We start from the raw sequence: 57,006 nt of genomic DNA, 5'->3' as shown, positions 1-57,006 counted from the left end.
TCAGGTGCGCATGGGCGATGCGCTCGGGGGCCGAGGTGACGAGGTCGAGCGGGTCGGTGCCACCGATCAGCAGGTGCCCGGTGTCCAGGCACAGCGGAATCGACGAGCCGTCGAGAATCCGGTCCACCTCGGCGCGGTTCTCGATCATCGTCCCCACGTGGGGGTGGATCACCGCTCGCAGACCCCGGTCGGCGGCGGCCGACGACAGACGGTCGAGGTTGCGCAGCAACGTCTTCCACCCCGCATCGTCGAGCTCCGGCCGCGAGTCGTAGCCGACGGATCCCGTCACCGCTGCCAGCACCATCACCTCCGACTTCGACGCGACGAGGGCGTCCAGCGCCCCGCCGACGGCGGCGACCGCGTCGTGATTCGGATCGTGGAGCAGCACCGGGACGAATCCACCGACGGCCGTCAGGTCGTAGCGGGCGAGGGTCTCCGTCAGCTCGTGCGGGTCCGCCGGAAGAAACCCGTCGGGGCCGAGTTCGGTGGCAGCGAGACCGGCGTCGCGCATCTCGGTGAGTACCCGGTCGGGCTCGAGCTGGTGGCCCCAGCCCTCCACCTCACACACTCCCCACGAAATGGGCGCACCTGCAAGTCGAATCGTCATCGTCGTCTTTCATCCCATCGCACCGGACGGTGCTGTTGTAGTGACAGTGCGGCCGCCTCGGCAACCCTGCTCACGGCCGCCGCCGGGTGGTCTGCGCGGCCAGACGCTCCGCGAGCACGGCCGGATCTGCGTTCTCCCGCAGCGCTTCCCACACCGTGTCGACCTGAGTGGCCGGCGCCAGACTGTGCACGGGCTGATCGTGGTCGAGGTTAGTGGGGAACGGATAGCACTCCGCCGTCGCGACGACGACGTTGCGGAGAGTACGCTCGCTCGCACCCGCCTCCCGGCGTGCCTGCAGGGTCGGGTACACGGCGTTCGCCATGGCCTCCCGGTCGAGCACTTCCATCGCCCTGCCGAACGGCGACGAGATCTGCAGCAGATTGGCCATCCGCCGGATCGCGGCCGAGCGATTGTGGCCCGCCCCGTGGAAGAGCGCCGGGTTGAAGAACACTGCGTCACCCTTCTGCAGTGGCAACTGCACGTGGCTCTCCCGGAAGTACTCGACGAACTCCGGGCGGGAGAACGCCACGTAGCCCGGTTCGAACTGATGCGAGTAGGGCAGGTACAGGGTGGGTCCGCTCTCGACGGGCATATGGCAATGCGCCACCGCACCCTGCAGCGTCAGCGCGGCCGACATCCGGTGCAGATGCGCCGGGTACGCGGTCAGCTCGTGCGGGGGGACGATGCCGAGGTGGTAGTCGCGATGCGGCACCTGCGCGGTACCGCCGGGGTTCACGACGTTGACCTGCGAGGTCACCTGGTACAGCGGTCCCAGCCAACTCTGGCAGATCAGCGCGAGGATGTCGTTCGCGTAGTAGTCGGCGAACACGTCGGGAGCGCTCAGCGCCAGCTTCTGGGCGGCGTTCCAGATGCGGTCGTTCGCGCCCGGCTTGCCGAAGTGGTCGCCCGCCACACCGCCGGACGCGCGCTGCTCCGCGATGAGGAGGTCGAACTGTTCCGTGGCCCGGTCCAGGACGGCGGGATCACCGAAGGCGTTCTGGAACACCACGATTCCGGGACCGTCGGTGAGCGCGCGCACCAGTTCGGTCTGCACGTTGCGGCGTGAATGCTCCTCGGCGAGGTGGGGATTCAGCGCGTCACTGCGGTAGAGCAGGACGTTCCGTTCGACGGAATGAGCGAAGGGGTAGTCGGCGAGATCCGTCGAGCGGTCGACGGACGCACGGAAGGCGTCGAGGTCGCAGTCCGAGTCGCGGATCCACTCACGCCGGCCGGTCGGCGGAGGAGTCGTGATGGTCATGGAGATAGTCTTACTGTGATCTGAGCCGTAGACAACACCAGAACCCCATCATTTTCACCTCAGGAGTCGGCCGTGAAGCACCGCTACAAGGTTCGCGAGATCGCCCAGCAGTCGGGACTCAGCGAGGCGACCGTCGACCGGGTACTCCATGAACGGCCCGGCGTCCGCGAGTCGACGAAAGCCGAAGTACACCAGGCGATTCTCGACCTCGACAGACAACGCACGCAGTTGAAACTGAGCGGACGGAAGTTCCTCGTCGACGTCGTCATGCAGACGCCCGAACGCTTCTCCACCGCGTTTCGCGCGGCCGTCGAGGCGGAACTGCCGGCACTCGCCCCTGCCGTCGTGCGCTCACGGTTCCATTTCCGGGAAACCGGATCCATACCCGCGATGGTCGAGACGCTCGACCGGATCGCCGCCCGCGGCACGCAGGGCGTGATCGTGAAGGCCCCCGACTCCGTCGAGGTCGTCGAGGCCATCGACAGGCTCACCGCGGCAGGGATACCGGTGGTCACCTACGCCACCGACGTCCCGGGCAGCTCGCGGGCCGGTTACGTCGGCATCGACAACAGGGCCGCGGGCGCAACGGCCGCGTACCTCGTCGACCAATGGCTCGGCGACACCCCGTCCGCCGTGCTGATCACCCTCAGCAGCAACGCCTTCCGGGGCGAGGAGGAGCGGGAGATGGGATTCCGCTCCGCGCTGCGGACCTTCGGAACCGACCGCCCGGTGATCGACATCGCCGAGAGCGACGGACTCGACGCGACCATCGAGAACCTCGTGCTGCAGGCGCTCGACCAGTACCCGGACATCGCCGCCGTCTACTCGATCGGCGGCGGAAACGTGGCCACGGCCCGCGCGTTCGAGCGCACCGGCCGCGTCTGCCGCGTATTCATCGCCCACGACCTCGACGAGGACAACACGCGACTGCTGCGGTCGGGCACGCTCTCCGCCGTGCTGCACCACGACCTGCGGGCCGACGCCCACCTGGCGTGCCGCATGCTCCTGCAGGCCCGGGGCGCACTCGGCGAGGTCGTGACCGCGGCCTCGCCGATCCGGGTGGTCACCCCGTACAACCAGCCCTGACGGCCACTGCCCGGCTGTCTATCCCTGCGCGACCGGCACGCCGCGCGAGCGGAGCCAGCCCGCCGGATCGATCTTGGTTCCGTCGGCCGTCCACACCTCGTAGTGCAGGTGCGGCCCCGTCGACTGACCTCGGTTGCCCATGGTCGCGATCTGGTCGCCCGCCCGGACCTGCTGCCCCACCGAGACCAGCGATTGGTCGATGTGACCGAACACGCCGATGGTGCCGTCGTCCTGCTGCAGGCGGACCCACAGCCCGAATCCCGAGGCCGGACCGGTTTCGATCACGGTGCCGTTGGTGACGGCCCTGATCGGGGTGCCGATGGAATTGGCGATGTCGATGCCGTTGTGGCTGGTGCCCCAGCGGGCACCGAAGCCCGACGTGAAGGTGCCGTCGGTCGGGAACAGCACCGCCGGTCGACGCGCCGCTTCCTCGGCCGCGGCCTGACGAGCGGCCTGTTCGGCCGCCTCGCGGGCCAACCGCTCGGCCTCGGCCTTCTCGAACGCGACCCGCTGGACCTCACGCTCGGCGGCGCGCTGGATCTGCTCGGCGTAGTCGGGGATCTCCGTGCGTGCGACCTGCAGGAACTGGGGCGGCGTCGAGAGCGACACGCCCGTCTCGGTCGACGCCTGCGCAACCTCACCGGTGGCCGCGGACGCGATGCCCCCGGACGCGAGCAGAGCAGCGGCCGCCAGCGAGGTCGCCACCACCCGCCTGCGGGAGGTCTTCGTCGAACGGAGGCGCCGGGCGCGCCGGGTCTGCGGGACGGTGTTCGGGTGTAGAGCCAAAACCACATTCCTCTGTCGAAGTCGTGATCGATAACGAAACGATCACGGTTTCGACACAGGTTAGTACGTGTTCGACTGGAATCAGCGCGCCGCATTGACACACTCGACGCGAATCGTCCTCCCGAACCGGTTTTCGCGACCACATCCGTCACATGCACCCCGTGAGCACACATCGACGACAGCTGTCACACTCCAGAGAGTGGCCGAAGTCACGGCGCCCGCGGTCGTGGACCGCGGGCGCCGTCGAGTCTCGTGCCGACGGCTCAGCCGGCCGCCCGCAGCTGGGCGGCCAGGCGCATCGCGGAGTTCGCGTCCCCATACCCCTCGTAACCGCCGACGCGCTGCACCACCTCGAAGAACAGGTCGGCGCCCACCGTCTTGGTGAACAGGTGGAAGAACTCCCCGTGGGCATCGGCGTCGTACATGATCCCGGGACCGCTCATCCGGTCCAGGAGTTCGCGGGACAGACCGAAGCGGGCCTCGAGGTCGTCGTAGTAGTTCGGCGAGATCACGAGGGGCTCGAACCCGTTCGACTGCATGGTCGCCGCCGCGGTGAAGATGTCGGTGCACGAGAACGCGACGTGGCTGATGCCACCCCGCCGCGCCGCGGCGATGTGCGAGTTCCCCGACACCGCCCCCGGCACCATGTTGAGGGAGATGCGAAGCGGACGGTCGACGCCGTCGGCGCCCGTCTGATCCATCGTCAGCGCCTGACTGCGCATCATCCCGACCGCGTCGGTGACGTCGAGGCCCTCGTGCGGGGCCATCGCGAACACCGAGCGGAGCAGGAGCATGATGCCGTCCCAGTTGTCGGACGGGACGGCGAGCGCCACGTGATCGACCCCGGTGAACACGGGGACCTCGTCCTGCCACCGCGACTCCGTCGGATACAGCTCGAACGCCGACTGCCACGACGCCGCACTACCCGGACCGCGCAGATCCAGCGACGTCGCATCGGTGATCTTGAGACGCACCACGTCGGATTCGGGAGCCGTGTCCACACCGGGCAACAGCACCTCGTGCACCGGGACCTCGAGCGCCGCGGCGCGCTCACCCCACGCGTCGGGATCGCTCGACCGGATACCGATCTGGGTGAGCACCGGCAGGTGCGCCGGCAGACCCGGAGCGGTCCACACCGTGCCGGCGGTGGCGTCGACGACGATGGTCATCCGGCCGTGGCGCCACAACTGGAGGTCGTGGCTGCGGTGCCGGCCCACCAGACGGAATCCGATGTGCTGCAGCGCCTGTCGAAGGTCGGAATCCTTACCGGGACCGGCGGCGAGCCGCAGCGACACGATGCCCTCGAGGGGTGCGCGCGGCGGCGGCTCGAACAACGCCAGCCCGCGACCGGTGTCGTCACCGTGCTCGGCCTGGACCCGCGCGACCTCCTCCTGGAGGTACAGCAGCGATCGGTGCGCGTCCGCGGCCGTGCGGCCCGTGGAGGACTGCCGGAACGTGTCGTTGAAGATCTCGAGCGACCACGGTCCGGTGTACCCGGCCGCCTGGACGTGGGCGCCGAACGTCGCGAGGTCGAAGTTTCCCTGCCCCGGGAAGTTCCGGTGATGCCGGCTCCACTGCAGGATGTCCATCGACATCCGGGGCGCGTCGGCGAGCTGGAGGAAGAAGATCTTCTCCCCCGGGATGTCCCGGATTCCGGACGGGTCGTCGCCGCGGGAGAGGATGTGGAAGCTGTCGAGACAGGTGCCGAGGGCCGGATGGTCCGCGTCCTGCACGATCTTCCACGCATGGCCGTACGTGTTGACGTGGGTGCCCCACGCCAGAGCCTCATAGGCGATGCGCAGTCCCCGGCCCTGCGCGCGCTCGGCGAGAGCGTGGAGTTGCTCGGTGAGCCGGGCGTCGTCCCGCACCGCCTCCGGCAGCGGAGAGGAACAGACCAGCAGGGTGTCGCATCCGAGCTGGTCCATGATGTCGAACTTGCGCTCGGCCCGGATCAGGTTGCGCGCGAACGTCGTGTCGTCCACCGAATCCAGATCGCGGAACGGCTGATACAGATCGAGGGTGAGCCCGAGATCCGCTGCGCGGGTTGCCAGCTCACGTGGTGACCACGGCGAGCTCACGAAGTCGGGTTCGAACACCTCGAAACCGTCGAAGCCTGCCGCCGCGATCGCGGTGACCTTCTCCTCCAGCGAACCGCTCAACGACACCGTGGCGACGCTCGTACGAACCTGTCGTCCCATGGTGCGGTCAGCCCTTGGTGCAGATGAAGTCGACGGCCAGGGAGTATCCGAAGATGCCGAGTCCGGCGACCACTCCGGTTGCAACTCCGGACACGTAGGAGTGGTGCCGGAATTCCTCACGGGCGTGCACGTTGCTGATGTGCACCTCGACGAGGGGCACCTCCAGCGTCACGAGGGCGTCGCGCAGCGCCACCGAGGTGTGCGTGAAACCGCCGGGGTTGATCACGACGCCCGACGCCGTGGTCCGGGCCTCGTGCACCCAGTCGATCAGGTCGCCCTCGTGGTTGGACTGCTTCGCAACGATCTCACGTCCCGCCTTCGCGGCGGCGGTGCGGCACAACTCGACGACGTCGTCGAGCGTTTCCCGCCCGTACACCTCGGGCTGCCGTTGACCCAGCAGATTCAGGTTGGGGCCGTTGAGAACAAAGATCGGTCCGGGAGCGGTCATCGCGCGCATTACCTCCATTTGTACGAACTAGTGAGTTAGTTCGCACCCAGGATACAGCGCGCCCCCGACTAGGCGGACTTGTCTCGGCGTTCTCCCCGCTCCGGCTTCCGCGGAACGATGGTCGGGAGCACGTTGTCGTTGACCGTCTCTGCGCTGACCACGACTTTCTCGACGTCGTCGCGACTCGGGATGTCGTACATGACCGGCAGGAGGACTTCCTCCATGATCGCGCGGAGTCCGCGAGCACCCGTGCCCCGGAGGATCGCCTGGTCGGCGATGGCCTCGAGCGCGTCCGTGGTGAACTCCAACTCCACGCCGTCCATGTCGAACAACCGGTTGTACTGCTTGACCAGTGCGTTCTTCGGCTCGGACAAGATCTGGACGAGCGATTCCTTGTCGAGGTTGGTCACCGACGCCACGACGGGCAGACGACCGATGAATTCGGGAATGAGCCCGAACTTGATCAGGTCTTCCGGCATGACCTCCGCGAAGTGGTCCTGCGTGTCGATCTCCGCCTTGGACCGCACCTCGGCACCGAAACCGATGCCGCGCTTGCCCACACGATCGGACACGATCCGCTCGAGACCGGCGAACGCGCCCGCCACGATGAACAGCACGTTCGTGGTGTCGATCTGGATGAACTCCTGGTGCGGGTGCTTGCGACCACCCTGCGGCGGCACGCTGGCCTGCGTGCCCTCGAGGATCTTCAGCAACGCCTGCTGCACACCCTCGCCGGACACGTCGCGCGTGATCGAGGGGTTCTCGCTCTTGCGGGCGATCTTGTCGACCTCGTCGATGTAGATGATGCCGGTCTCGGCGCGCTTGACGTCGTAGTCCGCTGCCTGGATCAGTTTGAGGAGGATGTTCTCGACATCCTCACCCACGTAGCCGGCCTCGGTGAGCGCCGTCGCATCGGCGATCGCGAAGGGGACATTGAGCATCTTCGCAAGCGTCTGAGCCAGATACGTCTTGCCGCAGCCCGTGGGCCCGAGCATGAGAATGTTCGACTTCGCCAACTCGACGGTCTCGCCGCGCGCGTCACGGCTCTTGTCGCCGGCCTGGATGCGCTTGTAGTGGTTGTAGACCGCAACGGCGAGAGTCCGCTTGGCGGCGTCCTGGCCGATCACGTAGTTCTCGAGGAAATCCCGGATCTCGGCCGGCTTCGGCAGCTCGTCGAGCTTCACCTCGCTGGACTCGGCCAGCTCCTCTTCGATGATCTCGTTGCACAGGTCGATGCACTCGTCGCAGATGTACACCCCAGGCCCAGCAATGAGCTTTTTGACCTGCTTCTGGCTCTTACCGCAGAAAGAGCACTTGAGCAGATCCCCGCCGTCACCGATGCGTGCCATCTCGTCAGGTCCCTACTTCCTTCGTCTACGTGCAACCATCGAACCGATCCCACGCCGTGCGCGCACCGACCGAAAACGAAAGCCCGTTATGTGACCGTACCCGCAGATCGCGAGCGAGGTCGACTGGTTGTCGGTGATTCGCCCACCGATCTTCCGGGAACGCCAGCCTTGCCGATCCCGCACCCGGCTCGTGGCACCTACGCCGTCACGGCGTGTCGCCCGAGCCGGGGCGGCAGGAAATCACTTCTGGGCGCTGAGTTTGCGGTACTCGAGCACGTCGTCGATGATTCCGTATTCCTTGGCCTCGGCGGCCGTGAGGATCTTGTCGCGATCGGTGTCCTTGCGGATCACGTCGGCGGGCTTGCCGGTGTGCTTCGCGAGGGTGGTTTCCATCAGGCGTCGCATCCGCTCGATCTCGGCAGCCTGGATCTCGAGGTCGGAGACCTGACCCTGGATGCCGCCGGTGGCGGGCTGGTGGATGAGGACACGAGCGTTCGGCAGGGCGAGACGCTTGCCGGGGCTACCTGCCGCCAGCAGCACCGCGGCAGCCGAGGCCGCCTGGCCGAGGCACACCGTCGTGATGTCGGCGCGCACATACTGCATGGTGTCGTAGATCGCCATCAGCGAGGTGAACGAGCCACCCGGCGAGTTGATGTACATGGTGATGTCGCGATCGGGGTCGAGCGACTCGAGAACGAGCAGCTGAGCCATCACGTCGTTGGCCGACGCGTCGTCCACCTGCACACCGAGGAAGATGATGCGCTCCTCGAACAGCTTGTTGTACGGGTTGGACTCCTTGACTCCATAGCTCGAATGCTCGATGAACGACGGCAGGATGTAGCGCGACTGGGGGCCTGCGGGCGCCTGGCCTCCCAGGCTGCGGGGATCGAACAGGTTGGTCATCAGTTCTCCAAAGGATGTGAGGGAGCGTTCAGTGAGGAAGCCGGGCTACTACAGCCCGGTCCCGCCCGCCTGCGCCGCGCGGGAGACGACGTGGTCGACGAAACCGTATTCGAGTGCCTGCTTCGCGGTGAACCAGCGGTCGCGATCCGAATCGGCCGTGATCTGCTCGACCGTCTGACCGGTGTGCTCGGCGATCAGCTCGGCCATCTCACGCTTGGTGTGCGCGAACTGCTCGGCCATGATCGCGATGTCACTGGCGGTACCACCGATGCCGGCGGACGGCTGGTGCATCATGATCCGCGCGTGCGGGAGGGCGTAACGCTTTCCCTTGGTCCCGGCGGAGAGCAGGAACTGGCCCATCGACGCGGCCAGGCCCATACCGAACGTCGCGACATCGCACTCGGCGAACTGCATCGTGTCGAAGATGGCCATGCCGGCGCTGACCGAACCGCCGGGCGAGTTGATGTAGAGGGAGATGTCCCGGTTGGGATCCTCTGCCGACAGCAGCAGGATCTGAGCGCACAGCTTGTTCGCGATGTCGTCGTCGACCTGGGTACCGAGGAAGATGATGCGCTCGCGCAGCAGGCGCTCGTACACCGAGTCGCTGAGGTTCAACCCAGCGGTGGCTGAAGTCATGGCGGGACTCTGCAAAGTCTCCAGGTGATTGGAAGTCACGGTACCTGCCTTCTCCGTAAATCGTTGATTGCTGACACAGACACTAACGAAGGAGGGCGGCACCGGAGTCCCGGTGCCGCCCTACTTCGCTCAAAGCGGAAAACATCTCACAGCCGAACGCGAGGAAAACACCCCGCGACCAGCCTTACTTCTGGTCTTCGCCCTCGGCGGAATCCGTTGCGGCCTCGTCGGTCGACGCAGCCTCCTCGGTCTCGGCCTCACCGTTGCCGAACAACTCGGCGGTGTCGACGGCGACACCCGCCGTGTCGGTGACGGTGGCCTGCTCGACGACGCCGGCCAGAGCCTTGCCGCGACGGACGTCCGCGAAGACGGCGCCGAGCTGACCGGCCTGCTGGATCTGCTGGATGAACTGCTCGGGCGCCATGCCGTAGCGCTGCGCCTGGAACAGGATCCGCTCGGTGAGCTCGTCCTGGCCGACGGTGACGTCGGAGGCGTCGGCGATGGCGTCCAGCAGCAGCTGGGTCTTCACCGAGCGCTCGGCGCTCTCCTTGGCGTCCTTGTCGAACTCTTCGCGGCTCGTGCCCTGCTCTTCGAGGAGCTTGTTCAGCGCTTCCTCGTCGTGATCGAGACCGTGCACGGCGTCGTGCAGCGCAGCGTCGACCTCGGCCTTGACGACGGCCTCGGGCAGCGGGACCTCGACGGTCTCGAGCAGAGTCTCGAGGACCTTGTCGCGGATCTGACCGGCCTGCTCGACCTTGCGAACGCGTCCGACGCGCTCACGCAGGTCGGCCTTCAGCTCGTCCAGGGTGTCGAACTCGCTGGCCAACTGGGCGAACTCGTCGTCCTCTGCAGGCAGCTCGCGCTCCTTGACGGTGCCGACGGTGACGGTGACGACAGCTTCCTTGCCCGCGTGGTCACCGGCGACGAGCGTCGAGGTGAACTCCTTGGACTCGCCGGCCTTGACGCCGACGACGGCCTCGTCGAGGCCCTCGATGAGCTGGCCAGAACCGACCTCGTGCGACAGACCGCTGGCGGTGGCCTCGGGAACTGCCTCACCGTCGACGGAGGCGGACAGGTCGATGGAGATGAAGTCCCCGTCCTCGACCGCGCGCTCGACACCAGTGAGGGTGCCGAACCGCTGACGCAGCGACAGGAGCTGCTCCTCGACGGCCTCGTCGGTGATCTCGATCGGATCGACGGTGACGCTGAGCTCGCTGTACTCGGGCAGCGTGATCTCGGGACGGACGTCGACCTCGGCGGTGAACTCGAGGAGCTCGCCGTCCTCGATCTTCGTGATCTCGATCTCCGGCTGGCCGATCGCCTTCACCGCGGCGCTGGTGACGGCCTCGGAGTAGCGGGACGGGAGTGCGTCGTTGACGACCTGCTCCAGGACGGCGCCACGACCGACACGAGCTTCGAGCAACTTGGCCGGTGCCTTGCCCGGACGGAAGCCGGGGAGACGGATCTGTTGCGCGAGGGCCTTGTAGGCCTTGTCGAAATCAGGCTTGAGCTCCTCGAAGGGCACCTCAACGTTGATACGGACTCGCGTCGGGCTGAGCTGCTCGACGGTGCTCTTCACGGACTGGCTCCTTCGTGTGGTCGTGCTCTTTTACTGTGCGGCAGTTACCTGCCCTGTGGTTCTGGTCGGGGTGACAGGATTTGAACCTGCGACCCTCCGCTCCCAAAGCGGATGCGCTACCAAGCTGCGCTACACCCCGGTCGAAGCCGGCTCTCGCCAACCTCGCGAGGACCCGAGGAAGAATCCTACGGCCCCCCGATTATGAAATCCAAAGCGAGGTTGGGTACAGTCTGACATCGCAGACGACATGCATGGCGATCCCAGGTAGTCGTATGCACGGGGATGTAGCTCAATGGTAGAGCCTCAGTCTTCCAAACTGATTACGCGGGTTCGATTCCCGTCATCCCCTCCACACAGGAGCGTTCCCACCCCAGGGAACGCTCCTTTTTCGTTGCGCCCGGACGGCCACGAACACCCCATGCACTATGACATGCATCACAGTCGTGGGAGACTTCTCCGCGCCGCTCCCGATGCGCCACTCCCCCGTTCGCCGAGCGCGTAACCCCGATTTCGATCAGTACTCTGGGAGATGTCCGATTTGTCCCCTACTCGTGGCTGTCACAGTCACTGGAGGCCACCGTGGAACTGCTACTCATTCTCGTGATCGTGGCGGCGGTCGCCTTCCTGGTGGTGAAGAGCCGCAGCAACCGCGCCGGACAGACCGCGAATCAGCTCGAGGACGCGAAGGCGGACGCGCGGCAGGCCATCGAACGACTCGGCGGGCAGGTGTACAGCCTCACCGGGTCCGACACCGCCTCTCAACAGGCACTCGCCGATGCATCCGAGCGCTACACCGCGGCAGGCTCCCAGATCGATCAGGCGACCACCCCCGTCCAGGCGCGCCTCGCCAAGCAGACGGCACTGGAGGGTCTCTATTACATCCGCGCCGCCCGGACGGCGATGGGCATGGACCCCGGCCCGGAGATTCCGTCGATCGACGGCCAGAAGTCCGCGGGCGCGGTCACCGAGGACCGTGAGGTCGAATTCGAGGGGCGGCAGGTCGCGGCGTCGCCGAGCCCGTCGTCGAAGACGCCGAACTACTACCCGGGCGGCCGCGTCGCGGGACGTCCGGTTCCGGCCGGCTGGTACTCGGAACCGTGGTGGAAGCCCGCTCTCGTGGCCGGCGCGTGGGGCCTGGGCTCGATGTTCCTGTTCTCGGCGATGTTCTCCGGGATGGCCGGAGTGGGGTACGACGCGCAGGCATTCGAGAGCGGAGCGGGCGACGCGTCACAGGACACCGGCGATGCGGGTGGAGACACCGGCGGCGACGGCGGAGACGGCGGCGACTCCGGTGGGGATGCCGGCAGCGACATGGGCGGGGACGCCGGCGGTGACGGTGGCGGCTTCGACTTCGGCGGCGGTGACGGCGGCGGATTCGACTTCGGCGGCGGCTTCGACTTCTAGACCGGTGGTCAGGAGGGCTGGCAGCTCGGGCACCAGAAGAGGTTGCGGCCCTTCATGACCGAATGAGCGATCGGGGTGCCGCAGACCCGGCACGGTGATCCGGCCCGCCGGTAGACGTAGGTCCGGGGACGGTCCTTGGCGTACGACGGATCGCCGTGATCGTCCTCGGGTCGGACGACGTGCATCTTTCCGCGCCGCACCCCGACCTTCATCAGCGCGACGAGGTCGGCCCACATCGCGTCCCACTCGTCTCGCGACACCGCCCGGCCGGGCCGCTCGGGGTGGATCCCGTGCCGGAACAGGACCTCCGCCCGGTACACGTTGCCGATGCCCGCAATGACGGCCTGATCCATCAGCAGTGCCCCGATCGGGGTCTTCGACGCCGAGATGCGTTTCCACGCCTTGTCGGGGTCGGCATCCTTCCGCAACGGGTCCGGTCCGAGGCGCGCCTCGATGGCCGCGACCTGCGGCGGATGAAGAACCTCGCAGGCCGTCGGACCGCGGAGGTCGGTGCCGAATTCGGCGCCGACCATCCGCATCCGGACCTGCCCGACCGGGGGTTCCATCGGAACCTCCGATTCCGTGAACGCTCCGTACAGTCCGAGATGGACGTGCACCACGAGCCCCGACTCGTAGTGGTGCCACAGGTGCTTACCCCAGGCCTCGGACCTGACAAGGATGCGGCCGTCGACGAGGGCCGCGTCCTCGGAGAATCTGCCCTGCGGGCTCAGCACCCGCACCGGCGAACCGGCGAACCGGCGTTGGTGTAGCCGGGCCAGCCGGTGCAGGGTGTGACCTTCGGGCAAGGACGATCAGGCCTCGGGCAGTGCCGGGGCGACGCCGGTCTTCTCGAACTCGGACAGGATGTCGATGCGGCGCTGGTGGCGCTCCTCGTTCGACCACTCGGCGGCGAGGAAGGCGTCGACGATGGCGAGGGACTCCTCGAGGGAGTGCATGCGTCCGCCGAGCCCGATCAGCTGTGCGTTGTTGTGCTGGCGGGCGAGCTGCGCGGTCTCGACGCTCCACGCCAGCGCACATCGCGCACCCTTCACCTTGTTCGCTGCGATCTGCTCGCCGTTGCCGCTGCCACCCAGGACGATGCCGAGGCTGCCCTCGTCCGCGACGACGCGTCGCGCCGTCTCGATGCAGAAGGCGGGGTAGTCGTCGAGGGCGTCGTAGACGTGAGCGCCGCAGTCGACGGTCTCGTGGCCCGCGGCCTTCAGGTGTTCGATGATCTCGTTCTTACGTTCGAATCCGGCATGGTCGGCACCCAGGTATACGCGCATGACTGGTGATTCTGTCAGGCGTCGTCGCGAATCGTGTCAGGGGCCCGCGACGCTTATCGTGATCGGCATGTATCCCGACAACGGACAGAACTGGGGACAGGCGTATCCGGGACATCGGCCGACTCCCGCGCAACAGCAATGGGGCGGCGGAACGGGGTGGAATCCTCCGGTCCCGTTGCCGGGCCTCATGCCGCACGATCGGCCCGCCCGGCACTCGTGGGAGATCCCGCTGCTCGTGGTCGCGATCGTTCTCACCGTCGTCGCCTACGTGGCGGCGATCGCGGCGCTACTCCTCGGCGTCCTGTCCACGTGGGTGCTCATCGTGCTGGTCGCGCCGATCCTGATCGCGATCGGTCGCGGTCAGCTCTACGGCTCGCAGCAGGTGAACGGGATCAAGATGACGCCTACCCAGTTCCCCGACGGGTATCGGCTGGTGGCCGAGGCGGCCGCACGGTTCGGCATGACCGAACCGCCCGACGCCTACGTCGTGCTCGGGAACGGGCGGATCAACGCATTCGCGTCCGGACACGGATTTCGCCGCTTCGTCGTCGTGTACAGCGACCTGTTCGAGATCGGCGGCCAGGCCCGCGAGCCCGACGCTCTCGCCTTCATCATCGGCCACGAGGTCGGTCACATCGCGGCCGGTCACGCCTCCTACTGGCGGCAACTGGGGCAGTTCGCCGCCAACTACATTCCGGTCGTCGGGTCGGCGCTGTTCCGGTCGATGGAATACACCGCCGACAACCACGGCTACGGCGTCCGGCCGCAGGGCGCGCGCGGCGCGATGGGTGTCCTGGGCGCCGGCAAGTATCTCGTGAGCATCGTCGGATTCGACGAACTCGCCGACCGGGCCACCACCGAACGGGGTTTCTTCCCGTGGTTCGTGAACCTGCTGTCGGGACATCCGGTGCTCACGTGGCGCGCCGCGGCCCTGCGCAACCGAACCCGGCACGGTCACCTGTTCGTGAAGCCCGGCCAGATCTACCGCGATCCGCAGCAACTGCAGTACGCGGCCGACCCGGCCGGGCCCGTCGCCCGGTGACCAGTCCCGGTCTCAGTCGAACTGGGGATCCTCGGTCCGAGTGCGCTTGAGCTCGAAGAAGTGCGGGTAACCGGCCAGCGCGACGGCACCGTCCCACACCTTCCCGGCGTCCTCGCCCCGCGGAATCCGCGACAGGACGGGGCCGAAGAACGCGACACCGTTGACGTGGATCGTCGGGGTTCCGACATCCGGTCCGACGGCATCCATGCCTGCGGCATGACTCTCGCGCAGAGCGGCGTCGTACTCGTCGGATTCAGCGGCCTCGGCCAGTTCGGCCGGCAGTCCGACCTCCGCGAGCGACTTGACGATCACGTCGCCCAGGTCCTTGTTGCCCTCGTTGTGGATGCGCGTGCCCATCGCCGTGTACAGCGGCAGCAGGATCTCGTCGCCGTGCTTCTGCGCGGCCGCGATCAGCACCCGCACCGGACCCCACGCCTTGGACATGAGTTCGCGATACTCCTCCGGCAGATCCCGGCCCTCGTTGAGGACGGCCAGGCTCATCACGTGGAAGTTCGCCTCCAGGTCCCGCACCTGCGTGGCCTCGAGAATCCATCGCGAGGTGATCCAGCACCACGGGCACAACGGGTCGAACCAGAAGTCAGCGGTGTCCTTGGCAGTCCCAGGCTTCGTCCCAGCAGTCACTTCTTCGCTCCTTGTCGAGTGATGTACACGATCCCGTTCAGTCAACACCTCCCTGCCGGGAATCCTTCCCGGAGACCCCGGCCACGGCAGTAGGGTCGGAGTGGTCGACCGGAAGGGAGCATCCTCACATGTCCTCCACCCGCACGTTCGTCGTCGTCGGCGGCGGCCTCGCCGGAGCCAAGACAGCAGAAGCATTGCGTGACAAGGATTTCGACGGATCGATCATCCTTCTGTCGGAGGAGGAGCATCTTCCCTACGAGCGACCTCCGCTCTCGAAGGAACACTTCGCGGGCAAGAAGACTCTCGGCGACTTCACCGTTCATCACGGCGACTGGTACCGCGACCATCACGTGGACCTGCGGCTCGGCACCACCGCCACCGCCCTCGACCTCGCCGCCCACACCGTGACGCTGCCGGACGGTTCCACGCTGGGGTACGACAAGCTCGCGCTCGCCACCGGTTCCCGCTCACGCCGCCCACCCATCCCCGGTTCCGACGCCGCGGGCGTCCACTACCTCCGCACCGTCGACGAATCGGACCGGCTGATCGACGCGGTCGCGGGCGGTAAGCGCCTCGTGGTGATCGGCGCAGGCTGGATCGGTCTCGAGGTGGGGGCCTCCGCCCGGGAGAAGGGCGCCGATGTGACGGTGGTGGAGGCCGCCGAGCTTCCGCTCCTCGGTTCGCTCGGGCGCGAGATGGGCACGGTCTTCGCGGAACTGCACCGCGAACACGGCGTTCAGCTACATCTCGGCGCCACGGTCGAGGAGATCGTCGTCGAAGACGGCAAGGCCACCGGCGTGCGACTCGGCGACGGGACGGTCCTGCCCGCCGACGCGGTCCTCGTCGCCGTCGGCGCGGCGCCCAACATCGAGATCGCGGAACGGGCCGGGCTCGACGTCGACGGCGGGGTTCTCGTCGACGCCGGATTGCAGACCAGCGACCCCGACGTCGTCGCGGTCGGCGACATCGCCGCACAACTGCATCCGCAACTCGGGACCAGGATCCGGGTCGAGCACTGGGCGAACGCACTCAACCAACCGGCGGTCGCCGCCGCCACCATGCTCGGGCACGACGCCGAGTACGCGCGGCTGCCGTACTTCTTCACCGACCAGTTCGATCTGGGCATGGAGTACACGGGGTACGCCCCGTCCGACGGCTACGAGCGGGTCGTGGTGCGCGGCAACCTTCCCGGACGCGAGTTCCTCGCGTTCTGGCTCGACGCGGACAACAACGTCCTCGCGGGGATGAACGTCAACATCTGGGACGCCACCGATCAGATCAAGCAATTGGTGTCCTCGTCCGCCCCTGTCGATCCCGACCGGCTGGCCGACCCCGGGGTGCCGTTGACCGACCTGTCCGGTTAACACCCCGGTCCCACTCGTGATGGGATGGCAGCATCGAGTACGAGCACCGCCGCCGATCACGAGGAGACCTCTGTGGCCCCACCGAACCTGACCCGCGAACAGGCAGCCGAACGAGCCGGGCTGCTGACCGTCGACAATTACCTGATCGAACTCGACCTCACCGACGGGACAGGTCAGCCCGGAGTCGAGACGACAATTCAGCCCGGAGTCGAGACGTTCTCCTCGCGCACCACCGTCACGTTCGGGGCCACCGCCGGCGCGTCCACGTTCGTCGACATCGTCGCGGCGCGTGTGCATTCGGCCACGCTGAACGGATCTCCCGTCGACGTCTCGGGGTACGACGAGTCCACGGGCATCGCACTCACCGACCTCGCGGAACGCAACGAACTGGTGGTCGAGGCCGATTGCGCGTACTCGCACACCGGTGAGGGGCTGCACCGCTTCGTCGACCCCACCGACGACGCGGTCTACCTGTACTCGCAGTTCGAGACCGCCGACGCCAAGCGGATGTTCGCGTGCTTCGACCAGCCCGACCTGAAGGCGACGTTCGACGTGCACGTCACGTCGCCCGCCGACTGGAAGGTGATCTCCAACTCCGCGACCGTCGAGACGGTGGCAGCCGAACCCGGTCGGCACATCTTCCGCACGACACCGAAGATGAGCACCTACCTCGTCGCCCTGATCGCCGGCCCGTACGCGGAGTGGACCGACAACTACTCCGACGAGCACGGCGACATCCCCCTCGGTATCTACTGCCGCGCCTCCCTCGGGCAGCACATGGACTCCGAGCGCCTGTTCACGGAGACCAAGCAGGGCTTCGAGTTCTATCACCGCAATTTCGGCACCCCGTACGCGTTCGGGAAGTACGACCAGCTGTTCGTCCCCGAATTCAACGCGGGCGCAATGGAGAACGCGGGCGCCGTCACGTTCCTCGAGGACTATGTCTTCCGGTCCAAGGTGACGCGGGCGTCGTACGAGCGGCGCGCCGAGACCGTGCTGCACGAGATGGCGCACATGTGGTTCGGCGACCTGGTCACCATGCGCTGGTGGGACGACCTGTGGCTCAACGAGTCGTTCGCGACGTTCGCCTCCGTGCTCTGCCAGAGCGAGGCCACCGAATACACCAACGCCTGGACGACGTTCGCGAACGTCGAGAAGTCGTGGGCGTACCGGCAGGATCAGCTGCCGTCCACGCATCCCATCGCCGCCGACATCCCCGACCTCGCCGCGGTCGAGGTGAACTTCGACGGCATCACCTACGCGAAGGGCGCCTCCGTCCTCAAGCAGCTCGTCGCCTACGTCGGGCTCGAGCCGTTCCTGTCCGGTCTGCGCGACTACTTCCGCGACCACGCCTTCGACAACGCCACGTTCGACGACCTCCTCGGCGCACTCGAGAAGTCGTCGGGGCGCGACCTGTCCGACTGGGGAACGCAGTGGCTCAAGACCACCGGACTCAACATCCTGCGCCCCGACTTCGACGTCGACGCGGACGGCACGTTCACCCGGTTCGCCGTGCTGCAGGACGGCGCCGCACCGGGTGCCGGTGAGCGACGGGTGCACCGCATCGCGGTCGGCGTGTACGACGATCGCGACGGCAAGCTGGTCCGCACGAAGCGGGTCGAACTCGACCTCGACGCGGCCGAACGCACCGACGCGGCCGAACTCGTCGGTGTCGACCGCGGTCAGCTGATCCTCGTCAACGACGACGACCTCACCTACTGCTCGCTGCGGCTCGATCCCGACTCGCTCGCCACCGCGATCGAGCGCATCGGCGACATCGACGAGCCCCTCCCCCGCACCCTGGTGTGGTCGGCGGCCTGGGAGATGACGCGCCAGGCGGAGCTCAAGGCACGCGATTTCGTCGCCCTCGTCCAGCGCGGCGTCGGCTCCGAGACCGAAGTCGGCGTGGTCCAGCGTCTGCTGATGCAGGCCCAGACCGCGTTGCACAGCTACGCCGAACCCGGGTGGTCCAAGGAACACGGCTGGCCCGACTTCGCGAACCGGCTCCTCGAACTGGCACGGGAAGCCGAGCCGGGATCGGATCACCAGCTGGCGTTCGTCAACGCGCTCGCCGGCGCCCAGTTGTCGGCATGGCACACCGAGGTGCTGCAGGAACTGCTGGACGCCGCACCGGAGACGGTCGGGCTGCCGGGACTCGTCGTCGACACGGACCTGCGCTGGCGTCTCGTCAGCGCACTCGCCGGCGCCGGTGAGATCGACGCCGAGGGCATCGAGACGCCGTTCATCGACGTCGAGGCCGAACGCGACCCCACCGCGGCCGGCGCCCGCAACGCCGCTGCGGCGGCCACCGTCCGCCCGCAGGCCGCGGTGAAGGAACAGGCGTGGAACCGTGTGGTCGGCGACGATTCGGTGCCGAACATCACCGCCCGCTCGATCATCGGCGGATTCGCCGGTCACGGTCAGTCCGAGATACTCGAACCCTATGTGGCCCGCTACTTCGCGGACATCCCCGCGGTGTGGGAGCGGCGTTCGAGCGAGGTCGCGCAGACCGTCGTGGTGGGGCTGTACCCGTCGTGGTCGATCAGCGAGGAGTCCGTCGCGGCAGCCGACGACTTCCTGACCGGTGACCATCCGCCGGCCCTGCGCCGCCTGGTGGTCGAGGGCCGCGCCGGAATCGTCCGGTCGCTGGCGGCCCGGAAGTTCGACGCGAGCTGATCGGTGGCCGATCCTGCCGGCTAGTCCGGCAGGATCGGCACGGTCACGCCCTGGTCCCGGCCCAGCAGCACCGCCCGGGTGACGGCCGAGGAGCCGAAACGATCACGGACGCTGTCGAGCGTGGTGTCGAGCGTGCTGCTCGTGTACGGATCGAACGGCAACGCCAGCTGCTGCGGACAGTCGTCCTCGAGGTTGGCCACCGCGACACCCACGAGGGTGACTCCCTTGCGTTCGATCATCGGCATCGCGCCGTTCAGCAAGCCGCGGGCCGTGGTGAGGATCGTCTGCGTCTGCGCCGACGGCTGCGCGAGCGTGTGCGATCGCGTGACCCGCGTGAAGTCGTCGAAACGAAGCCTGAGCACCACGGTGCGCCCCACCCGCTTGCCGCGGCGCAGCCGGCCTGCCACCCGGTCGACCAACGTCACGAGGGCGGCGTCCACATCCTCCCGCGACTTCGGCCTGCGCCCCAGGGCGTGCTGCGCGCCGACGGATCTTCGTCTGCGTCCCACCTGCACCGGCCGCGGGTCGCGCGCCCAGGCGAGCGCATGGAGATGGTGACCCGCGGCGGGCCCCACGATCGAGACGAGCAGCTCTTCCGGATAGTGGGCGAGCTGGCCGACCGTGCCGATCCCGGCGTCGCGCAGCTTGACCGACGTCACCGCCCCGACTCCCCACAGCCGTTCGACCGGCAGCGGGTGCAGGAACTCGATCTCGCGGTCCGGCGGCACATGCAGCAGTCCGTCGGGTTTGCCCACGGCGCTGGCCACCTTGGCGAGGAACTTGGTTCTCGCGACGCCGACGGTGATCGGCAGGCCGACCTGCTCCCGCACCTCGCGGCGCAGGCGCGCCGCGATGTCGACGGGTGCGCCGGCGATCTTGCGCAGACCGGCGACGTCGAGGAACGCCTCGTCGATGGACAGTCCCTCGACCAGGGGTGTCGTCTGCCCGAAGACCTCGAACACCGCCTTGCTCGCGGCCGCGTACGCCGACATCCGCGGACGCACCACGACCGCGTGCGGGCACAGACGCAACGCCTGCGCACCACTGCTGGCCGTGCGCACCCCGTAGGCCTTGGCCTCGTAGCTCGCGGCCAGGACGACACCGCCGCCGACGATCACCGGGACTCCGCGCAGGCTCGGATCGTCCCGCTGCTCCACCGACGCGTAGAAGGCATCGAGGTCGGCGTGCAGGATGGTCGCCTCGGCGCCACTCGAGATGCGCGGGCGCGACGAATCGGACACGAACATATGTTCGCATCGACCACCGACAGAAGTCGAGAGCAGTTCAGGCCGACAACAGCATTCGAAGTGCGGTGGGGGTCTCGCCGAGGTGGACGCGGATCGTCCTGGTCATGTGGGCCTGATCCGAGAAACCCAGATCTGCGGCGAGTCCGGCGAGGTCGCGGTCGCCGTGCTCGATCCGCTCCAGTGCCCGTCCCACCCGAACCCTGTTGCGGTATCTGGTGAGCGACACGCCCATGACCGCACTGAAGGCACGACTGAGCCCGAACGGTGACACCCCGAACCGTTCGGCGAGGGGTATCAGTCCTTCCGAGCCGGGCTCGTCGTCGAGGACTGCCGCGCGGGCGGCAGCGGCCACGGCATCGTCCGGCAGGCCACCGCGCCGGCGTCCAGTCGACCGTCCCTGCGATGCAGCGTGCGCAGCGACCGCGACGAGTCGAACGATCTCCTCGGCGAGGGCGTAGTCGACGTCGCCGATCCGGCCGGCCAGGAGCAGGCGGCGATGGAGAAGATCCACCCGGGCATCGACGTACACATCCGATCGACCGAGCGCCCAGTCGTCGCCGGCGATCGCACGCCAGAGCCCGGACCGGACGCTGATCGACGTGCACCGGTCACCACCGCAGGGATGCGCGAACTCCTCCACTTCGCCCGGCATTCCGAGATAGGCCACGGTCCGGTCGAACATCGACTCCCGGCCGTCGATCCGCCGCAGGAAGCGGCCGCTCCGGACGAGCACGAACCGGCGATCGTCGCGCACCTCCACGTCCGACCAGCCCGGGTGCGCGGCGCAGCAATCCACCGCCCAGACACAAGCGCCCGGCAGACGTGCAACCTCGCTCACCGCCACAGCCGGGACGCTACCCGCAGGTCCCGACAGCATCCCGGACCTCCGGTGGCCTGCAAGAATCTTCAATCCTCGCGGGATTCCCCGCGGCACACTGCAGTCATGCCCTACATCCGCAAGTCCGCACACATCGATGCCGCACCCGAAGCCGCGTGGGACGCCCTGCGCGACTGGGGTGCGTTGCACACCCGGCTCGCAGTGGGTTTCGTCACCGACTCGGTGATCGACCGGGGTGATCGAGTCATCACCTTCGTCGACGGTTCGGTCGTCCGGGAGCGCCTTGTCTCGTGCGACGAGGACGCACGCCGACTGGCCTGGTCGATCGTCGACGGCCCCTACGAGCACCACAACGCTTCCGCCCAGGTGAGCGACGACGGCCACGGCGGAACCGTCTTCGTCTGGATCGCGGACATCCTTCCCGCGAGCCTCGCGGACCGGACCGCGCAGATGATGGAACTCGGCATCGATGCCGTCCGAAGGACTCTCGACGGCGCCGGCCGCTGCGTCGACACCCGATAACGCACCGACGGCTCGACACGGTTCAGTGGGACTGAACCATATCGGGCCGCACGGACGCTGATATGTGCTGGTTTACGGCGCGGCGATCGCCGCGCTCATCACGCGGATGGCGCTCACGAGACCGTCGATCAGGTCTCCGTCACCGAACGACGAGACAGCCGCTGTGGCACCGAGCTGGGCGACGCGGTCGGTGACGCGGTTGGCCACGGCCCGGCCGCTGCGGATCTCGACCGTCCGCTGGTTGGGCGACACCGCGATGAGGACGGAACGCTCCGCCTCGGGAGTCGTCGGGAAGAGCGTGTCGGCGCCGGCCGCGGTGTCGGCGCCGAGGTCGCCGATGTACGCGTTGAAGCGCACCTTCGTCGCGCGGGTGCCTTCGGTGAGCGCATCGTCGAGGCGGACGAGTTCGTCCGTCGTGAACGGCAGGTCGTCGGTGAACGGCTCACCGACGCGATGCACGCCGGAGATGCGGCCGCTCGCCGTCACGACGCTGCCGACGGGCAGATTCTCCGCGGATACCGCGGAGGCGGGAATCAGGTCACCACTTGCCACTTGCCGAGCCTCCAATCAGGTCTGCCGAACCGGCGTGCGCGTCGTGATGTCCGCCGTGATGACCGTGCGTGGTCACCTCGTCGACGGCGCTCCACAGCACCGGCGCGTGCGTCCATTCCTCGCCGAGGTGGAACGCGGGCGGCACGGGGCCCGGCGTCTTCTTGCCGACGAACGACATCCCCGCGAAGAAGGCGGTGATCAACGCCGGAATTCCTACGAATATCAGCACTGTCTCGAGAATGCTCACAACGCAAACGGTAGCCCAGAACCGTGCGAAGGGAACCGTCAGGGCCGAACTTCGTGACGAGGACGTGCGGAACGCTCAGGCAGCGCCTTCGCCGAGGTAGGGCATCCACGACGGGTGGAGGTCCTTGGTGGACGCCAGCAGTCGCCAGTGCGGGCCCGACGGAGGTACCAGGGCCGCCCGGAGCGTCCAGCCGAGTTCGCTCAGCAACTTGTCCGCCTTGCGGTGGTTGCAGGGCGCGCAGCAGGCCACACAGTTCTCCCACGAGTGCCCACCCCCGCGGCTGCGGGGAACGACGTGATCGACGGTCTCCGCCTTGGAACCGCAGTACGCGCAGCGGAACCGGTCTCGGTGCATGAGCGCTGCTCGGGTCATCGGAACGCGGGCGCGATACGGGACGCGGACGTAGTTCCGGAGGCGGATCACAGACGGCACCTGCACGGACCACTGCTCGGAGTGGACCACGGGGGCCTGCGGATCCTCGTGAACGGTATCGGCCTTACCGCAGGTCATCAACACCACGGCGCGGCGGGCAGGAAGGGCGGTGAGCGGCTCGTAGGTGACGTTCAGCAGAAGCACCCGGCGCTTGATCCAGAGCGGAACCGCATTCTCGCCCGGGAAAGAAGGCTCTGCGCTGTGCGCGGAGCCTTCGGTGATCACTTGTAAAGCAAACGCCCCTGAAAGCCCGGCACTCCGGGCATCAGTGGGCACGAGTTGTCGGTGCGCGCGGGCGCTGTGTCGATTTTTCATGCGACCTCCGGGAGATTGCCACCAAGTGCACCATGAATCGCCTGCTCGTGCACGTCCATTTCTGACAAAAATGCAGGCCATTCGGTGAACAGACGGTGACGGAGACCGTCTGCGCCCGCACGTGCACAATGGAAGGCGCCATGACTGACGTGCAGCAGACCTTCTACGAGGCGGTGGGCGGAGCGGAGACGTTCCGCAAACTCACCGCGCGCTTCTACGAGGAAGTCGCGAAGGACGACATCGTGCGGCCCCTGTATCCCGAGGAGGATCTGGGTCCGGCCGAGCGCCGGATGCGGATGTTCCTCGAGCAGTACTGGGGCGGACCGCACACCTATTCGGACGAGCGCGGCCACCCGCGGCTGCGGCTGCGTCACCAGCCGTTCAAGATCGGTCCGATCGAGCGCGACGCCTGGCTGCGATGCATGCACACGGCCATCGCGTCGATCGATTCCGGCACCCTCGACGACGCCCACCGCAAGGCCCTCACCGAGTACATGGACATGGCCGCCGCGTCGATGGTGAACTCGGCGTTCTGAACTGCCCCACCCCGATTCCGCCGGTCGAGTCGTGGCGCGGACGATCGTTTGGCACGATGGGCGTTTGTGAGCACTCCCGCCGAAACGTCCGCCGACGACACCTCGCCGGCACCCTGGTGGTCCGACGCCGTCTTCTACCAGATCTATCCCCGCTCGTTCGCCGACGCGAAGGGTGACGGTGTCGGCGACCTCCACGGCGTGCGGGACAAACTGGGCTACCTCGAACTCCTCGGTGTCGACGCCCTGTGGCTGAGCCCGGTCATGCGTTCGCCGATGGCCGATCACGGCTACGACGTGTCCGACCCACGCGACATCGACCCGCTGTTCGGTGACCTCGAGGTCATGGACGCGCTGATCGAGGCCGCGCACTCGCGCCAGATCAAGGTGACGATGGACCTGGTGCCCAACCACACCAGCGTCGAGCACGAGTGGTTCCGGGCCGCGCTCGCGTCGCCCCCGGGCAGCCCGGAGCGGAACCGGTACATCTTCCGCGACGGCCGCGGCGAGGACGGCTCGGAGCCGCCCAACAACTGGCCGAGCATCTTCGGCGGTCCGGCGTGGACGCGAATCACCGAGGCCGACGGCCGGCCCGGACAGTGGTACCTGCACATCTTCGCGACGGAACAGCCCGACCTGAACTGGGACAACCCGGAGGTCGTCGAGGATCTCACGAAGACTCTCCGGTTCTGGCTGGACCGGGGTGTCGATGGATTCCGCATCGACGTCGCGCACGGCATGGCCAAGCCGGAGGGTCTGCCGGACCACGACTGGTCCGCCAACGAGTTGCTGCAGAACTCCGACGACGATCCGCGGTTCGACAATCCCGCGGTCCACGACATCCACCGCGGCATCCGCAAGGTCCTCGACGAGTACCCGGGCACGATGGCGGTCGGCGAGATCTGGGTTCGCGACAACGAACGCTTCGGTGAGTACATCCGGCCCGACGAACTCCACCTGGGGTTCAACTTCCGGCTGGCCGAGGCCGAGTTCTCGGCGGAGACCGTGCGGGAGGCCATCGAGAATTCCCTCACGGCCGTCGACCAGGTGGGCGGCACCCCCACCTGGACCCTGTCGAACCACGACGTGGAACGGGAAGTCACCCGGTACGGCGGCGGCGAGATCGGCACGGCGCGAGCCCGGGCGATGACGCTCGTCGAACTGGCGCTGCCGGGTGCGGCGTTCCTGTACAACGGCGCCGAACTCGGCCTGCCCAACGTCGAACTGCCCGATTCGGCGTTGCAGGACCCGGTGTGGGAACGGTCCGGTCACACCGAACGCGGCCGCGACGGATGCCGCGTCCCCCTGCCGTGGGAGGGCACCGAGCCCCCGTTCGGATTCAGCACGGGCGAGCCCTGGCTGCCGATGCCGCCCGAATGGTCGCAGCTCACCGTCGAGGCGCAACTCGAGGACGTCACGTCGACGCTGTCGTTGTACCGGGCGGCGCTCGAACTGCGCTCGTTCCGTCCGGAGTTCTCCGGTCCCGGTGTCGACTGGTACGGCAGCCCCGGCGGGTGCTTCGCCTTCCGCAGGCGCGGCGGCCTGATCTGCGCCCTGAACGCCACCGAGGCGCCGATCTCGCTGCCACCGGGTGAGGTGCTGCTCAGCAGCGCCCCGCTGGTGGACGGCCAGCTCCCGCCGAACGCGGCTGCGTGGCTCATCTGACCCGCACTCCCGCGGTCGCGGCGGTCGTCGCAGCATCGATCCTGTTCGCGACGACAGGAACCGCGCAGGCCCTCGCGTCCCGCTCTCTCGGATACGATCTCGACCCGCTGGCCGTCGGTTCGGTGCGGGTCGTGGCCGCGGGTGCGCTCCTCGCCGCGTTCGCGGCGCTACGCGGGGGTCTCGGGTTCGGTGGCGGCTTCGGGATTCGTGGGTACGCGCCTGCCGTGTGGGGCGGGATCGGCGTCGCGGCCTACCAACTCGGATTCTTCACCGGTGTGCAGAGCGCCGGGGTGGCGGCGGGCACGATGATCGCGCTGGGCTCGGGCCCCGCGTTCACCGGTGCTCTGCAATGGGCAGTCCATCGGCAACGCCCGGGTCCGGTGTGGGCCGTGTCGACTGTCATCGCCGTCGCCGGGATGGGGCTGATCGTGGTGGGCACCACCGGCGGCTCCGACTCGTCCGGGGTCCTGGCGGGTGCGCTGCCCGCGCTGATCGCCGGTCTCGGGTACGCCGCCTACACGGTGGCGGGATCGTCCCTGCTGACCGCGGGTGCGCGCCCCGAGGCCGCAATGGGGCAGATGTTCGGTCTCGGCGGACTGTTCCTGATCCCCGTCCTCGTCGCCACCTGGCCCGGCGGGCTGGACACCGGGGCGGGAGCGGCCGCGGCGGTGTATCTGGCGATCGTCCCGACGGTGCTGGCGTATCTGCTGTTCGCCGCCGGTCTACGGCGGCTGCCACCCGCGACGGTCGCGACCCTGACGCTCACCGAGCCGGTGGTCGCAGCGCTTCTCGGCACCGTGGTGCTCGGCGAGCAGCTGACCGTGGTCGCGGGGCTGGGGATGGCGGCCGTCGTCGCGTCACTCGCCGTACTGGCCACCAGCACACTGCGGACCGGCTGACGACCAGCTACCGGGCCACCGACAACGGAATCCCCCCACCGCGGTGCCGGTAGATCGACCCGAATCGCGCGTCCACCCGCAACCACGAGGCGGTGGCTCGGATCCGGACCAGTTCGGACGTGTCGATGCGCTCGAGATCGATGTCGGCTGTCAGCCGGTCCGAGCCCGCGTGCGGAACGAACCCCATCGCGGTGAGCGCGAACACCACCCGCATCGGGATGGCGACGGATTGCTCCGCGCCGCGCACCTGCAGCACTTCCTGGTCGAGGAGCGACGCAGGCGGACCGTGGCTGCTGCCGTGCTCCTGCGCCAGTGCCGCACCGCGCTGGGCAAGGTCGACGAGCACCCGCGCGGGGACGTCGTCGACGTGGACGAAACCCTCCGTCGGTGGAAGCGCGCCCCGCCACGCCGAATCCATCGAGAACCCCGGGTCGATGTCGGCCGTCGTCGCCGCGGCGAGCGCGGCGAGCAGTTGGTCGGCGGCGGCCGACGTGTCGTCGGGGGTGATCGTCCCCGCGACAGTGCGCACCGCCAGCGCGTCGAAACCGGTTGCCGCCCAGACGGTCAGACGCCCGGTGCCTCGTTGCCGGAAGCGGACCACCGCGGATTCGTCCAACCGGACCACACGGGTGAGGAACGTGGCGAGATCACCGCGCTCCGTCGCATCCGGGATCGACAGAACGCGCTCATGCACGCTGCCAGCTCTCCAGGTACGCACGCTCGACGTCGGTGATCCTGCGCAGTCGCTGGGTGTCGATGTCGAACGCCGCGATCTGCGTCGAGGCGACGATGGACGGCGCGACCGAGACGTCGACACCCTTGGGGCGGACTTCGTAGCCGATCGTGAAATCGACGGCCCGGACCTTCTCCACCCACATCAGGACGTCGAGCGGTGAATCGCTGTGCCGGAGCTGCCCGCGGTAGCGCACATGGAGATCGGCGATGACCGCGCCGTCACGCAGCGTGACGGTGGGCCGGTCGTCCTCGAACAGCCAGGGAATCCGCGCCTCTTCCAGCAACGTCACCATCCGAGCGTGGTTGATGTGTTGGAAGACGTCCATGTCCGACCAACGAACTTCGACCTCCGCGTGAAAGCCCTCGCTCAACGTCATACCTCCGATCGGGTGCCCACACCTCGCACCATGCTGCGTACCTGACGCGCCGCCACCGAGAGCGTCGCGAGGTCAAGGGTCCCAGACTCGAAAATTTCGGTGAGAGCGGACCTCGCCCTGGCCAGCCGGGACGCGTTCGTCGATTCCCAGTCGTCGATCTTCTCCTGCGGGGTCTCGTGAGGTTCGCCACCCATCAGCACTTCCATCGTGAGCTGGCGCAGCGAACTGTAGAGGTCGTCGCGCAACGCGAGGCGGGCCAGCGAATGCCAGCGGTCGCCACGCGCGAGGGTGGACACCGCGCTCAGCAGCCAGTCGATGCCGAGGTGCGCGTCGAGTTCGTAGTACAGCTCGGCCACCTCGTCGATGTCGCGCTCGGCGATGTCCGCGACGTCGATGATGTCGAGCAGGCAGAACTTGTCCAGAAGCCGGAACACCTCGAACGTGAGGTCCTCGGGTGCCCCGCTGGTGACGAGCGGCCGCGCTCGCGTCTCCACATCGGCGAGCTGATGTCCCCTGACCAGCTGGGGCACCTTCGGCGAGAGCGCCCGAAAATCGGCCGAGTACCGGGCGATCTCCGCGCCCACGGCGAGGGGCTGCGGGCGGTTGGTCAGCAACCAGCGCGACGCACGGTCGAGAACCCGGCCGGACTCGAGGATCAGGTCGTCCTCGATGTCTGCCGCGATGTTCGCCGACCGGATCCTCGACCACAGGTCGGGGAGGGCGAAGATCTCGGTGACCGCGGCGTACGCCCGGATCGCGTCGGTGCTGCTCGCGCCCGCCTCGTCCGCCAATCGGTACGCGAAGGTGATGCCGCCGTTGTCGATGGTCTCGTTCGCGAGCATCGTCGCCACGATCTGCCGGCGCAGGGGATGCGCCTTGATCGCGGTGCGGAACCGCTTGCGCAGCACCGTCGGGAAATAGCGCGGCAACCGCGGCGCGAACGTCTCGCTGTCGGGGAGATCCGTCGCGAGCAGATCGTCCTTGAGCGCCAGCTTCACGTGCGCGGTGAGCGTTGCGAGTTCCGGCGACGTCAGCCCCTGCCCCACCTGCCTGCGTCGCGCGATCTCCTCCTCGGTGGGCAGCGCCTCGAGTTTGCGGTCGAGTCCACGGCGCGACGCCAGGTGCTCGATCTGCCGGCGATGCACAGTCAGCATCGGAACGGCGCTCGTCCGCGAGACGCCGAGCAGATCGTTCTGGGCGATGTTGTTCGCGAGCACCAGCTGCGCCACCTCGTCGGTCATCGACGCCAGCAGCGGATTACGCTCCTCCCCCGGCAACCCGCCGCTGCTCACCAGCGAGTCCAGCAGGATCTTGATGTTCACCTCGTGATCGGAGCAGTCGACGCCCGCGGAGTTGTCGATCGCGTCCGTGTTGATCCGGCCACCGTTCTGGCTGTACTCGATGCGGCCGAGCGCGGTCACCCCGAGGTTGCCACCTTCACCGACCACCCGGGCCCGCACGTCGTTGCCGTCGACGCGCACGGCGTCGTTGCTCTTGTCGCCCACCATCGCATTGGTCTCGGTGGACGCCTTGACGTAGGTACCGATACCGCCGTTCCACAGCAGATCAACCGGAGCGCGCAGAATCGCCCGGACCAGTTCCGGGGGCGAGAGCTCGGTGATCGCGTCGTCGAGGCCGAGCACCGAACGCGCGGCGGCACTGATCGGGACCGATTTACGGGTGCGGTCCCACACTCCCCCGCCCTCGCTGATGATGCCGGTGTCGTAGTCGGCCCACGACGACCGCGGGAGGGCGAACATCCGCGAACGTTCCTCGAAGGACCGGGCCGCGTCGGGGTTCGGATCGAGGAAGACGTGCCGATGATCGAACGCGGCGACCAGCCGGATGTGCCGACTGAGGAGCATGCCGTTCCCGAAGACGTCGCCGCTCATGTCCCCGACACCGACCACGGTGAAGTCCTGGGTCTGGGTGTCGACCCCCATCTCGCGGAAATGCCGTTTCACGCTTTCCCAGGCACCACGCGCGGTGATGCCCATCTCCTTGTGGTCATACCCGGCCGAGCCACCGGAGGCGAACGCGTCTCCGAGCCAGAAGTTGTACTGTTCCGCAACCGAATTGGCGAGATCGGAGAACTTCGCGGTGCCCTTGTCCGCCGCCACGACGAGGTACCGGTCGTCGCCGTCCAACCTCACCACCCGGTCAGGGGGCACGATCTCCCCCGATGCCTGATCGACGTTGTCCGTGAGATCCAGGAGCCCGGAGATGAACGTGCGGTAGCAGTCCTGGCCCGCTTCGAGAGCGGCCGCGCGGTCGGCCGCCGCATCGCCCGACGCGGTCGGCGGATTCTTGACGACGAAGCCACCCTTCGCCCCGACCGGGACGATCACCGCGTTCTTCACGGCCTGGGCCTTCGCCAACCCCAGGATCTCGGTGCGGAAGTCCTCGCGCCGGTCCGACCAGCGCAGCCCGCCGCGAGCGACGGACCCGAACCGCAGGTGCACACCCTCGACGTCGGGCGAGTACACGAAGATCTCGTACTTCGGCCGGGGCTTCGGCAATTCCTGGATCAATTGTGGATCGAGCTTGATCGACAGGTAGGTCTGCGGCTCCCCCGTCTCGCCGACGACGAAATAGTTGGTCCGCAACGTCGATTTGATCAGCCCGAACAGGCCACGCAGAATGCGGTCCGCGTCGAGGCTGACCACGGAGTCGATGTACTCCTTCAGGCGGGCTTCGAGTTCGGACACCCGGTCGGGTGAGGGCGACTCCGGGTCGAACATCGCCTCGAACAACTCGACCAGGGTGCACGCCGAACGAGGATTGGCCAGCGCGACCCCCTCGATGTGGAACTGGCTGTAGGGAAATCCTGCCTGGCGCAGGTACTTCGTGTACGCCCGCAGAATCACCGCCTGCCGCCACGACATACCCGCCCGCAGGATCAGTTCGTTGAACCGGTCGGCCTCCGCCCGCCCGAACCAGACCGCCGTGAACGCTTCCGTGAACCGTTCCTGAAGCTTCGGTTCGGCGGCGGACGCCTCCTCGGCGGCGAGTTCCGCGTCCAGGTCGTCCTCCACCGAGGAGCGGAGCAACTCCGCGGGGACCGACAGCCCGAAATCGTAGATCCAGCACGTCAACCCGTCGGGACGCGGAATCAGATAGGGCCGTTCGTCGAGAACCTCGACACCCAGACTCTGCAGCACCGGAAGCACCTGGCTGAGCGAAATGCCGTCGCCCCCGACGTACAGGGTGAATCGCCAGCGACCGACCTCCGACCCGCGGTCGCGGTAGAGCAGCAGGTCGATCGAACCCTCTTCGAGCGCCTCCAGCCTCACGAGGTCGGACAACGCGCGCGCGGCGTCGAAATCTTCCTTGTACCCCTCGGGCAGAACGGTCGCATAACGCTGCGCCAGAACGGGATCCACGCCGGTGGTGACCGGGAGGAGGTCACCGAGATGATCGTCCCAGCTGCGGCTCGCCTCGGCCAGCATCGCCTGCACCCGTTCGCGATCGGCGTCCGAGATGTCGAGCTTCGACCCCAAATGTTCGGCGTTCTTACGGATCGTCACGTGCAGCAGCGCCAGGTCGGACTCCGTGACGCGTGCGGTGTATTCCAATGTGCCGCCGCCGAATTCCTGCAGCAGGATGTCCTGCATGGCGAGCCGGACCCGGGTGGTGTACCGGTCGCGGGGAAGATAGATCAGGCAGGAGACGAAGCGTCCGAGAAAATCCTCGCGCACGAACAGGCGCACCTGGCGCCTGAGCCCGATGCTGTGCACCGCGGTCACCGTGTCGTACAGCGTGTCCGCGTCGCTCGAGAACAGCTCGGTGCGCGGGAACGACTGGATGACCTCCAGCATCGCCTGGCCCGAATACGAGTTCAATTGGAACCCGGCACGTTCGATCACCTTGCGCACCCGCCGGGCGATCACCGGAATGTCGAGGACGTTCTCGTGCAGCGCCGTGACCGTGAAGACTCCGAGGAAGCGGTGCTCACCGGTGATGTTGCCGCCCTCGTCGAGGATGCTCACACCGACGAAGAACGGGTAGACCGCGCGATGGACGGTCGCGGGGAACGAGCCCTGGGTCAGCACGAGCAGGGGCCGGTCGGGGATCTCGGCGGCCGGCGGCAGACTCAGCGGGCCCTCGGTGACGGTGTCGGAGCGCAGCAGTCCGAGTCCGCTGCCCGGCACCACCTGCAGGCTCCGGGCGCCGGAATCGACCGGCTCCCCCAGCTGAAAGCGGCGGTACCCGAGCGCCGCGTAGTTGCCCTGCGACATCCACCGCAACAGATCGGCGCAGTCCTCCAGGTCTTCCTTCGACACACCGGGACAAGGTGCGGACGCCTCGAGCTCGTCGGCAAGCGTCCGCTCGAGCTTGCGCATGATGTCGGTGTCCCGGACAACCTGGCGCACGTCGGCGAGGACGGTGCCGACCTCCTTCTCGAGCATGTCGAGAACCGACGAGTCGGTACGCGGGTCGAGTTGGACGTGGATCCACGATTCGGAGAGGCTGTCCGCGTCGGCATCCTTGGCCTTGTCCCCCATGAGGATTCCGCGCAGGGCACCGATCGGGTCGCGGCGCACCGAAATGATCGGGTGCACGAATTCGCTGATCCCGATGCCGAGACGGTTCAGCAGCGCGGTGATCGATTCGACGAGCAGCGGCATGTCGTCGTTCACGATCTGCAGGGACGCACCAAGTTCGCGACCGTCGCCCGGCCGGTGGACGCGGGTGACCGCCCGCTCGGGCGGGCGTTGCAGGGCCAATGCCAGATGCGCGCCGAGCACGGCGTCCGAAGCCCCGTTGACGGCACTCTCGCTGTCACCGCGATCGACGTGCCGGAAGTACACGGCAGCGAGAGTCGGCACCTGAGACCGGAGACCTTCGGGCAGATTCCGCGCCCACTCCGCATCTTTCAGTTCTGCCGATTCCGTCATCGGGGCTCACTTCCTCTTCGTTCCGATCGCCGCGGGCAACTCTCTCGAGACTAGCCCGCGGCGATGGGAACAGAGGGTGAACTTCGAGCACCCCGCGTGCCGGATCGTTCAGCCGGTGGTCGCCGGCGCGAGGTACCGCTCGAGCCCGTTTCGTTCCGCCTCGGACAGCGGCCGCGAGCTTTCGGTCCTCACGTCGAACGCCACCAGCAGTGCGTCGCCCGTCGCGCAGCGGACACCGTCACGGTTCGTGACGACGTGCCGGATCGTGTACGACGAGGTACCGACGTGCAGCACCGACACGTCGATCTGCAACGGACCCGAGGCGTCGGTGACGGGACGCAGGAATTCGACGTCCATCTTGCGCACCACCATCGCACCGGGCCGCTCACCGTTTGCGCGCAGCTCGCTGGTCAGGAAGTGGATACGCGCTTCCTGCATGTATTCGACGAACCGGGTGTTGTTGACGTGACCCAGCCGGTCGGAGTCACCCCACCGGACCTGGATCTCGTATGTGAAGGCCTTCTGCTCCACCAGTTCAGTCCCTCGTGAGCTTGCGGTGCGTCACGCGGTGCGGACGTGCCGCGTCCGGTCCGAGCCGCTCGACCTTGTTCGCCTCGTAGCCCTCGAAGTTGCCCTCGTACCAGTACCAGGCAGCCTCGTTGTCGCCGAAGCCGCCCTCCCACGCGAGGATGTGCGTGCAGGTCCGGTCGAGGAACCAGCGGTCGTGGGAGATCACGACGGCGCAACCGGGGAACTGTTCCAGCGCGTTCTCCAGTGAACCGAGGGTTTCGACGTCGAGGTCGTTGGTCGGTTCGTCGAGCAGGATCAGGTTTCCGCCCTGCTTGAGCGTCATCGCGAGGTTCAGGCGGTTGCGCTCACCACCGGAGAGGACGCCGGCCGGCTTCTGCTGATCGTGGCCCTTGAACCCGAACGAGCTGATGTAGGCGCGCGACGGCATCTCCGTCTGGCCGACGACGATGTGATCGAGACCGTCGGACACGACCTCCCACACCGTCTTGTCGGGGTCGATGCCGGTGCGGTTCTGGTCGACGTAGCTGAGCTTGACCGTCTGGCCGATCTTCACCTCGCCCGCGTCCGGCTCCTCGAGCCCGACGACGGTCTTGAACAGCGTGGTCTTACCGACACCGTTGGGGCCGATCACACCGACGATGCCGTTACGCGGCAGCGTGAACGACAGGTCCTTGATCAGAACCCGGCCGTCGAAGCCCTTGTCGAGGTTCGAGACCTCCACGACGACGTCGCCGAGGCGCGGCGGTGCCGGGATCTGGATCTCGTCGAAGTCGAGTTTGCGGGTCTTCTCGGCCTCGTTGGCCATTTCCTCGTAGCGGTCGAGGCGGGCCTTGTTCTTGGCCTGACGGGCCTTCGCGCCGGAGCGAACCCAGGCCAGCTCCTCCTTGAGGCGCTTCTGCAGCTTCTGGTCCTTCTTGCCCGAAACCTCGAGCCGCGCGGCCTTCTGCTCCAGGTAGGTGGAGTAGTTGCCCTCGTACGGGTACAGGCGACCGCGGTCGACCTCACAGATCCACTGGGCGACGTGGTCGAGGAAGTACCGGTCGTGGGTGACGGCGAGGATGGCACCGGGATAGGCGGCGAGGTGCTGCTCGAGCCACAGGACGCTCTCCGCGTCGAGGTGGTTGGTCGGCTCGTCGAGCAGCAGCAGGTCGGGCTTGCTGAGCAGGAGCTTGCAGAGGGCGACGCGGCGCTTCTCACCACCGGAGAGGTGGGTGACCATCTCCTCCGGCGGCGGACAGCGCAACGCATCCATCGCCTGCTCGAGCTGGGAGTCGATCTCCCATGCGTTGGCATGGTCGAGCTTCTCCTGGAGCTCGCCCATCTCCTCCATCAGCTCATCGGAGTAGTCGGTGGCCATCAGCTCGGCGATCTCGTTGTACCGCTTGAGCTGGACCATGGTGTCACCCAGGCCCTCTTCGACGTTCTCGCGAACGGTCTTGGTCTCGTCGAGGTGCGGTTCCTGCATGAGGATCCCGACGGTGGCACCGGGAGCGATGAACGCTTCACCGTTGCCCGGCTGATCCAGCCCCGCCATGATCTTGAGGATGCTGGATTTACCCGCGCCGTTCGGGCCGACCACACCGATCTTGGCGCCGGGGTAGAAGCTCATCGTGACGTCATCGAGGATGACCTTGTCACCGTGCGCCTTGCGCACCTTCTTCATCGTGTAAATGAACTCAGCCATGGGGCCAGCCTAATGGTGGGGCGCGATGAACCCACATCGCGGCGGGTGGCGAACGTGATCGGGGGCTTCGGGGAAGAAGCCGCGGGCACCGGCGCCGGGAGCGCGAGGTCGGCGCCGGTGCCCGCGATGCTGCTACGCGACGAGGGACCGGGTGGCGACCTCTTCCGTCGCCGGCGACGCGGCGGCGCCGTCCGCGGTTCGCGGTGCACGCTCGAGGACAACCGTGCAGCGGGCCAGATCCGGTCCGATGGCGGTCGCGCTCAACTCCAGGTCGGAGCGGGCGATGCCGTCCCGCGTGGTGTATTCGGTGGTGCGCAACTCGCCGGTCACGATGACGGGGTCTCCCTTCGCGATCGACCCGGCGACACCGGCCATCAGCCGTCGCCGGCAGGTCACCGTGAGGTAGAGCGTGCTCCCGTCGCGCCACTCCCCTGTCGTGTGGTCGCGGCGCCGGACCGTGCTCGCCATCCGGAAGCTGAGAAACTCGTCACCGGCCGCGTTCGACCGGGTGACCGGGCTGGTGATGACCGTTCCGACCACGGTGCCGTGTGTTTCGTACATGACGCTCTACCCCCTGTGAGTGCGGCAAGGTGCCGTCACTCACAGCGTGCCGTCCGACCGCGCCGTTTCCGGCCCGGATCCGACATCTGTGGATAACCGGAGGGCCTGTGGATGACACCGCGGAAACGGTCGCGCGAGCCCCGAACGTGTCGGGGCGGCGTGCTAGCGGTCAGTGTCCCGCTTCACGGTCGCGTCGCGCCAGCTCCGCGAACATCGCGTTGTGGGCTGCCAGATCCGCATCGTCGTCGCGGTCCGCGGCCCGGTCGACCCGCCGCGCCGTGCGGCCGTCGCTGCGGGACCACTGGATGAGCAGAGCCATCATCACCAGTACCAGTGGGATCTCGCCGGTGGCCCAGGCGATGCTGCCGCCGAGCTGCTGGTCTCCCACCAGGTCGGCGTTCCAGCCGAGCCCGAGCGATCGGTAGTACCACTCGCCCATCACGGCGCCCATGCTCATCAGCGCGACACCGAAGAACGCGTGGAACGGCAGTGAGCCGAACACCATCGCGAGCTTCGTCACCGGTTGCAGCTTGCGCGGCGACGGATCGATACCGATCGCGACCCAGTAGAAGAGATAGCCACTGAGCAGGAAATGCAGGTTCATCAGGATGTGTGCCGAGTGGGAGTCGACCGCGGCCTCGAAGATCCCGCCGAGGTACAGGGCGTAGAAACCGCCCACGAACAACACCGCCGCGACGACGGGGTGGGTGATGAATCGGGAGAACGGGCTGTGCAGCGCGGTCAGGATCCACTCCCGCAGTCCCGGCACACCGTTCTTGCCTGCGGGATCGAGGGCGCGCAGGGCGAGTGTGATCGGAGCACCCAGCACCAGGAGAACCGGCGCCAGCATGGACAGCGCCATATGGGCGCCCATGTGCACGCTGAACACGGCCGGCGAGTAGCGACCGACACCCGAGGACGTCGCGATCAGCAGCACCACGCAACCGCACATCCAGGCGACGGTCCGGCCGACCGGCCAGCTGTCGCCGCGACGGCGAAGTGTGCGCAGACCCACCGCGTACACCACGGCCAGCACGATCGCGGCGGTGCCGTAGAGGAGGTCGAATCGCCAGTCCAGCATCAACCTGGTGAACGTCGGCGGGCCCGCCAGGTTGTATCCGAGTTCCACCTCCGTGAGGGTGGGCGCCGCGGTCGGAGCGGGCGGCGGCGTACGGCCGAGCCCGACGGCGAGACCGATCGTCGCGGCGAAGACCATGGCCTCCGCACCGGCGAAGCGAATCAGGTTGCCGCGGCTCGTCGGGTCCTTCCGCAGCGCGGGCAGCGCCCGCCGACGCTGCGCCCAGCCGAAGGCACCCAGGATCACGAGGGCCACCGTCTTCGCGACCACCAGGCGTCCGTACGTCGTGTCGAGGAGGTCGCCGATCGGGACGCGGACCAGCGCGTTCACCACACCGCTGACCGCCATGACGGCGAAGCAGACGGTCGCGACCGCGGAGAACCGTCGCGCCGCGACATCGGTGTAGGCGCCCCGACGACGCGCATGCGCGAGGAGAGCGAACAGTCCGCCCGCCCACAGGGAGGCCGCCACGAGGTGGAGGATCAGGCTGTTCGTCGCCATGTCGTGCGAACCACCCGAAGACGAATGTCCCGTCAGTGCGAGCGGCATCAGCCCGAGGATGCCGACGACCAGGAGGATCGGCGTCCACCACCAGCGCAGCACGAGCCGGGAGGCGATCGCAAGAACGATGGCGATGATCGCGGTCCAGCGCCAGGCGCCGGCGAGTTCGACCTGATCGATCGAGTTGAAGATGTTGGCCGGTTTCACCGCCTCGGCGAAGGGTTGCCCGGACGTGTCCGACAGCGTCAACGGGACCAGGACGAGAGCCGTCGCGGCCCACACGATCGCGGCGTACGACGCCGTCCGCACCGCGCGGTAGCCGTCGACGTCCAGGACCCCGGATTTCTGCGGCGGGACGAAGAACGCCGCGAGCAGCAACGATCCGATGGTGATGACCGCAGCGATCTCCGACACGGCCCGCATGGCAGGCAGTCCATACGTGGTGATCGGCCCGGGATCCGGGATTCCCAGCAGCACGAGCGCCTGAGCAGCGGAAAGTCCGACGACGATTGCCGCAACCAGACCGGCGATGAGACCGCCGACGACGAACAGGGCGGTCGAATCGGCACGATTCGGGGGTTTCGATGCCGGGTCGGACGCCGCGAGCTGGGGTGTAGCCATACATCAAGGGTAGGACCTACGACAGGCCGTCGGAGACGCGAGGGTCCGTCGCCGTTCCGGCTAACGTCGACGGGGACGTGTCCCGAGGGAACGAGAGGCTGAGATGGCGGAGTTTCTGATCATCGTGGTGGCATTGTTCTTCGCGGGCATGGGCGTGTACGGGCTCGCGGTGCCCGGTCGGCTGGTCGCCCCGTTCCGTCTTACCGCGGATTCGGCGACGGCCCGCGCCGAGGTGCGCGCCGTCTACGGCGGTTTCGGTGTCGCGGTGGCGGGCCTGCTCTTCTTCGCGGCTTTCGACGCCTACGGCATCCGATCGGTCGCGGCGGTGACGGTGGCCGTCGCCCTGCTGGGAATGGCCTTCGGCCGGATCGTGTCGGCCGTCGCCGACCGGCCGACCCGTTTCTACCCCGTGTGGTTCTACTTCGTCGTTGAACTCGTCCTGGCAGGACTGCTGCTCTGCGCCGCAGCCGTGGGCTCATGACGCGCACACCACAGCCCCGATCGGAGCACGCGAGGCGACAGGTAATATTTGCTGCGCGCCTCCGTAGCTCAGGGGATAGAGCAATGGCCTTCTAATCCATTGGTCGCAGGTTCGAATCCTGCCGGGGGCACTCATTCGACGGAACAGTGACAGACGAAAACCCCCGATGACCTAGGCGAATAGGAATCGGGGGCCTGCGCGTCAGTTCTTCAGGAAGGCCAGCAGGTCGGCGTTGATCGTCTCCGCGTGCGTGGTGGGCATGCCGTGGGGGAAGTCCTTGTACGTCTTCAGCGTGCCGTTCGAGAGAAGCTTCGCGGACAGTGGTCCCGCGTCGGCGTAGGGAACGATCTGATCGTCTTCGCTGTGCATCACGAGCACGGGGACGGTGATCTTCTTCAAGTCGTCGGTGAAATCGGTCTGCGAGAAGGCGACGATCCCGTCGTAGTGCGCCTTGGCCCCGCCCATCATTCCTTGGCGCCACCAGTTCTCGATGATCGCCTCGGAGGATTTCACGCCCGGTCGATTGAATCCGTAGAAGGGCCCGGACGGCAGGTCGCGATAGAAGACGGAACGGTTGGCCGCGAGTTGCGCCTGCAGATCGTCGAAGACGGCCTTGGGCAGGCCGCCCGGGTTGGCCTCCGTCTTCACCATGAGCGGCGGCACCGCGCTGATCAGTGCGGCCTTCGACACCCGGCTCTCCCCATGCCGCGCGAGGTAATGCACCACCTCGCCGCCGCCGGTCGAATGGCCGACATGAATCGCGTCCTGGAGGTCGAGGTGCGACGTCAACGCGGCGAGGTCGTCGGCGTAGTGGTCCATGTCGTGGCCGTCGCCGGTCTGCGTGGAGCGTCCGTGACCGCGCCGGTCGTGGGCGATGACGCGGTAGCCGTGCTGGAGGAAGAACAGCATTTGGGTGTCCCAGTCGTCCGCCGACAGCGGCCAGCCGTGGCTGAACACGATGGGTTGACCGGTTCCCCAGTCCTTGTAGAAGATCTCCGTGCCATCCTGGGTAGTGATCGTGCCCATGGGTGTGCCTTCCTTGACCGCTCTGGGACGCTGATGAGGACCAAATTCAGTACATCAAACTTCGGTACCTCGTAGGGTGGCTTCGACCTGCGGCGTCCTGTACGACCGTCCGATAGGTATCCGCCCCGCCGTCCGAACCATGGTCGCGTACTCGCGCGTAACAAACCGACTGATTAGTCTTGTTCACGCATCGCCCCAACCCGACGGGGCAACGGTGCACCGGGACCCGCCACCTACCTCCGCGAGTGGCGGGTTTCCCGGGTAACCCCGGCGCTCGATGGGAGCCGTCCAGAAGTCAGGCGCCCGGCGGAACCTCGAACACCAGCAGTGTGCTGGTGGCGGTGGCGACGAGGCGGCCCTGCGCGTCGACGACCTCCCCTTCCGCGAAGGCGATGCGGCGACCGGACTTCTTCACCGTGCCGGTGGCGGTCAGCGCACCCGAATCGCGGGTGGCCCCACGGATGTAGTTGACCTTGATCTCGACCGAGGTATAGGCAAATCCCGCAGGCAGCGTCGAGTGCACCGCACATCCGGCCACCGAATCGAGCAGGGTGCACACGGCACCGCCATGGATGGCGCCGATGGGGTTGTACTGCGACTCGTCGGGATCGAGCGCGAAGACGACCCTTCCCGGTTCGGCCTGGAGGAACCGCAGGTTCATCAGGCTCGCGATCGGCGGTGCCGGAATGCCGCCGTCGAGAATCGCCCGCAGGTAGGTGAGGCCGTCGAGTTCCCGGGCTTTGCGCGCGGGACCCGCCGGGTCGCGCCACTCGACGATCTTCGACCGCACGTCTCCCCACTCGGCGTCCGACAAGTCCTCGACCGTCGACACGTCCCCGTTTCCGAACACACTCACTACGCGGCCCCCTGCTCGGCCGACTGCGGATAGAGGACGTCGAGGTCGCCGGAGAGCGCCGCCTTGACGTTGCGGGTGGTGTCGTCGGCGAGGACTTCGTGGGCGCCGGACTCGATGCCGTCGAAGGCCAGTCGCGCGACCTCCGCCGCCGAGATCTTCTCGACGTCCAGTCCGCTCGTCATGTCGGTGTCCATGTACCCGAGGTGCAGCCCGACCACCTGGATGTTCTGTGCCGCGAGTTCGGCGCGCATGGCGTTGGTGGCGCTCCACAGGGCGGCCTTGGACACGCTGTAGGAGCCGCCGATGGCCAGCCACGACAGCACCGAATGCACGTTGAGAATCGCGCCGCCCCCGTTGGAAGCGATGATCGGCGCGAGCGCGCGGGTGACGTTGAGCGGTCCGTACAGGTTGGTTTCGAGTTCGCGGCGCATCCCGTCGAGGTCACCCGTGAGCGGCGATTCGCCGACGAGGATGCCCGCGTTGTTGATCAGCACGCCGAGATCCCCGACGACCTCCGCGGCGGCGTAGACCGATTCGGGGTTCGTGACATCCAGTTGCACGGGAATGACCCGCGGGTGCTCGTCGATCGTCGACGCGTCACGCGCCGATGCGTAGACCGTGCGCGCTCCACGCGCGAGCGCCTCCGCGACGAAGGCACGTCCGAGCCCGCGATTGGCTCCGGTGACCAGCACCGTTCGATCTTGAATCGTGGTCATGACGACCCCTTCGAAAGAGTAAGTCTGCTTTTCCAACTAACTACGTTCACGACAGTAATCCCTATCAGTTGGAAAACACAACCCTCTATGATGGAGTGCATGAACAACGGCCACACCGAGCCAGCGACACCCGAGATCGTCATGGACCGCATGCCACTGGCGCCGAGACCCTGCGCCATCGCCGCAACCATGGAACTGATCGGCGACCGCTGGTCCATGCTGGTGATCCGCGAACTGAGCTACGGAGTGCACCGCTTCGACCGGATCGCCGGTTACATCGGCGTCTCGCGCGACATCCTCACCGCGCGACTGCGCAAACTGGAGGAGGTCGGCGTCATCGAGCGCAGGCAGTACTCCGAACACCCTCCCCGGTTCGAGTACCACCTGACGCCGGCGGGCGAGGACCTTCGGCCACTACTCCTCTCACTGTTCCAATGGGGCGCCAAGTGGGCGGTCGACGACGCCCCGTCGGTCCTCTTACACGAATGCGGGCACTCACTGGAACTGGAACACCGGTGCGCGCACTGCGGCGAGACCCTCGAGAACACCACTGTCGCAATGCATTCCCGCACACCCTCACAAGAGTCCTGACCGCTCCGCACGGCGCGATACAGGACGTCCGACGCCAGGTCTATAGTTTCCAAAGTAAACGTCAGGTAACGAATCCCTCACACGTCAGGCAGGTGGGTCTGTGTCAACGCGCGACCAGGTAGCAGAGATCTACGAGCAGGTCCGCCTGCGGAACGCCGGAGAACCCGAGTTCCACCAGGCGGCCGCCGAGGTCTTCGAGTCGCTCCAGGTCGTGCTCGACCACCATCCCCACTACGCCGACTCCGGATTGATCGAGCGACTGTGCGAGCCCGAGCGCCAGATCATCTTCCGGGTGCCGTGGGTCGACGACTCCGGCAACGTGCACGTCAACCGCGGTTTCCGCGTGCAGTACAACAGCGTGCTCGGCCCCTACAAGGGTGGCCTGCGGTTCCACCCGAGCGTGAACCTGGGAATCGTCAAGTTCCTCGGCTTCGAGCAGATCTTCAAGAACGCCCTCACCGGACTCCCGATCGGCGGCGGCAAGGGTGGCTCCGACTTCGACCCCAAGGGTCGCTCGGAGGCCGAGATCATGCGGTTCTGCCAGTCGTTCATGACCGAACTGCATCGTCACATCGGTGAATACACCGACGTCCCGGCCGGCGACATCGGCGTCGGCGGTCGCGAGATCGGCTACCTGTTCGGCCAGTACAAGCGCCTCACCAACTCCTACGAGTCCGGCGTCCTCACCGGCAAGGGACTCACCTGGGGCGGGTCGCAGGTGCGTCGCGAGGCCACCGGGTACGGCGTCGCCTACTTCGTCGCCGAGATGCTGAACACCGCGAACAGCTCACTGGGCGGCAAGACCGTCGTCGTCTCCGGCTCGGGCAACGTCGCGATCTACGCGATCGAGAAGGTGCACCAGCTCGGCGGAATCGCGATCGCGTGCTCCGATTCCTCGGGATACATCGTCGACGAGAAGGGCATAGACCTCGAACTTCTGAAGGAGATCAAGGAGGTGCAGCGCGGACGGATCAGCGAGTACGCGGACGCGGTGCCGCACGCCCGGTTCGTGCCGAACGGCTCCATCTGGGACGTGCCGTGCGACGTCGCACTCCCCTGCGCCACCCAGAACGAACTCGACGGCACGGCCGCGAAGACCCTCGTCGCGAACGGAGTACAGGCGGTGGCCGAGGGCGCGAACATGCCCACGACCCCGCAGGGCGTCCAGGTGTTCCGCGACGCCTCGGTGGCGTTCGCCCCGGGTAAGGCGGCCAACGCCGGCGGGGTCGCCACGTCGGCACTCGAAATGCAGCAGAACGCATCCCGCGACTCGTGGGGATTCGAGTACACCGACGAACGCTTGGCCGGGATCATGCGCGGCATCCACGAACGCACCGTTGCCACGGCCGCCGAGTACGGCATGCCCGGCGACTACGTGCACGGCGCGAACATCGCCGGATTCGTGAAGGTGGCCGACGCCATGATCTCGCTCGGAGTCATTTAGCACACGCAGGGGGGCCACGACCGGCGACGGTCGTGGCCCCACCCTGCGACAGCGCGATCGCCTCAGCTCACCTGGCACTGCGTCTGGCCCCACTCGACCCAGCACATCTGCTTGACGTCGGGCCTGGGGTTCTTGGTAGGCAGGGGCTGCGAACAGCCGGTCTCGCAGATCGGCTTGGCCGACGCCATACCGGCGGCGCCGGTCAGCGAAATCGCAAGGGCCGCAAAGCCGGCAAGGGCGATGCGCGCCGTGGTCGAGAACGAGGTGTTGGACATGGGTTCCTCTCGGAGGGCGGTTTTCGTGCTGCAACCAGCATCGGCCGGAGCCCTGTCCGCAGAAAGGCCGCCGAGGGTGCAATGAACACACCCTCGGCGGCCCCATCTCTACCCTGGGTCGATACGCCCGGTCGGTCTACTCGACCGGCTTGTCTTCGCCCTCGTCTTCGCCCTCGTCTTCGCGGGCCTTCTTCGCGGCCTCACGCATCTCGATCCCGTCGGACACCCAGTCGCCGATCTCCCGGGTGACGTCTCGGACGGCGCCGGCGATGATCGTCGCGATCTGGCCGACGTGTGTGGCCGCGGACTCCGTCAGTTCCTGCACGGTGTCCTTGCGCCGCTCGAACTTCCCCACCATGTGTTTCGCCTCTCAGGCTGCAGTCTTCTGCCGCTCGACGATAACACCGGGAGGGGTGTCGGACGAGACGAGACCGGGCGGCAGTGCGAACGTGAAGATCTTCGCCCACACGGAGCCGATCTGCTTGAAGAAGCCGCCGGTGTTGTAGGGCAGCCCGTGCTTCTCGCACAGAGCCTTCACGACGGGCGCCATTTCCGGGTACCGGTGGGCGGGCAGATCCGGGAACAGGTGGTGCTCGATCTGGTGCGACAGGTTGCCCGACATGATGTGGAACAGCGGGCTGCCCTCGATGTTGGCGCTCCCCAGCATCTGCCGGACGTACCACTCGCCGCGCGTTTCCTCGGCGGTCTCGTCCTCGGTAAAACTCTGCACGCCGGTGGGGAAATGGCCGCAGAAGATGATCGAGTACGCCCACACGTTGCGGATCAGGTTGGCGGTGACGTTGCCGAGGAGGGTCGGGACGAACAGCGGCCCGGTGAGTGCCGGGAAGATCGCGTAGTCCTTGAGCACCTGCCTGCCGGCCTTGCGCCACCAGCCCTTCAGCAGCGGCTTCACGTCGTGCCACTTCCGCTTGCCCTGGATCACGTTCTCCGCCTCCAGGTCGTGCAGCATGACGCCCCATTCGAACAGCATCATCAGGAAGAATGCGTAGACCGGGTTCCCCAGATAGTAGGGGTTCCACTTCTGCGCCTCGTCGATCCGCAGGATTCCGTAGCCGATGTCGCGGTCGCGGCCGAGGATGTTGGTGTACGTGTGGTGCATGTAGTTGTGGGAGTGCTTCCACTGATCGGCCGGGCAGACGGTGTCCCACTCGAACACGCGGGAGTTGAGACCCGGTTCCCGCATCCAGTCGTACTGGCCGTGCATGACGTTGTGGCCGATCTCCATGTTGTCGAGAATCTTCGACACACCGAGGGCTCCGACCCCGGCAATCCACGCCGGCGGGAAGAACCCGAGGTACATCAGCCCGCGGCCGGCGACCTCGAATCCCCTCTGCGCCTTGATGATCTTGTAGATGTATTCGCGGTCCTCGGCGCCGAGATCCGCGACGGTCCGGTCGCGGAGGGCGTCCAGTTCCCGGCCGATCTCTTCGACCTGGTCGTGACTGAGCACCACCGGGACGTCGTTGCGGGAACCGTCGGAGCCGTCGGAGCCGTCGACGAACGGGAGGAACGAGAGTGAGAGTCCAAACATGTCGGTCTCCAAAACGTTGAATGTCGAGTGAAAGTCAGATGTCGAGGGCGACGTCGCCCACGGGAACCGAGACGCACAGCTGAATCGCCTTGTCCGGATCGGTGTCGGTGTCGCCGGTGCGGACGTTCTTGGTGCACCCCGACTTCTTCACCGCGGTGCACGAGAAGCAGATGCCCATCCGGCATCCGTATTCGGGATGGAGCCCCGCGGACTCCGCCTGCTCGAGCAGCGTCGCGCCGGAGTTGTCGGCGGTGACACCGCTGGCGGTGAAGGACACCTCGCCGCCGGCCTCGCCCTCCACCGGGGCTGCGGTGGGCGCGAATTCTTCGGTGTGCAGACGGTCCTCGATGCCGAGTTCGCGGTAGACCTCGCGGACGCCGCGCATCAGTCCGGGCGGGCCGCAGAGGTAGGTTTCGGCGTCGGCGTACCAGGGCGCGACAGCGTCGAGGTGCTCCTGGCCGAAGAAGCCGTGGAGATGCCCGCCGGCCTCCTGATCGGTGTATGCGAGTACCAGAGAGACGTTCGCGTTCGTGTCGGCGAGTTCACGCAACTCGTCGAGGTACGCGACATCCTTTTCGGTGTACGCGTAGTGCAGAAAAGTGACGTTGCCGAAGTGCTGCTCGTCGACGAGCGTGCGCAGCATCGACAGAACCGGGGTGATTCCGCTGCCTCCGCTCACCAGCAGCAGCCGCCGTGGACGCGGAGTCGGGAGGGTGAATTCGCCCGCCGCCTGCGACAGGTCGAGCACCAGTCCGGGCCGAGCCTGCGCATGCAGGTACTGCGAGACCAGCCCCTCGGGACGCGCCTTGATCGTCAGCTCGACATGACCGTCGGTGGACGCCTGCGCGTTGGCCGGCGAGTAGCAGCGGGTGTGCCGGACCCCGTCGATCACGACCCCTACCTGCACGAATTGCCCTGCACGGAATCCGCGCCACTGGCGGGTGGGGCGCAGCGTGAGGGTGACGGTGTCGGCGGTGGACCGTCGGACGGCGACCACCTCGGCGCGGAGGTCGCGCACGGTCACCATGGGGGTGACGAGTTCGAGGTAGCGGTCGAGCTGGTGCGGAGTGGCCATCGCCTCGAACAACGACAGCAGCGAGAACCTGCGTCCCTCCGCCGGACGACTGGTGTGGGCAACTGACACGTCAGCCTCCTCCATTTGAGTGCACGGTTGTACACTGACACTAGTGTGACAGAGGGAGACAGGTAGTTGTCAATCGAAATGTGACAGCGCGCACACCCGAGGCAGGGATCGAATACACATGCCGGACGACGAGCACGGGCACCCGGACCTGACGGGCGTGGCTGCCGCCACGAATACACTCACTGCCGTGAGTCAGTCGACCGGTGCCGAACCCGAGAGCAGGGCAGCCCGCAAGGAGCGCACGAGAAAGGCCCTTCTCGACGGCACTCTCGAACTCATGGCGGACCGCAGTTTCGCCGGCGTGAGCCTGCGCGAGGTGGCCCGCACGGCAGGAATCGTCCCCACCGCCTTCTATCGCCACTTCGCGTCCATCGAGGAACTCGGTGTGGTGCTCGTCGAGGAGGGCATGCGGATCTTGCGGCAGATGCTCCGCGACGCCCGGCGCACCCCGAGCACCAAGAGCGCCGGAGCCTCCCTCGACATCCTCGTGCGGCAGGTTCGCACCCACGAAGCGCAGTTCCGATTCCTCAGCCGCGAACGCTACGGCGGCGTACCCGAGATTCGTCGGGCGATCGCGACCGAGATGAAGCTGTTCGTCAGCGAACTCACGGTGGATCTGTCCCGCATCGACGGCCTGCAGTCGTGGGACACCGACGACCTGGAGATGGCGGCCGACCTGATCGTGTCCACCATGTTCGCCGTCGTCGTCGACCTGCTCGAGGCCGACCGCCCCGGAAGCCGAACCGAGGCCGAGGTGGTCGCGCGTGCCGAACGGCAACTGCGCCTGATCATGCTCGGCATGAGCGGGTGGAATCCCGGGAAGTAGCAGGCCTCTCGCCGTACGGTGGGAGCATGCTGTCAACGTCCGAAAACGCGCACATCACCCTCGGCGACCTGACGTTCGACGTCGCGGTCAGCGGTCCCGCCGACGGCGCCCCCGTCGTTCTGCTGCACGGGTTTCCGGAAAGCGCCGCGTCCTGGACGCCGGTCAGCGCGCTGCTGAACGAGTCGGGTCTGCGGACGTTCGCACCGAACCAGCGCGGATACTCGTCCGGTGCGCGACCCGACGGCGTGGACTCCTACCGGATCGACCACCTCGTCGCGGACGTCATCGGACTCCTCGACGCCCTCGACCTCGACACGGCGCATCTCGTCGGCCACGACTGGGGCGCCGCCGTGGCGTGGGTCGTGGCGGCGCGGCACCCCGACAGGATCCGCACGCTCACCACCGTCTCCGTACCGCATCCCGGCGCGTTCGGCTGGGCGTTGCGCGAGGACGCCGACCAGAAGGAACGCTCCTCGTACATCCGCCTCCTCAGGATGGAAGGTAAGGCCGAGCAGGTTCTCCTCGACGAGAACGCGCAGTCGCTGCGCGCCATGTTCGGGGACGTCGTCGCGCCGACACTCGTCGACGAGCACGTTGCACTTCTCAGCCAACCGGGGGCGATGACCGCCGCACTGAACTGGTACCGCGCCATGACGAGCGACTTCGAGGCGACACCCGCCGTCACCGTTCCCACGACCTACGTCTGGAGCACCGGCGACATCGCGCTCGGACGCGCGGGAGCGGAAAGGTGCGGCGAGTTCGTCGATGCGCCCTACGAGTTCGTCGTCCTGGACGGTGCCACGCACTGGATCCCGGAGCAGCGTCCCGACGCCCTCGCGGAGGCGATCCTGACCCGCACCGGAACGGCACCGAACTGAAATCTGCTGTTCCCCTCGACGGGGCGCTCGTTCTGGTTTGATGACACTACTCGTCCCGTGCACCCAGGGAGGGCACCATGAGTGGCATCGCAATCCTTCTGGTCGGCGCCGTTCTGTGCTTCGCCGGTGTCGGTTCACTCCACGTCGCGGTCCTCGCCTCGGGATTCGGCCTCGGCTGGCTCCTCGCGGATCTGTTCTCGCTGTCGCTCGGTACGACGTTCCTCATCGCGGCGATCGGGGCGGTCGTGGTGTGGGTGGCCACCACCCTGATCTTCAAGTTCGCCGCGTTCTTCATCGGGATCATCGCGGGCGCGGTGATCGGGGCCAAGCTCAGTCGTGTCCTGCAACCCGACGACGCCAACTGGCTCCTCAGCGGAATCGTCATCGTCGCGCTCGCCGTCGCCTGCGGTTTCATCGCCGACCGGTACCGCGCACGGGCATTGTTGTGGCTCACTGCCCTCGGCGGCGCCAGCATGGTGTTGACCGGACTCGGCCTGGCCGTCGGCCCGCTGAGTTTCCTCGGCGATCCGAACGAGGGCACCCAGCAGTTCTTCGCCACGGTGATCTGGGTCGTCGTGGCAGCGGCGGGCTGGTTCACTCAGCGGAGGCTGTTTCCGGAGAAACTCCGGATCGACGACGATCGCCGCGCGAAGCGCTAGCGCATACTGCACCGATCGCGCGAAGCGCTAGCGCATACTGCACCGATCGCGCGAAGCGCTAGCGCATACTGCACCGATCGCGCGAAGCGCTAGCGCATAATGCACCGATCGCGCGAAGCGTTAGTCGCGTTCGGGCGGCTTCACCACCGTCAGCGCAGCGAGTCCGATCGCGAGGACGATCACCAGGCCGAGGATCCCGGCGCGATCTGCCGCGAACCACCAGGCGAACAATCCGAAGAGGGTCGGCGACAGGAACGACACCGCACGACCGGTGGTCGCGTAGAGGCCGAACATCTGCCCTTCCCGGCCGGGCGGGGTGATCCGGGCCAGGAACGTGCGCGCGGACGACTGCGCGGGACCGACGAACAGGCACAGCAGCAGTCCGAAGATCCAGAACATGGCCGGCCCCGACACGGCCGTCAGGACGACACCGACGACGATCATCGCGATCAGGGACGTCATGATCACGGTCTTCGGGCCGATCCGGTCGTCGAACCGGCCCGCGGTGAGCGCGCCGAGCGCGGAGACGACGTTGGCCGCGACTCCGAACAACAGCACGTCACCCGCGCCGATGCCGTAGACGTTGACGGCCAGGACGGCGCCGAACGTGAACACTCCGGCGAGCCCGTCCCGGAACAGCGCGCTCGCCACCAGGAAGTAGACGGTGCGCCGGTCGGCGGACCAGAGGTCGCGCAGGTCCCGCCACAGCACCCGGTACGACTCGACGAAACCGGCCTTGTCCGCCCCCGGGTCCGCGTTCGTGCGGGGCAGTTCGGGAACTTTCAGCAGCACGGGAATCGCGAAGACCGCGAACCACACGGCGGCGAGCAGTGCCACCATCCGGATGTTCGTGCCGCCGTCGGTGGTGAGCCCGAGGAACCCCCGGTTGTCGCCGTCGCCGGCGATGAATCCGAAGTAGCACACCAGCAACAGCACGATTCCGCCGAAGTAACCCATCGCCCAGCCGAACCCGGACACCCGGCCGATGTTCGACGGCGTCGACACCTGCCTGAGCATCGCGTTGTACGGGACGCCGGCCAGTTCGAAGATCACCGAGCCCGCGGCCAGTAGCACCAGCCCGAGCCACAGGTACTGGTACGAGTCGCGGACGAAGAACATCGCCGCCATACAGCCGACCGTCGCGAAGGTGAGGACGCCGAGCGCCCATTTACGTCGCCCTGCGGCGTCGAATCGCTGACCGGTGACGGGTGCGAGCACGGCGATGAGGAACCCGGCGATGCCGAGCGACCATCCCAGCCACGTGCTCGCGGAGATCGATCCCGGCAGGTCCTCGCCCACGGCGTCCGTCAGGTAGACGGAGAAGACGAACGTGAGGATCACGGCGTTGAAGGCGGCCGAACCCCAGTCCCACAACCCCCACGCGACAACCTGTCTGCGCGTTGCGGCCTCGCCGATCCCGGCCGGCGGACGAACGTCGGTGCTCATGCCCGCGAGCCTATGCGAGCCAACGGGGAGTTCGTGCGGTCTGACGCGACGAGCCTCCCGTTCGGCCGGAAGGACTTAGTGTGCACTCAGTTGCATACGCACCTCGTTGCATAGATACTTCTGTCCGTGGCACTCGAACATGCGCTCCTCGTCTCCCTGACCGAGCACTCCGGCTCGGGCTACGAATTGGCGCGCCGGTTCGACAAGTCCATCGGCTTCTTCCAGAGCGCCACCCACCAGCAGATCTACCGCGTCCTCAAACGCATGGACGAGTCCGGATGGGTCGACGCCGAGGTCGTGGCGCAGGACGGCAGACCCGACAAGAAGGTGTACCGGGTCAGCGCGGCCGGGCGCGCTGAACTCGAGCGCTGGATCGCCGAACCGACCGAGCCCAATCACCTGCGTAATGAGCTGGCAGTGAAGATCCGCGCCGCTCAGCACGGTGACATCGCCGCACTCACGGCCGAGGTCGCTCGCCACCGCGACGGCCACGCCGCCCGGCTCGAGATCTACCGCATGATCCAAAAACGTGACTTTCCCGCACCGGACCAGCTCTCCGGGGCAGCTCTGCACCAGTACCTCGTCCTGCGCGGCGGAATCCGCGTCGAAGAGGGATTCGCCGACTGGTGTCAAGAAGTACTCGACGCGCTCGCACAGTAAGGACACGCCGCACATGACACAGTTCCCCCAGCTCCTCGCTCCCCTCGATCTCGGCTTCACGACGCTGAAGAACCGCGTGATCATGGGTTCCATCCACACCGGGCTCGAGGATCGCGCCAAGGACGTTCCCCGGCTGGCCGAGTACTTCGCCGAACGAGCTCGCGGGGGTGTCGCGCTGATCGTCACCGGTGGATACGCACCCAACCGGACGGGCTGGCTGCTGCCGTTCGGCGCCAAGCTCACCAACCGCGTCGAGGCCCGCCGGCATCGCGCGATCACCAAGGCGGTGCACGACGAGGGCGGCAAGATCGCCCTGCAGATCCTGCACGCCGGCCGCTACAGCTACCAGCCGTTCAGCGTGTCCGCCTCGTCCATCAAGGCACCGATCAATCCGTTCCGTCCGCGCAGACTGACCAGCCGGGGCGTGCGCTGGCAGATCCGTAACTTCGTGCGCTGCTCACGGCTGGCGCAGCAGGCGAACTACGACGGCGTCGAGATCATGGGCGGCGAGGGCTACTTCATCAACCAATTCCTGTGCGAGCGCACCAACAAGCGCACCGACAAGTGGGGCGGCACACCCGAGAACCGCCGACGGATGGCCGTCGAGATCGTCCGCCGCACCCGCGCCGCAGTCGGCCCGAACTTCATCATCATCTTCCGCCTGTCCATGGCCGACCTCGTCGAGGGCGGTCAGACGTGGGACGAGATCGTCGCGCTGGCACAGGAAGTGGAATCCGCGGGCGCGACCATCATCAACACCGACATCGGCTGGCACGAATCCCGTGTTCCCACGATCGTGACGTCGGTGCCGCGGGCCGCATTCGCCGACATCACAGGCAAGCTCGAGAAGCACGTGAGCATTCCCGTGGCCGCGTCGAACCGGATCAACATGCCGGAGGTCGCCGAGGAAATCCTGACCCGCGGTGACGCGCAGCTCATCTCGATGGCACGCCCGATGCTCGCCGACCCCGACTGGGTGCGGAAGGCGGAGGCAGGCACCCCCGACGAGATCAACACGTGCATCGCGTGCAACCAGGCCTGCCTCGACCACGCCTTCGTCCGCAAGCACGTGTCATGCCTGCTGAATCCGCGTGCGGGCCGGGAGACGGAACTGACGCTCTCCCCCACCCGGACCACGAAGCGCGTCGCCGTCGTCGGCGCCGGCCCCGCCGGACTGTCCGCGGCGCTCGGCCTCGCGCAGCGCGGCCACACGGTGACCCTGTTCGAGGCCGATTCGGAGATCGGCGGCCAGTTCGGCATCGCCCGCAAGATCCCCGGCAAGGAGGAGTTCGCGGAGACGATCCGGTACTACAACCGCCAACTTCCACTCGCCGGCGTCGATGTCCGGCTCGACAGCCGCGTCACCGCGACCGAGCTGGTCGGCGAGTACGACGAGGTGATCGTCGCGACCGGTGTGACGCCGCGCGTTCCGTCCATTCCGGGTATCGACCACCCGAAGGTGCTCACGTATCCGGAGGTTGTGCGGGGCGGCAAGCCCGTCGGGCAGTCGGTCGCGGTGATCGGTGCCGGCGGGATCGGCGTCGACGTCAGCGAATTCCTCACCCACGAGCACTCCCCGACGCTCGATCTGAAGGAGTGGAAGCAGGAGTGGGGCGTCACCGAGCCCGAGGCCGCGGCGGGCGCCCTCACCACCCCCGTTCCCGCGCCGTCGCCGCGCGAGGTGTACCTGCTGCAGCGCAAGAGCGGCCGCATCGGTGCCGGGCTCGCGAAGACCACCGGCTGGGTGCACCGGGCGGCGCTGAAGAACAAGGGTGTGCAGGAACTGTCCGGGGTCAACTACGAGCGCATCGACGACGACGGCCTGCACATCACGTTCGGCGCCAAACGCGAGAAGCCGCGTACCCTCGCCGTCGACAACGTCGTGATCTGCGCAGGTCAGGAATCGGTGCGTGACCTCGTCGACGAACTGACCGTCGCCGGCGTCACCACCCACGTCATCGGCGGCGCCGACGTCGCGGCCGAACTCGACGCCAAGCGTGCCATCGAGCAGGGCACCCGGCTCGCGGCCCGCATCTGACGCACTACGCTGCTGACCGTGAGCTTGCCGAACCCCACCCCCAGTGCCCGCGCCGTCGTGACCGGCGCCTCGTCCGGAATCGGCGAGGCGCTGGCCACCGATCTGGCCTCCCGGGGACACTCTCTGATCCTCGTCGCGCGCCGCGGCGAGGTGATGGAGTCACTCGCCGGGACCCTTCGTGCCGAGTACGGCGTCGAGGTGGACGTGCGTGCGTGCGATCTGTCGGATCGTGACGCGCGGTCAACCCTCGTCACCGAGCTGGCCAGCCGTGAGATCAGCGTCCTCTGCAACAACGCCGGCATCGCCACGTTCGGCCCGGTCGCCGGGCTCGACCCCGCCTACGAGCGGGCCCAGGTGGAACTCAACGCCGTTGCGGTGCACGACCTCACCCTCGCGGTGCTGCCCGGCATGGTGGATCGCGGGTCCGGGGCCATCCTGATGGTCGGCTCGGCGGCCGGAAACATGCCGATCCCCCACAACGCCACCTATGCGGCCACCAAGGCGTTCGTCAACACCTTCTCCGAATCGCTGCGCGGCGAACTCAAGGGGACCGGGGTGAACGTCACCCTCCTCGCACCCGGCCCCGTCCGCACCGAGGAACCCGATCCGGCGGACGCATCGATCGTCGACAGGCTGGTGCCCGACTTCCTGTGGATCTCCAGCGAATACACCGCCAAGGTGTCGCTCGACGGTCTGGCGGACAACAAGATGCGCGTCGTGCCCGGCATCATCAGCAAGGCGATGTCCGTTGCCGGGCAGTACAGTCCGCGCGCGGTGGTCGCGCCGATCGTCGGGACGTTCTACAAGAAGCTGGGCAGCTAGTCAGCGCTTGCGACGTCTCCCCGTCCCGAAGATGCTGCGGGAGATCTCGCGGCCTGCTGCCGACGCGGCCGAGCGGAGGAAACTCTTCACCGCGGAGTTCCCGAGAATCTGCTCGGCCATGTTCGGACCCTCCGGTTGCGGTGGCGGGGGCGGCGGCAGGTCGGGCAGCGACGGCAGGTCGAGGCCCTGATCCGTGGTCGGCGCTCCGGCGACCTTCGCCGTCAGCCTCTCGTACGCCGATTCCCGGTCGACGGTCTGCCCATACGTGGCCGACAGCGAACTCGACGCGGCCGCGGCCCTGATGGCGTCGTTGCCGATGGTGTCCATCAGTGAGCGCGGTGGCCGAATCCTCGTCCACGCCACCGGTGTCGGCGCACCCCGCTCGGACAGGACGGTCACGATCGCCTCGCCGATTCCCAGTGAGGTGAGTGCCTTCTCGAGGTCGTAGTTCCCGGTTTTCGGGTACGTCCGTACCGTTTTGGTCAGCGCCTTCTGATCGTCGGGCGTGAATGCCCGCAGCGCATGCTGGATTCGGGCACCGAGCTGCGACAGCACCGCGTTCGGAACGTCCGTCGGCAACTGGCTGCAGAAGAAGACACCGACCCCCTTCGAGCGAATCAGTTTGACAGTCTGCTCGACCTGCTGCAGAAACGCCTTCGACGCGTCCGCGAACAACAGGTGGGCCTCGTCGAAGATGAAGACGAGTGTGGGTTTGTCGAGATCGCCTTCCTCCGGCAGGGTCTGGAACAGGTCTGCCAGCACCCACATCAGGAAGGTGGAGAACAGCGCCGGGCGCGCCGCCTGAGAGCCCAACTCGAACAACGTGATCACACCCTTGCCGTCGATCACCCGGAGCAGGTCCTCGGTCTCGAGTTCGGGCTCCCCGAAGAACGTGTCGCCGCCGTCGGCTTCGAGATTGACGAGGGCCCTGAGGATCACACCGGCGGTGGCCGGGGACACACCGCCGATACCCTTCAGATCGGCCTTGCCCTCGTCGCTGATGAGATGCGCGATGACCGATCTCAGATCCTTCAGGTCGAGCAGGGTCAGACCCCGGGTGTCGGCCCAGTGGAAGATCAGCCCCAGCGTGGACTCCTGAGTCTCGTTGAGCCCGAGGATCTTGGCGAGCAGGATCGGTCCGAACGCGGAGATGGTCGCGCGGACGGGGATGCCGAGGCCTTCCGTCCCCAGCGACAGGAACTCGACCGGGGATCCCGCCGGTCGCCACTCGTCGTCGCCCGTCTCGGACGCTCGGGCCGTGATCTTGTCACCGGTCTCGCCCGGCTGCGACAACCCCGACAGATCACCCTTCACGTCGGCCATGACGACGGGAACCCCTGCCGCCGACAACTGCTCGGCAATCCCCTGCAGCGTCTTGGTCTTTCCCGTCCCGGTAGCACCGGCCACGAGACCGTGCCGGTTGATCGTCGCGAGCGGGATGCGCACCCGGGCCGACGGATCCACCACGCCGTCGATAACGACGGTGCCCAGCTCCAGCGCCGCACCCTCCGACGAGTATCCGGCCGCGATACCCGCGGCGGCACCGGCGGGGACGGCAGCACCTGCGGGAGCGCGCTTCTCCGCCGCCTCCGCGTCGCGGGCTTCCTGCTCCGCCGCCTCTGCCGCGGCCGCTGCCTCCGCCGCGATCCGGGCCGCTTCGGCCGCTGCCGCCCTGGCTGCGGCCGCCTTCTCCGCCGGGGTCGAGGTCGCGCCGCCGTCCTGCGATTGCCGGGTCATTCAAGCCCTCCTCGGATCACACACATCGGGAGAAAGTGTCCACCGCAGACCTTATCCCGTCGGCCACGTGACTACTGTGTTCCTGGTGCAGGACAAACTTGTGTGGATCGACTGTGAAATGACCGGCCTCCGGCTCGGTACCGACAAGCTGATCGAGATCGCGGCTCTGGTCACGGACAGCGAGCTCAACGTGCTCGGTGAGGGTGTCGACATCGTCATCCACGCCGACGACGAGGCGCTCGCGGCAATGCCGGACGTGGTGACCAAGATGCATGAGAACTCGGGGCTGACCGACGAGGTCCGGAAGTCCACGGTCACCCTCGCCGAGGCCGAGCAGCAGGTACTCGCCTACATCCGCGAACACGTGCCGGTCGCCGGGACGGCGCCGCTCGCCGGGAACTCGATCGCGACCGACCGCGGTTTCATCGCTCGCGACATGCCCGACCTCGACACCTACTTGCACTACCGGATGATCGACGTCAGCTCCATCAAGGAACTGTGCCGGCGTTGGTACCCGCGGATCTACTTCGGTCAGCCCGAAAAGGGTCTCGCCCACCGCGCGCTGGCCGACATCAAGGAGTCGATTCGCGAACTCCGGTATTACCGGAAGACGGCGTTCGTGGCCGAACCAGGGCCGTCTACCAGCGATATCGCCACAGTTGTCGAGGAACTCGGACCCGCCTGAGATACCGATTGGCGTTTTGCGCATCGAACGCGCTAATATCTTCCTCGCCGAAGTTACTGCCCCCGGGCGGTGACAGAAGCGCAATGGTGGGTGTAGTTCAGCTGGTAGAGCACCAGGTTGTGATCCTGGGTGTCGCGGGTTCGAGTCCCGTCACTCACCCCACACGGAAAGCCCCCCGGCCTCGGCCGGGGGGCTTTCCTCTTTGCGATTGGTCGAACGCCTGCGCTCAGGCGTTGGCGTTGCCGGCCTTCCAGACATCCCACGGGATGTTCCAGTCCCCGAGGCCGTCCGTGCCCGACAACGTCCCGCCCAGCGTGTTCTTGACGATCACGATGTCGCCGCGCTTCGTGTTGTCGTACACCCACTTCGCGTTGGACGGACTGAGGTTCAGGCAGCCGTGGCTCGCATTCGAGTAGCCCTGTTGCCCCACCGACCACGGCGCCGAGTGGAAGAAGATGCCGCTGTACGACATTCGAGTGGCCCAGTCGACGGGAGTCTTGTATCCCTGCGGTGCGTTGACCGGCACCCCGTAGGTGGACGAGTCCATGACAAGGTTCGCGAACCGGTCGCCGATGATGTAGACCCCGTTGTCGGTCGGTGTGTCATCCTTGCCCATCGACGTGGGCATCGTCATGATCACTTCGCCGTTGCGCTCGAACGTCACCTGCTTGGTGTTGTCGTCCGCGGTGGCGACGACGGCGTCGCCGATGGTGAAGGCCGTGTGGACGTCCTCCTGGCCGTAGAGGCCGTCACCGAGATCACGTCCGTACACGGCGACCTTGACGTCGACGGCAGTGCCGGGCGCCCAGTAGTTCTGCGGACGCCACCGCACCTCGCGGTTGTTGACCCAGTAGAACGCGCCCTCGACGGGTGGATTGGTCGTCACCGTGATGCCGGCCTCGGCGGCCTTGCGGTCGGGGATGTTCTCGTCGAACTGGACCGCGATCGGCTGACCGATGCCCACCACGTCGCCCTCCGACGGCATCACGTACGGCTTGGTGACATTGCCGGGCGCGCTGGTGGTGAACGCGGACGTCGAGGTGGTGCCGCCACCGAGACCGTTCGCCTTCACCTCGAGCCGGTACTCCTTGTCGTAACCCAGCGGCTCGGTGTTGACCCACGACAATCCGTCGGGAGCGATGGCGCCGTCGACCGGCACGCCCTCCGGGTTGAGCATGGTGACCGCCGCCAGGGTGCCATCGGCCACCGTCACCGTCACCGGCTGTCCCGGCGAGAATCCCACCGCACCATCGACAGCCGACGCCGTCAGCTTCGGCTTGATGAGCTCGGTGACCGGATTGGAATCGATCGGCGCCTCACCTTCCGAGGTGACGTCGGCACCGGAGACGGTGCACCCCGCGATCGACACTGCGAATACGAGTGATGCCGCCACAATCGTCGCCGTCCTCGAGACGGATCTCACCGATTGCGCACGCATGCGCCCGCCACGCCCCACACCCATGGATAACCCCACTTCACGTCCTCGCTCCGAATTCACGTTCAAGCCGGCACGTCCCTCGCCTTCGCAAGACGAATCGGCACGTCGAGACCGTGTGGTTTCCAATGATGCCAGCCACTGGAGACCGGTTCCAACCAAGCGCCGGGCCGCTCAATAACGTTCGAATATCAATCGTGACCAGGGGCGCTCTCGTTACGCGCCACCGCACGGA

General features: G+C 67.2%; 53 protein-coding genes and 4 tRNA genes (1 of these 57 cut by a window edge). 22 read left to right on the top strand and 35 right to left on the bottom strand.

The annotated features are described in order from the left end of the window. Positions 1 to 607 carry the 5' portion of a sugar phosphate isomerase/epimerase family protein gene (locus RJ1_RS12720; RefSeq protein ID WP_073360362.1) on the bottom strand. 260 nt of this gene lie to the left of the window's left edge, so the window shows 607 of its 867 coding nt (coding positions 1-607); the start codon lies at positions 605 to 607; its stop codon lies off the left edge, out of view. A 70-nt stretch (positions 608 to 677) separates the two neighbouring features. After that, complete coding sequence (locus RJ1_RS12715; protein WP_073360360.1) at positions 678 to 1,865, bottom strand: phytanoyl-CoA dioxygenase family protein; 1,188 nt, start codon at positions 1,863 to 1,865, stop codon at positions 678 to 680. Positions 1,866 to 1,937: 72 nt separating this feature from the next. Between RJ1_RS12715 and RJ1_RS12710 the strand changes: the two genes are divergently transcribed. Further along, positions 1,938 to 2,951 (top strand): LacI family DNA-binding transcriptional regulator, encoded by a 1,014-nt coding sequence (locus RJ1_RS12710; RefSeq protein WP_073360358.1) that lies wholly within the window; start codon positions 1,938 to 1,940, stop codon positions 2,949 to 2,951. An 18-nt stretch (positions 2,952 to 2,969) separates the two neighbouring features. On the opposite strand, the gene RJ1_RS12705 is transcribed toward RJ1_RS12710, so the two are convergent. From RJ1_RS12705 to RJ1_RS12665, 8 genes are all read right to left on the bottom strand, one after another. Then, on the bottom strand, positions 2,970 to 3,737 hold the full coding sequence (locus RJ1_RS12705; protein ID WP_083400461.1) for a M23 family metallopeptidase: 768 nt from the start codon (positions 3,735 to 3,737) through the stop codon (positions 2,970 to 2,972). A gap of 263 nt (positions 3,738 to 4,000) precedes the next feature. Beyond that, positions 4,001 to 5,935, bottom strand: coding sequence for a bifunctional sugar phosphate isomerase/epimerase/4-hydroxyphenylpyruvate dioxygenase family protein (locus RJ1_RS12700; protein ID WP_073360357.1), 1,935 nt, complete (start codon positions 5,933 to 5,935; stop codon positions 4,001 to 4,003). A gap of 7 nt (positions 5,936 to 5,942) precedes the next feature. Next, the gene (gene aroQ / locus RJ1_RS12695) at positions 5,943 to 6,383 is read right to left on the bottom strand and encodes a type II 3-dehydroquinate dehydratase (protein ID WP_073360406.1); all 441 of its coding nucleotides are present in this window, start codon (positions 6,381 to 6,383) and stop codon (positions 5,943 to 5,945) included. Positions 6,384 to 6,451: 68 nt separating this feature from the next. Continuing rightward, positions 6,452 to 7,732: an ATP-dependent Clp protease ATP-binding subunit ClpX gene (clpX, locus tag RJ1_RS12690; protein ID WP_073360355.1), complete on the bottom strand. Its 1,281-nt coding sequence runs from the start codon at positions 7,730 to 7,732 to the stop codon at positions 6,452 to 6,454. Positions 7,733 to 7,972: 240 nt separating this feature from the next. Continuing rightward, the gene (locus RJ1_RS12680; protein ID WP_073360353.1) at positions 7,973 to 8,635 is read right to left on the bottom strand and encodes an ATP-dependent Clp protease proteolytic subunit; all 663 of its coding nucleotides are present in this window, start codon (positions 8,633 to 8,635) and stop codon (positions 7,973 to 7,975) included. Positions 8,636 to 8,683: 48 nt separating this feature from the next. Continuing rightward, the gene (locus tag RJ1_RS12675; RefSeq protein ID WP_073360351.1) at positions 8,684 to 9,271 is read right to left on the bottom strand and encodes an ATP-dependent Clp protease proteolytic subunit; all 588 of its coding nucleotides are present in this window, start codon (positions 9,269 to 9,271) and stop codon (positions 8,684 to 8,686) included. Positions 9,272 to 9,455: 184 nt separating this feature from the next. Then, on the bottom strand, positions 9,456 to 10,850 hold the full coding sequence (gene tig / locus RJ1_RS12670) for a trigger factor (RefSeq protein WP_073360349.1): 1,395 nt from the start codon (positions 10,848 to 10,850) through the stop codon (positions 9,456 to 9,458). A gap of 62 nt (positions 10,851 to 10,912) precedes the next feature. After that, positions 10,913 to 10,989, bottom strand: a tRNA-Pro gene (locus tag RJ1_RS12665). Between the two features lie 139 nt (positions 10,990 to 11,128). Here RJ1_RS12665 and RJ1_RS12660 point away from each other — a divergent pair. Together RJ1_RS12660 and RJ1_RS12655 are read left to right on the top strand one after the other, a co-directional pair. After that, positions 11,129 to 11,202: transfer RNA gene (locus RJ1_RS12660), tRNA-Gly, on the top strand. 227 nt (positions 11,203 to 11,429) lie between these two features. Further along, positions 11,430 to 12,254, top strand: a complete 825-nt coding sequence (locus RJ1_RS12655; RefSeq protein ID WP_073360347.1) for a hypothetical protein — start codon at positions 11,430 to 11,432, stop codon at positions 12,252 to 12,254. Between the two features lie 8 nt (positions 12,255 to 12,262). On the opposite strand, the gene RJ1_RS12650 is transcribed toward RJ1_RS12655, so the two are convergent. Together RJ1_RS12650 and RJ1_RS12645 are read right to left on the bottom strand one after the other, a co-directional pair. After that, positions 12,263 to 13,060, bottom strand: a complete 798-nt coding sequence (locus RJ1_RS12650) for an Fpg/Nei family DNA glycosylase (protein ID WP_073360345.1) — start codon at positions 13,058 to 13,060, stop codon at positions 12,263 to 12,265. Between the two features lie 6 nt (positions 13,061 to 13,066). Next, the gene (locus tag RJ1_RS12645; RefSeq protein ID WP_005248193.1) at positions 13,067 to 13,540 is read right to left on the bottom strand and encodes a ribose-5-phosphate isomerase; all 474 of its coding nucleotides are present in this window, start codon (positions 13,538 to 13,540) and stop codon (positions 13,067 to 13,069) included. 67 nt (positions 13,541 to 13,607) lie between these two features. Here RJ1_RS12645 and RJ1_RS12640 point away from each other — a divergent pair, with 67 nt between their 5' ends. Further along, positions 13,608 to 14,582: a M48 family metallopeptidase gene (locus RJ1_RS12640; protein ID WP_073360405.1), complete on the top strand. Its 975-nt coding sequence runs from the start codon at positions 13,608 to 13,610 to the stop codon at positions 14,580 to 14,582. A gap of 12 nt (positions 14,583 to 14,594) precedes the next feature. Here the strand turns inward: RJ1_RS12640 and RJ1_RS12635 are convergent, their stop codons facing one another. Further along, on the bottom strand, positions 14,595 to 15,224 hold the full coding sequence (locus RJ1_RS12635; RefSeq protein WP_073360343.1) for a DsbA family oxidoreductase: 630 nt from the start codon (positions 15,222 to 15,224) through the stop codon (positions 14,595 to 14,597). Between the two features lie 128 nt (positions 15,225 to 15,352). Here RJ1_RS12635 and RJ1_RS12630 point away from each other — a divergent pair, with 128 nt between their 5' ends. Together RJ1_RS12630 and pepN are read left to right on the top strand one after the other, a co-directional pair. Continuing rightward, positions 15,353 to 16,588 (top strand): NAD(P)/FAD-dependent oxidoreductase, encoded by a 1,236-nt coding sequence (locus RJ1_RS12630; RefSeq protein WP_073360340.1) that lies wholly within the window; start codon positions 15,353 to 15,355, stop codon positions 16,586 to 16,588. A gap of 72 nt (positions 16,589 to 16,660) precedes the next feature. Continuing rightward, entirely contained in the window at positions 16,661 to 19,264 is a 2,604-nt protein-coding gene (gene pepN / locus RJ1_RS12625) for an aminopeptidase N (protein ID WP_073360338.1), read from the top strand. Positions 19,265 to 19,284: 20 nt separating this feature from the next. Here pepN and dinB read toward each other — a convergent pair whose 3' ends face one another. Continuing rightward, positions 19,285 to 20,511, bottom strand: a complete 1,227-nt coding sequence (dinB, locus tag RJ1_RS12620) for a DNA polymerase IV (protein ID WP_073360336.1) — start codon at positions 20,509 to 20,511, stop codon at positions 19,285 to 19,287. Between the two features lie 37 nt (positions 20,512 to 20,548). Next, positions 20,549 to 21,355, bottom strand: a complete 807-nt coding sequence (locus RJ1_RS47625) for an AraC family transcriptional regulator (protein ID WP_240319744.1) — start codon at positions 21,353 to 21,355, stop codon at positions 20,549 to 20,551. A 99-nt stretch (positions 21,356 to 21,454) separates the two neighbouring features. On the opposite strand from RJ1_RS47625, the gene RJ1_RS12610 reads away from it, so the two are divergent. Further along, positions 21,455 to 21,871 (top strand): SRPBCC family protein, encoded by a 417-nt coding sequence (locus RJ1_RS12610; protein ID WP_073360334.1) that lies wholly within the window; start codon positions 21,455 to 21,457, stop codon positions 21,869 to 21,871. A gap of 72 nt (positions 21,872 to 21,943) precedes the next feature. Here the strand turns inward: RJ1_RS12610 and RJ1_RS12605 are convergent, their stop codons facing one another. The 3 genes from RJ1_RS12605 to RJ1_RS12595 all read right to left on the bottom strand — a co-directional run bounded on the left by RJ1_RS12605 (position 21,944) and on the right by RJ1_RS12595 (position 23,417). Continuing rightward, entirely contained in the window at positions 21,944 to 22,423 is a 480-nt protein-coding gene (locus RJ1_RS12605; protein ID WP_073360332.1) for a DUF5130 domain-containing protein, read from the bottom strand. Beyond that, a complete protein-coding gene (gene ctaJ / locus RJ1_RS12600; protein ID WP_073360330.1) occupies positions 22,410 to 22,670 on the bottom strand; it encodes an aa3-type cytochrome oxidase subunit CtaJ in 261 nt (86 codons plus the stop codon). The genes RJ1_RS12605 and ctaJ overlap by 14 nt, the downstream gene beginning before the upstream one ends. Before the next feature lie 75 nt (positions 22,671 to 22,745). Next, complete coding sequence (locus RJ1_RS12595; protein WP_162850331.1) at positions 22,746 to 23,417, bottom strand: HNH endonuclease; 672 nt, start codon at positions 23,415 to 23,417, stop codon at positions 22,746 to 22,748. 140 nt (positions 23,418 to 23,557) lie between these two features. Between RJ1_RS12595 and RJ1_RS12590 the strand changes: the two genes are divergently transcribed. The 3 genes from RJ1_RS12590 (at position 23,558) to RJ1_RS12580 (ending at position 26,514) form a co-directional block, all read left to right on the top strand. Further along, complete coding sequence (locus tag RJ1_RS12590; protein ID WP_029537133.1) at positions 23,558 to 23,953, top strand: globin; 396 nt, start codon at positions 23,558 to 23,560, stop codon at positions 23,951 to 23,953. Between the two features lie 66 nt (positions 23,954 to 24,019). After that, a complete protein-coding gene (locus tag RJ1_RS12585; protein WP_073360324.1) occupies positions 24,020 to 25,615 on the top strand; it encodes a glycoside hydrolase family 13 protein in 1,596 nt (531 codons plus the stop codon). Further along, the gene (locus tag RJ1_RS12580) at positions 25,603 to 26,514 is read left to right on the top strand and encodes an EamA family transporter (RefSeq protein ID WP_073360322.1); all 912 of its coding nucleotides are present in this window, start codon (positions 25,603 to 25,605) and stop codon (positions 26,512 to 26,514) included. The genes RJ1_RS12585 and RJ1_RS12580 overlap by 13 nt, the downstream gene beginning before the upstream one ends. Before the next feature lie 7 nt (positions 26,515 to 26,521). Here the strand turns inward: RJ1_RS12580 and RJ1_RS12575 are convergent, their stop codons facing one another. The 7 genes from RJ1_RS12575 to RJ1_RS12545 all read right to left on the bottom strand — a co-directional run bounded on the left by RJ1_RS12575 (position 26,522) and on the right by RJ1_RS12545 (position 37,500). Further along, positions 26,522 to 27,208 (bottom strand): DUF8010 domain-containing protein, encoded by a 687-nt coding sequence (locus tag RJ1_RS12575; protein ID WP_073360320.1) that lies wholly within the window; start codon positions 27,206 to 27,208, stop codon positions 26,522 to 26,524. Beyond that, positions 27,201 to 27,626: an acyl-CoA thioesterase gene (locus tag RJ1_RS12570; protein WP_073360318.1), complete on the bottom strand. Its 426-nt coding sequence runs from the start codon at positions 27,624 to 27,626 to the stop codon at positions 27,201 to 27,203. Before RJ1_RS12570 ends, RJ1_RS12575 begins: the two co-directional genes overlap by 8 nt. Next, positions 27,623 to 32,524, bottom strand: coding sequence for an NAD-glutamate dehydrogenase (locus RJ1_RS12565; protein WP_073360316.1), 4,902 nt, complete (start codon positions 32,522 to 32,524; stop codon positions 27,623 to 27,625). Before RJ1_RS12565 ends, RJ1_RS12570 begins: the two co-directional genes overlap by 4 nt. A 108-nt stretch (positions 32,525 to 32,632) precedes the next feature. Continuing rightward, positions 32,633 to 33,058, bottom strand: a complete 426-nt coding sequence (locus RJ1_RS12560) for an acyl-CoA thioesterase (protein WP_073360314.1) — start codon at positions 33,056 to 33,058, stop codon at positions 32,633 to 32,635. 1 nt (position 33,059) lies between these two features. Next, complete coding sequence (gene ettA, locus RJ1_RS12555) at positions 33,060 to 34,739, bottom strand: energy-dependent translational throttle protein EttA (protein ID WP_073360312.1); 1,680 nt, start codon at positions 34,737 to 34,739, stop codon at positions 33,060 to 33,062. A 132-nt stretch (positions 34,740 to 34,871) separates the two neighbouring features. Further along, the gene (locus tag RJ1_RS12550; RefSeq protein ID WP_073360310.1) at positions 34,872 to 35,300 is read right to left on the bottom strand and encodes a single-stranded DNA-binding protein; all 429 of its coding nucleotides are present in this window, start codon (positions 35,298 to 35,300) and stop codon (positions 34,872 to 34,874) included. Positions 35,301 to 35,469: 169 nt separating this feature from the next. Next, on the bottom strand, positions 35,470 to 37,500 hold the full coding sequence (locus tag RJ1_RS12545) for a bifunctional copper resistance protein CopD/cytochrome c oxidase assembly protein (RefSeq protein WP_073360308.1): 2,031 nt from the start codon (positions 37,498 to 37,500) through the stop codon (positions 35,470 to 35,472). Positions 37,501 to 37,603: 103 nt separating this feature from the next. Here RJ1_RS12545 and RJ1_RS12540 point away from each other — a divergent pair, with 103 nt between their 5' ends. Further along, the gene (locus tag RJ1_RS12540) at positions 37,604 to 37,981 is read left to right on the top strand and encodes a DUF4345 family protein (RefSeq protein ID WP_073360306.1); all 378 of its coding nucleotides are present in this window, start codon (positions 37,604 to 37,606) and stop codon (positions 37,979 to 37,981) included. 57 nt (positions 37,982 to 38,038) lie between these two features. Further along, positions 38,039 to 38,111: transfer RNA gene (locus RJ1_RS12535), tRNA-Arg, on the top strand. 71 nt (positions 38,112 to 38,182) lie between these two features. Here the strand turns inward: RJ1_RS12535 and RJ1_RS12530 are convergent. The 3 genes from RJ1_RS12530 to RJ1_RS12520 all read right to left on the bottom strand — a co-directional run bounded on the left by RJ1_RS12530 (position 38,183) and on the right by RJ1_RS12520 (position 40,579). Continuing rightward, the gene (locus RJ1_RS12530; protein ID WP_073360304.1) at positions 38,183 to 39,007 is read right to left on the bottom strand and encodes an alpha/beta fold hydrolase; all 825 of its coding nucleotides are present in this window, start codon (positions 39,005 to 39,007) and stop codon (positions 38,183 to 38,185) included. Between the two features lie 295 nt (positions 39,008 to 39,302). Continuing rightward, positions 39,303 to 39,863: a PaaI family thioesterase gene (locus tag RJ1_RS12525; RefSeq protein WP_073360302.1), complete on the bottom strand. Its 561-nt coding sequence runs from the start codon at positions 39,861 to 39,863 to the stop codon at positions 39,303 to 39,305. Beyond that, positions 39,863 to 40,579, bottom strand: coding sequence for an SDR family oxidoreductase (locus RJ1_RS12520; RefSeq protein WP_073360300.1), 717 nt, complete (start codon positions 40,577 to 40,579; stop codon positions 39,863 to 39,865). Before RJ1_RS12520 ends, RJ1_RS12525 begins: the two co-directional genes overlap by 1 nt. 87 nt (positions 40,580 to 40,666) lie before the next feature. On the opposite strand from RJ1_RS12520, the gene RJ1_RS12515 reads away from it, so the two are divergent. Together RJ1_RS12515 and gdhA are read left to right on the top strand one after the other, a co-directional pair. Then, positions 40,667 to 41,170, top strand: coding sequence for a winged helix-turn-helix transcriptional regulator (locus tag RJ1_RS12515; protein WP_073360298.1), 504 nt, complete (start codon positions 40,667 to 40,669; stop codon positions 41,168 to 41,170). A 100-nt stretch (positions 41,171 to 41,270) separates the two neighbouring features. Then, on the top strand, positions 41,271 to 42,614 hold the full coding sequence (gdhA, locus tag RJ1_RS12510; RefSeq protein WP_073360296.1) for an NADP-specific glutamate dehydrogenase: 1,344 nt from the start codon (positions 41,271 to 41,273) through the stop codon (positions 42,612 to 42,614). Between the two features lie 62 nt (positions 42,615 to 42,676). On the opposite strand, the gene RJ1_RS12505 is transcribed toward gdhA, so the two are convergent. From RJ1_RS12505 to RJ1_RS12490, 4 genes are all read right to left on the bottom strand, one after another. Beyond that, positions 42,677 to 42,889 carry a hypothetical protein gene (locus tag RJ1_RS12505; RefSeq protein ID WP_073360294.1) on the bottom strand — a complete coding sequence of 71 codons (213 nt, stop codon included), beginning with the start codon at positions 42,887 to 42,889 and terminating at the stop codon, positions 42,677 to 42,679. Between the two features lie 136 nt (positions 42,890 to 43,025). After that, positions 43,026 to 43,247: a hypothetical protein gene (locus tag RJ1_RS12500; protein ID WP_073360292.1), complete on the bottom strand. Its 222-nt coding sequence runs from the start codon at positions 43,245 to 43,247 to the stop codon at positions 43,026 to 43,028. Between the two features lie 12 nt (positions 43,248 to 43,259). Continuing rightward, positions 43,260 to 44,441, bottom strand: a complete 1,182-nt coding sequence (locus RJ1_RS12495; RefSeq protein ID WP_073360401.1) for a fatty acid desaturase family protein — start codon at positions 44,439 to 44,441, stop codon at positions 43,260 to 43,262. A 34-nt stretch (positions 44,442 to 44,475) separates the two neighbouring features. Continuing rightward, the gene (locus RJ1_RS12490) at positions 44,476 to 45,585 is read right to left on the bottom strand and encodes a ferredoxin reductase (protein ID WP_083400715.1); all 1,110 of its coding nucleotides are present in this window, start codon (positions 45,583 to 45,585) and stop codon (positions 44,476 to 44,478) included. A 118-nt stretch (positions 45,586 to 45,703) separates the two neighbouring features. On the opposite strand from RJ1_RS12490, the gene RJ1_RS12485 reads away from it, so the two are divergent. The 3 genes from RJ1_RS12485 (at position 45,704) to RJ1_RS12475 (ending at position 47,948) form a co-directional block, all read left to right on the top strand. Beyond that, entirely contained in the window at positions 45,704 to 46,411 is a 708-nt protein-coding gene (locus tag RJ1_RS12485; RefSeq protein WP_073360288.1) for a TetR family transcriptional regulator, read from the top strand. A gap of 26 nt (positions 46,412 to 46,437) precedes the next feature. Then, positions 46,438 to 47,289, top strand: a complete 852-nt coding sequence (locus RJ1_RS12480) for an alpha/beta fold hydrolase (protein WP_073360286.1) — start codon at positions 46,438 to 46,440, stop codon at positions 47,287 to 47,289. A gap of 77 nt (positions 47,290 to 47,366) precedes the next feature. Further along, positions 47,367 to 47,948, top strand: coding sequence for a DUF4203 domain-containing protein (locus tag RJ1_RS12475; protein WP_073360284.1), 582 nt, complete (start codon positions 47,367 to 47,369; stop codon positions 47,946 to 47,948). A gap of 120 nt (positions 47,949 to 48,068) precedes the next feature. Here RJ1_RS12475 and RJ1_RS12470 read toward each other — a convergent pair whose 3' ends face one another. Next, positions 48,069 to 49,394 carry an MFS transporter gene (locus tag RJ1_RS12470; RefSeq protein WP_073360282.1) on the bottom strand — a complete coding sequence of 442 codons (1,326 nt, stop codon included), beginning with the start codon at positions 49,392 to 49,394 and terminating at the stop codon, positions 48,069 to 48,071. 126 nt (positions 49,395 to 49,520) lie between these two features. Here RJ1_RS12470 and RJ1_RS12465 point away from each other — a divergent pair, with 126 nt between their 5' ends. Genes RJ1_RS12465 through cmrA form a run of 3 tightly spaced genes read left to right on the top strand, consistent with a single transcriptional unit; the run spans position 49,521 to position 52,914 of the window. After that, positions 49,521 to 50,054 (top strand): PadR family transcriptional regulator, encoded by a 534-nt coding sequence (locus RJ1_RS12465; protein WP_073360280.1) that lies wholly within the window; start codon positions 49,521 to 49,523, stop codon positions 50,052 to 50,054. A gap of 13 nt (positions 50,055 to 50,067) precedes the next feature. After that, the gene (locus RJ1_RS12460) at positions 50,068 to 52,092 is read left to right on the top strand and encodes an NADPH-dependent 2,4-dienoyl-CoA reductase (RefSeq protein WP_073360278.1); all 2,025 of its coding nucleotides are present in this window, start codon (positions 50,068 to 50,070) and stop codon (positions 52,090 to 52,092) included. 18 nt (positions 52,093 to 52,110) lie between these two features. Continuing rightward, positions 52,111 to 52,914, top strand: coding sequence for a mycolate reductase (gene cmrA / locus RJ1_RS12455; protein ID WP_073360276.1), 804 nt, complete (start codon positions 52,111 to 52,113; stop codon positions 52,912 to 52,914). Here the strand turns inward: cmrA and RJ1_RS12450 are convergent, their stop codons facing one another. Continuing rightward, positions 52,915 to 54,651: a helicase HerA-like domain-containing protein gene (locus RJ1_RS12450; protein ID WP_073360274.1), complete on the bottom strand. Its 1,737-nt coding sequence runs from the start codon at positions 54,649 to 54,651 to the stop codon at positions 52,915 to 52,917. Positions 54,652 to 54,736: 85 nt separating this feature from the next. On the opposite strand from RJ1_RS12450, the gene orn reads away from it, so the two are divergent. Continuing rightward, the gene (gene orn, locus RJ1_RS12445) at positions 54,737 to 55,336 is read left to right on the top strand and encodes an oligoribonuclease (RefSeq protein WP_073360399.1); all 600 of its coding nucleotides are present in this window, start codon (positions 54,737 to 54,739) and stop codon (positions 55,334 to 55,336) included. A gap of 86 nt (positions 55,337 to 55,422) precedes the next feature. Then, positions 55,423 to 55,498: transfer RNA gene (locus RJ1_RS12440), tRNA-His, on the top strand. A gap of 64 nt (positions 55,499 to 55,562) precedes the next feature. Here RJ1_RS12440 and RJ1_RS12435 read toward each other — a convergent pair. Beyond that, positions 55,563 to 56,798, bottom strand: coding sequence for a L,D-transpeptidase (locus RJ1_RS12435; protein ID WP_143048885.1), 1,236 nt, complete (start codon positions 56,796 to 56,798; stop codon positions 55,563 to 55,565). Positions 56,799 to 57,006: the final 208 nt, after the last annotated feature.

The organism is Rhodococcus jostii NBRC 16295 (assembly GCF_001894825.1).
GTDB classification, from domain to species: Bacteria; Actinomycetota; Actinomycetes; order Mycobacteriales; family Mycobacteriaceae; genus Rhodococcus_F; species Rhodococcus_F jostii.
Note: the sequence above shows the minus strand (reverse complement) of the source record. Positions and strands in the feature narration are given on the sequence as shown.

Coding starts and splice junctions, on each gene's coding strand:
- RJ1_RS12500 (WP_073360292.1), bottom strand. CDS start 43,247: ATGGTGGGGAAGTTCGAGCGGCGCAAGGACACCGTGCAGGAACTGACG.
- RJ1_RS12590 (WP_029537133.1), top strand. CDS start 23,558: ATGACTGACGTGCAGCAGACCTTCTACGAGGCGGTGGGCGGAGCGGAG.
- RJ1_RS12470 (WP_073360282.1), bottom strand. CDS start 49,394: ATGAGCACCGACGTTCGTCCGCCGGCCGGGATCGGCGAGGCCGCAACG.
- RJ1_RS12700 (WP_073360357.1), bottom strand. CDS start 5,935: ATGGGACGACAGGTTCGTACGAGCGTCGCCACGGTGTCGTTGAGCGGT.
- RJ1_RS12515 (WP_073360298.1), top strand. CDS start 40,667: ATGATGGAGTGCATGAACAACGGCCACACCGAGCCAGCGACACCCGAG.
- RJ1_RS12610 (WP_073360334.1), top strand. CDS start 21,455: ATGCCCTACATCCGCAAGTCCGCACACATCGATGCCGCACCCGAAGCC.
- aroQ (WP_073360406.1), bottom strand. CDS start 6,383: ATGACCGCTCCCGGACCGATCTTTGTTCTCAACGGCCCCAACCTGAAT.
- RJ1_RS12475 (WP_073360284.1), top strand. CDS start 47,367: ATGAGTGGCATCGCAATCCTTCTGGTCGGCGCCGTTCTGTGCTTCGCC.
- RJ1_RS12550 (WP_073360310.1), bottom strand. CDS start 35,300: ATGTACGAAACACACGGCACCGTGGTCGGAACGGTCATCACCAGCCCG.
- dinB (WP_073360336.1), bottom strand. CDS start 20,511: ATGTTCGTGTCCGATTCGTCGCGCCCGCGCATCTCGAGTGGCGCCGAG.
- RJ1_RS12495 (WP_073360401.1), bottom strand. CDS start 44,441: ATGTTTGGACTCTCACTCTCGTTCCTCCCGTTCGTCGACGGCTCCGAC.
- RJ1_RS12545 (WP_073360308.1), bottom strand. CDS start 37,500: ATGGCTACACCCCAGCTCGCGGCGTCCGACCCGGCATCGAAACCCCCG.
- RJ1_RS12540 (WP_073360306.1), top strand. CDS start 37,604: ATGGCGGAGTTTCTGATCATCGTGGTGGCATTGTTCTTCGCGGGCATG.
- RJ1_RS12715 (WP_073360360.1), bottom strand. CDS start 1,865: ATGACCATCACGACTCCTCCGCCGACCGGCCGGCGTGAGTGGATCCGC.
- RJ1_RS12570 (WP_073360318.1), bottom strand. CDS start 27,626: ATGACGTTGAGCGAGGGCTTTCACGCGGAGGTCGAAGTTCGTTGGTCG.
- ettA (WP_073360312.1), bottom strand. CDS start 34,739: ATGGCTGAGTTCATTTACACGATGAAGAAGGTGCGCAAGGCGCACGGT.
- RJ1_RS12450 (WP_073360274.1), bottom strand. CDS start 54,651: ATGACCCGGCAATCGCAGGACGGCGGCGCGACCTCGACCCCGGCGGAG.
- RJ1_RS12480 (WP_073360286.1), top strand. CDS start 46,438: ATGCTGTCAACGTCCGAAAACGCGCACATCACCCTCGGCGACCTGACG.
- RJ1_RS12565 (WP_073360316.1), bottom strand. CDS start 32,524: ATGACGGAATCGGCAGAACTGAAAGATGCGGAGTGGGCGCGGAATCTG.
- RJ1_RS12460 (WP_073360278.1), top strand. CDS start 50,068: ATGACACAGTTCCCCCAGCTCCTCGCTCCCCTCGATCTCGGCTTCACG.
- RJ1_RS12505 (WP_073360294.1), bottom strand. CDS start 42,889: ATGTCCAACACCTCGTTCTCGACCACGGCGCGCATCGCCCTTGCCGGC.
- clpX (WP_073360355.1), bottom strand. CDS start 7,732: ATGGCACGCATCGGTGACGGCGGGGATCTGCTCAAGTGCTCTTTCTGC.
- RJ1_RS12435 (WP_143048885.1), bottom strand. CDS start 56,798: ATGGGTGTGGGGCGTGGCGGGCGCATGCGTGCGCAATCGGTGAGATCC.
- RJ1_RS12640 (WP_073360405.1), top strand. CDS start 13,608: ATGTATCCCGACAACGGACAGAACTGGGGACAGGCGTATCCGGGACAT.
- RJ1_RS12595 (WP_162850331.1), bottom strand. CDS start 23,417: ATGAAAAATCGACACAGCGCCCGCGCGCACCGACAACTCGTGCCCACT.
- RJ1_RS12485 (WP_073360288.1), top strand. CDS start 45,704: ATGCCGGACGACGAGCACGGGCACCCGGACCTGACGGGCGTGGCTGCC.
- RJ1_RS12520 (WP_073360300.1), bottom strand. CDS start 40,579: ATGACCACGATTCAAGATCGAACGGTGCTGGTCACCGGAGCCAATCGC.
- RJ1_RS12645 (WP_005248193.1), bottom strand. CDS start 13,540: ATGCGCGTATACCTGGGTGCCGACCATGCCGGATTCGAACGTAAGAAC.
- RJ1_RS12680 (WP_073360353.1), bottom strand. CDS start 8,635: ATGACCAACCTGTTCGATCCCCGCAGCCTGGGAGGCCAGGCGCCCGCA.
- RJ1_RS12630 (WP_073360340.1), top strand. CDS start 15,353: ATGTCCTCCACCCGCACGTTCGTCGTCGTCGGCGGCGGCCTCGCCGGA.
- RJ1_RS12530 (WP_073360304.1), bottom strand. CDS start 39,007: ATGGGCACGATCACTACCCAGGATGGCACGGAGATCTTCTACAAGGAC.
- RJ1_RS12675 (WP_073360351.1), bottom strand. CDS start 9,271: ATGACTTCAGCCACCGCTGGGTTGAACCTCAGCGACTCGGTGTACGAG.